This is a genomic window from Anoxynatronum buryatiense (genome assembly GCF_900182905.1).
GTDB lineage: Bacteria > Bacillota > Clostridia > Peptostreptococcales > Tindalliaceae > Anoxynatronum > Anoxynatronum buryatiense.
Genome location: NZ_FXUF01000004.1, coordinates 57,672 through 115,342, shown reverse-complemented (window position 1 = coordinate 115,342; position 57,671 = coordinate 57,672). Strand labels below are relative to the sequence as shown.

At 52.7% G+C, this 57,671-nt stretch carries 49 protein-coding genes and 2 riboswitches (2 of these 51 cut by a window edge); of the genes, 22 read left to right on the top strand and 27 right to left on the bottom strand.

Annotated features, from left to right (window positions below):
* The 5 genes from QOL74_RS07190 to QOL74_RS07170 all read right to left on the bottom strand — a co-directional run.
* Positions 1-270: the 5' portion of a hypothetical protein gene (locus QOL74_RS07190; RefSeq protein WP_283408774.1), read on the bottom strand. Its footprint begins 321 nt before the window's first position; only the first 270 of its 591 coding nucleotides appear in the window; the start codon lies at positions 268-270; its stop codon lies off the left edge, out of view.
* Between the two features lie 155 nt (positions 271-425).
* Positions 426-1,355: a hypothetical protein gene (locus QOL74_RS07185; RefSeq protein WP_283408773.1), complete on the bottom strand. Its 930-nt coding sequence runs from the start codon at positions 1,353-1,355 to the stop codon at positions 426-428.
* A 237-nt stretch (positions 1,356-1,592) separates the two neighbouring features.
* A complete protein-coding gene (locus QOL74_RS07180; protein ID WP_283408772.1) occupies positions 1,593-3,137 on the bottom strand; it encodes a WG repeat-containing protein in 1,545 nt (514 codons plus the stop codon).
* Positions 3,138-3,189: 52 nt separating this feature from the next.
* Complete coding sequence (locus QOL74_RS07175; RefSeq protein ID WP_283408771.1) at positions 3,190-3,942, bottom strand: hypothetical protein; 753 nt, start codon at positions 3,940-3,942, stop codon at positions 3,190-3,192.
* A gap of 12 nt (positions 3,943-3,954) precedes the next feature.
* Positions 3,955-4,317 carry a hypothetical protein gene (locus tag QOL74_RS07170; RefSeq protein WP_283408770.1) on the bottom strand — a complete coding sequence of 121 codons (363 nt, stop codon included), beginning with the start codon at positions 4,315-4,317 and terminating at the stop codon, positions 3,955-3,957.
* 253 nt (positions 4,318-4,570) lie between these two features.
* Here QOL74_RS07170 and QOL74_RS07165 point away from each other — a divergent pair, with 253 nt between their 5' ends.
* From QOL74_RS07165 to QOL74_RS07155, 3 genes are read left to right on the top strand one after another with little or no spacing between them, the layout of a single operon-like run.
* Positions 4,571-6,064 (top strand): hypothetical protein, encoded by a 1,494-nt coding sequence (locus QOL74_RS07165; RefSeq protein ID WP_283408769.1) that lies wholly within the window; start codon positions 4,571-4,573, stop codon positions 6,062-6,064.
* Positions 6,061-7,602, top strand: a complete 1,542-nt coding sequence (locus tag QOL74_RS07160; RefSeq protein WP_283408768.1) for a sensor histidine kinase — start codon at positions 6,061-6,063, stop codon at positions 7,600-7,602. The genes QOL74_RS07165 and QOL74_RS07160 overlap by 4 nt, the downstream gene beginning before the upstream one ends.
* Complete coding sequence (locus QOL74_RS07155; RefSeq protein ID WP_283408767.1) at positions 7,580-8,287, top strand: response regulator transcription factor; 708 nt, start codon at positions 7,580-7,582, stop codon at positions 8,285-8,287. Before QOL74_RS07160 ends, QOL74_RS07155 begins: the two co-directional genes overlap by 23 nt.
* Before the next feature lie 293 nt (positions 8,288-8,580).
* On the opposite strand, the gene QOL74_RS07150 is transcribed toward QOL74_RS07155, so the two are convergent.
* The 11 genes from QOL74_RS07150 to QOL74_RS07100 all read right to left on the bottom strand — a co-directional run bounded on the left by QOL74_RS07150 (position 8,581) and on the right by QOL74_RS07100 (position 20,531).
* Entirely contained in the window at positions 8,581-9,123 is a 543-nt protein-coding gene (locus QOL74_RS07150; protein ID WP_283408766.1) for a hydrolase, read from the bottom strand.
* A gap of 32 nt (positions 9,124-9,155) precedes the next feature.
* The gene (gene gloA / locus QOL74_RS07145; RefSeq protein WP_283408765.1) at positions 9,156-9,548 is read right to left on the bottom strand and encodes a lactoylglutathione lyase; all 393 of its coding nucleotides are present in this window, start codon (positions 9,546-9,548) and stop codon (positions 9,156-9,158) included.
* Positions 9,549-9,776: 228 nt separating this feature from the next.
* The gene (gene iadA, locus QOL74_RS07140) at positions 9,777-10,919 is read right to left on the bottom strand and encodes a beta-aspartyl-peptidase (protein WP_283408764.1); all 1,143 of its coding nucleotides are present in this window, start codon (positions 10,917-10,919) and stop codon (positions 9,777-9,779) included.
* Positions 10,920-11,026: 107 nt separating this feature from the next.
* Entirely contained in the window at positions 11,027-12,511 is a 1,485-nt protein-coding gene (gene nhaC / locus QOL74_RS07135) for a Na+/H+ antiporter NhaC (protein WP_283408763.1), read from the bottom strand.
* Positions 12,512-12,664: 153 nt separating this feature from the next.
* Positions 12,665-14,701 carry a sigma-54 interaction domain-containing protein gene (locus QOL74_RS07130; protein ID WP_283408762.1) on the bottom strand — a complete coding sequence of 679 codons (2,037 nt, stop codon included), beginning with the start codon at positions 14,699-14,701 and terminating at the stop codon, positions 12,665-12,667.
* Positions 14,702-14,860: 159 nt separating this feature from the next.
* Positions 14,861-15,217 carry a hypothetical protein gene (locus QOL74_RS07125; protein ID WP_283408761.1) on the bottom strand — a complete coding sequence of 119 codons (357 nt, stop codon included), beginning with the start codon at positions 15,215-15,217 and terminating at the stop codon, positions 14,861-14,863.
* Positions 15,218-15,344: 127 nt separating this feature from the next.
* Entirely contained in the window at positions 15,345-15,539 is a 195-nt protein-coding gene (locus QOL74_RS07120) for a hypothetical protein (protein WP_283408760.1), read from the bottom strand.
* A 59-nt stretch (positions 15,540-15,598) separates the two neighbouring features.
* Positions 15,599-16,318, bottom strand: coding sequence for an HD-GYP domain-containing protein (locus tag QOL74_RS07115; protein WP_283408759.1), 720 nt, complete (start codon positions 16,316-16,318; stop codon positions 15,599-15,601).
* The gene (locus tag QOL74_RS07110; protein WP_283408758.1) at positions 16,305-19,403 is read right to left on the bottom strand and encodes a PAS domain-containing protein; all 3,099 of its coding nucleotides are present in this window, start codon (positions 19,401-19,403) and stop codon (positions 16,305-16,307) included. The genes QOL74_RS07115 and QOL74_RS07110 overlap by 14 nt, the downstream gene beginning before the upstream one ends.
* Positions 19,404-19,621: 218 nt before the next feature.
* Positions 19,622-19,966: an SH3 domain-containing protein gene (locus tag QOL74_RS07105; RefSeq protein WP_283408757.1), complete on the bottom strand. Its 345-nt coding sequence runs from the start codon at positions 19,964-19,966 to the stop codon at positions 19,622-19,624.
* Entirely contained in the window at positions 19,938-20,531 is a 594-nt protein-coding gene (locus QOL74_RS07100) for a GNAT family N-acetyltransferase (protein ID WP_283408756.1), read from the bottom strand. Before QOL74_RS07100 ends, QOL74_RS07105 begins: the two co-directional genes overlap by 29 nt.
* Positions 20,532-20,764: 233 nt before the next feature.
* Here QOL74_RS07100 and QOL74_RS07095 point away from each other — a divergent pair, with 233 nt between their 5' ends.
* A complete protein-coding gene (locus tag QOL74_RS07095; protein ID WP_283408755.1) occupies positions 20,765-21,580 on the top strand; it encodes a helix-turn-helix transcriptional regulator in 816 nt (271 codons plus the stop codon).
* 83 nt (positions 21,581-21,663) lie between these two features.
* Positions 21,664-22,029 carry a DUF1428 domain-containing protein gene (locus QOL74_RS07090; RefSeq protein WP_283408754.1) on the top strand — a complete coding sequence of 122 codons (366 nt, stop codon included), beginning with the start codon at positions 21,664-21,666 and terminating at the stop codon, positions 22,027-22,029.
* A gap of 260 nt (positions 22,030-22,289) precedes the next feature.
* On the opposite strand, the gene QOL74_RS07085 is transcribed toward QOL74_RS07090, so the two are convergent.
* The gene (locus tag QOL74_RS07085) at positions 22,290-23,078 is read right to left on the bottom strand and encodes a DUF975 family protein (RefSeq protein ID WP_283408753.1); all 789 of its coding nucleotides are present in this window, start codon (positions 23,076-23,078) and stop codon (positions 22,290-22,292) included.
* A gap of 108 nt (positions 23,079-23,186) precedes the next feature.
* Positions 23,187-24,032: a helix-turn-helix domain-containing protein gene (locus tag QOL74_RS07080; protein ID WP_283408752.1), complete on the bottom strand. Its 846-nt coding sequence runs from the start codon at positions 24,030-24,032 to the stop codon at positions 23,187-23,189.
* A 178-nt stretch (positions 24,033-24,210) separates the two neighbouring features.
* Between QOL74_RS07080 and QOL74_RS07075 the strand changes: the two genes are divergently transcribed.
* The 6 genes from QOL74_RS07075 (at position 24,211) to QOL74_RS07050 (ending at position 31,589) form a co-directional block, all read left to right on the top strand.
* Positions 24,211-25,638 carry an oxidoreductase gene (locus tag QOL74_RS07075; protein WP_283408751.1) on the top strand — a complete coding sequence of 476 codons (1,428 nt, stop codon included), beginning with the start codon at positions 24,211-24,213 and terminating at the stop codon, positions 25,636-25,638.
* 16 nt (positions 25,639-25,654) lie between these two features.
* Positions 25,655-26,395 carry a 3-ketoacyl-ACP reductase gene (locus tag QOL74_RS07070; RefSeq protein WP_488153922.1) on the top strand — a complete coding sequence of 247 codons (741 nt, stop codon included), beginning with the start codon at positions 25,655-25,657 and terminating at the stop codon, positions 26,393-26,395.
* Between the two features lie 5 nt (positions 26,396-26,400).
* On the top strand, positions 26,401-28,491 hold the full coding sequence (locus QOL74_RS07065; protein ID WP_283408750.1) for an FAD-dependent oxidoreductase: 2,091 nt from the start codon (positions 26,401-26,403) through the stop codon (positions 28,489-28,491).
* A 5-nt stretch (positions 28,492-28,496) separates the two neighbouring features.
* A complete protein-coding gene (locus tag QOL74_RS07060) occupies positions 28,497-29,576 on the top strand; it encodes a TRAP transporter substrate-binding protein (protein ID WP_283408749.1) in 1,080 nt (359 codons plus the stop codon).
* Between the two features lie 244 nt (positions 29,577-29,820).
* A complete protein-coding gene (locus tag QOL74_RS07055) occupies positions 29,821-30,333 on the top strand; it encodes a TRAP transporter small permease (protein ID WP_283408748.1) in 513 nt (170 codons plus the stop codon).
* Positions 30,333-31,589: a TRAP transporter large permease gene (locus QOL74_RS07050; RefSeq protein ID WP_283408747.1), complete on the top strand. Its 1,257-nt coding sequence runs from the start codon at positions 30,333-30,335 to the stop codon at positions 31,587-31,589. The genes QOL74_RS07055 and QOL74_RS07050 overlap by 1 nt, the downstream gene beginning before the upstream one ends.
* A gap of 65 nt (positions 31,590-31,654) precedes the next feature.
* On the opposite strand, the gene QOL74_RS07045 is transcribed toward QOL74_RS07050, so the two are convergent.
* Genes QOL74_RS07045 through QOL74_RS07030 form a run of 4 tightly spaced genes read right to left on the bottom strand, consistent with a single transcriptional unit; the run spans position 31,655 to position 37,798 of the window.
* A complete protein-coding gene (locus tag QOL74_RS07045; protein WP_283408746.1) occupies positions 31,655-33,634 on the bottom strand; it encodes an ATP-binding protein in 1,980 nt (659 codons plus the stop codon).
* 26 nt (positions 33,635-33,660) lie between these two features.
* Positions 33,661-33,813, bottom strand: coding sequence for a response regulator (locus QOL74_RS07040; RefSeq protein ID WP_283408745.1), 153 nt, complete (start codon positions 33,811-33,813; stop codon positions 33,661-33,663).
* Entirely contained in the window at positions 33,795-35,153 is a 1,359-nt protein-coding gene (locus QOL74_RS07035; RefSeq protein WP_283408744.1) for an ATP-binding response regulator, read from the bottom strand. The genes QOL74_RS07040 and QOL74_RS07035 overlap by 19 nt, the downstream gene beginning before the upstream one ends.
* Positions 35,154-35,200: 47 nt before the next feature.
* A complete protein-coding gene (locus tag QOL74_RS07030; protein WP_283408743.1) occupies positions 35,201-37,798 on the bottom strand; it encodes a chemotaxis protein CheB in 2,598 nt (865 codons plus the stop codon).
* 476 nt (positions 37,799-38,274) lie between these two features.
* On the opposite strand from QOL74_RS07030, the gene QOL74_RS07025 reads away from it, so the two are divergent.
* The 11 genes from QOL74_RS07025 (at position 38,275) to QOL74_RS06975 (ending at position 48,643) form a co-directional block, all read left to right on the top strand.
* Positions 38,275-39,162, top strand: a complete 888-nt coding sequence (locus tag QOL74_RS07025) for a fructose bisphosphate aldolase (RefSeq protein ID WP_283408742.1) — start codon at positions 38,275-38,277, stop codon at positions 39,160-39,162.
* 217 nt (positions 39,163-39,379) lie between these two features.
* Positions 39,380-39,558, top strand: a riboswitch (cobalamin riboswitch).
* Positions 39,559-39,732: 174 nt separating this feature from the next.
* A complete protein-coding gene (locus QOL74_RS07020; protein ID WP_283408741.1) occupies positions 39,733-40,479 on the top strand; it encodes a CbiQ family ECF transporter T component in 747 nt (248 codons plus the stop codon).
* Positions 40,476-41,267 carry an energy-coupling factor ABC transporter ATP-binding protein gene (locus tag QOL74_RS07015; protein WP_283408740.1) on the top strand — a complete coding sequence of 264 codons (792 nt, stop codon included), beginning with the start codon at positions 40,476-40,478 and terminating at the stop codon, positions 41,265-41,267. Before QOL74_RS07020 ends, QOL74_RS07015 begins: the two co-directional genes overlap by 4 nt.
* Positions 41,268-41,440: 173 nt before the next feature.
* Positions 41,441-41,621, top strand: a riboswitch (cobalamin riboswitch).
* 164 nt (positions 41,622-41,785) lie between these two features.
* Complete coding sequence (locus QOL74_RS07010; RefSeq protein WP_283408739.1) at positions 41,786-42,268, top strand: hypothetical protein; 483 nt, start codon at positions 41,786-41,788, stop codon at positions 42,266-42,268.
* Positions 42,269-42,329: 61 nt separating this feature from the next.
* The gene (locus QOL74_RS07005) at positions 42,330-42,938 is read left to right on the top strand and encodes a CbiM family transporter (protein ID WP_283408738.1); all 609 of its coding nucleotides are present in this window, start codon (positions 42,330-42,332) and stop codon (positions 42,936-42,938) included.
* Complete coding sequence (locus QOL74_RS07000; protein ID WP_283408737.1) at positions 42,938-43,402, top strand: hypothetical protein; 465 nt, start codon at positions 42,938-42,940, stop codon at positions 43,400-43,402. Before QOL74_RS07005 ends, QOL74_RS07000 begins: the two co-directional genes overlap by 1 nt.
* Positions 43,403-43,431: 29 nt before the next feature.
* Positions 43,432-45,105 (top strand): ABC transporter substrate-binding protein, encoded by a 1,674-nt coding sequence (locus QOL74_RS06995; protein WP_283408736.1) that lies wholly within the window; start codon positions 43,432-43,434, stop codon positions 45,103-45,105.
* 3 nt (positions 45,106-45,108) lie between these two features.
* Positions 45,109-46,071 (top strand): ABC transporter permease, encoded by a 963-nt coding sequence (locus QOL74_RS06990; protein ID WP_283408735.1) that lies wholly within the window; start codon positions 45,109-45,111, stop codon positions 46,069-46,071.
* Positions 46,064-46,900, top strand: a complete 837-nt coding sequence (locus QOL74_RS06985) for an ABC transporter permease (RefSeq protein WP_283408734.1) — start codon at positions 46,064-46,066, stop codon at positions 46,898-46,900. Before QOL74_RS06990 ends, QOL74_RS06985 begins: the two co-directional genes overlap by 8 nt.
* Positions 46,897-47,931, top strand: a complete 1,035-nt coding sequence (locus QOL74_RS06980) for an ABC transporter ATP-binding protein (RefSeq protein ID WP_283408733.1) — start codon at positions 46,897-46,899, stop codon at positions 47,929-47,931. Before QOL74_RS06985 ends, QOL74_RS06980 begins: the two co-directional genes overlap by 4 nt.
* Positions 47,924-48,643, top strand: coding sequence for an ABC transporter ATP-binding protein (locus QOL74_RS06975; RefSeq protein WP_283408732.1), 720 nt, complete (start codon positions 47,924-47,926; stop codon positions 48,641-48,643). The genes QOL74_RS06980 and QOL74_RS06975 overlap by 8 nt, the downstream gene beginning before the upstream one ends.
* Before the next feature lie 201 nt (positions 48,644-48,844).
* Here QOL74_RS06975 and QOL74_RS06970 read toward each other — a convergent pair whose 3' ends face one another.
* From QOL74_RS06970 to QOL74_RS06950, 5 genes are all read right to left on the bottom strand, one after another.
* Positions 48,845-50,581 (bottom strand): sensor domain-containing diguanylate cyclase, encoded by a 1,737-nt coding sequence (locus tag QOL74_RS06970; RefSeq protein ID WP_283408731.1) that lies wholly within the window; start codon positions 50,579-50,581, stop codon positions 48,845-48,847.
* 403 nt (positions 50,582-50,984) lie between these two features.
* Entirely contained in the window at positions 50,985-52,409 is a 1,425-nt protein-coding gene (locus QOL74_RS06965; protein WP_283408730.1) for an AAA family ATPase, read from the bottom strand.
* Positions 52,410-52,747: 338 nt separating this feature from the next.
* A complete protein-coding gene (locus QOL74_RS06960) occupies positions 52,748-53,689 on the bottom strand; it encodes a M15 family metallopeptidase (RefSeq protein ID WP_283408729.1) in 942 nt (313 codons plus the stop codon).
* Between the two features lie 67 nt (positions 53,690-53,756).
* Complete coding sequence (locus QOL74_RS06955; protein ID WP_283408728.1) at positions 53,757-56,816, bottom strand: efflux RND transporter permease subunit; 3,060 nt, start codon at positions 56,814-56,816, stop codon at positions 53,757-53,759.
* A gap of 74 nt (positions 56,817-56,890) precedes the next feature.
* Positions 56,891-57,671 carry the 3' portion of an efflux RND transporter periplasmic adaptor subunit gene (locus QOL74_RS06950; RefSeq protein ID WP_283408727.1) on the bottom strand. It continues 704 nt past the right edge of the window, so the window shows 781 of its 1,485 coding nt (coding positions 705-1,485); its start codon lies beyond the right edge, outside the window; the stop codon is at positions 56,891-56,893.

Below are 57,671 nucleotides of genomic sequence, written 5' to 3'. Positions count from 1 at the left end.
GTCCATCACATTCCAGCCATCAGGGATCACCATGGACACTTTTTCAGTCTCATAACGCTCTCCTTCAATGGGCGGCCCGAAGAGTTCGCTGCCCGGACCGTCCACATCCGCCACCGATTCAGCCTGGGCCGGCGGTTCCGGCGCCTGGGCTTCGTTACCCCCAGAACCACCGCAGGCAGTAAGCATGAGCACCAATCCCAGCATCAAAATCAGCATTCCCCTGCCTCTGCGACTCATTAAAACGTCATTCCACCATTTCATTTGTTTCATTTGTCTCAACCTCCCTTTCCTGATCCCTTCTCATATTCGCTACGCTTCCTTCTATCACGACCCATTCATAAGGTCGTGTGACCTCAACTGTTTTTTTCACGCACCCATGCCCGCTTTTTCAAAGATAGGCGGGCACCTTTAGGCCGCTTGGCATCTTAAGGCAGCCTGACATACTCTGATCGGGTATAGAAGACTTCGATGACAATGGTGTTGGCATCAACGACACGCACCTCTGTTTCAAAGGAACTTGATTCATTTTCAAACTCAGCTGTCAGCATGTTCCCGGCCGTTTTCCAGGTGCCGCCTATGGGCTCATCCTTTTTCCAGGATCCCGTGTGCCAGGTTTCTTCGCTGTCACCGGCACCCGGTGTGGCATAATAAGTCATGGCAGATCCGTCTTTCTCGAATGTCAGCACACTTCTTTCCACCATTACATTGGAAGGTTCCTTCATCCATGATCCAATTAACAGCTCTTCAAGGGGGGCATCGGCACTGACGGCCTGACTGCCTGATTCAGAGGCCGCAGCAGGTTGATCACCCGTTGCAGCGGGTTGACTCCCGGGTTCATCAGAAGAAGCCTGGTTCAGACTCAGAACAATGTGAAAAACCACATCTTCTGCCGTGCCTGTAATGTCTCCCCCGCCGGTCAGGGTCCACCCTGCTTCCGCTTCGTCATATTCAAAAGTGCCGGTCCACTCAAAGGGGTCTCCCCAAAGGGTTCCGGTCAATATGAGACTCTTGTCGACCACAGCCGCATTCAGTTCAGGGCCGGCAAGGTCATCGACAAAATACAATTCTGCCGCACCTTCACTGTCGTCGGAAAGGGAAAGAATCAAGCGGCTGTCCAGCGTTAACCCTTCCATCTCCTTGTATGCCTCGGCATCTGCCCCGCTGATTTCTGCCAGCAATTGGGTCCCTGTCCATTCACCTGAAAAATCAATGGTTTGATCCTTCTCTTCCGCTTTTGCTTCCGTTTCCGCTCCTGTTTCCACTTCCGCTTTTGCGCCGCAGCCAGCGGCCGCCACCAGCATTACCAAAATCAGAATCAGCAGTGTTTTTCCTGATTGATATGTGACTGTACGCATCTCATCCTCCTTTATCTTGAGCGTTACCTGATTCAAAGCGTTACATGATCCAAAACCATTCACCATCCAACAATCATCCACTTCCGTATAGACTACCACGACTACCGCGCGTTGGAACATGGTACCTCACCGGCATTGACACATCTGTCCTGCGCGCATTCCATACACTGACGCAATGGGACAGGGTATCCCTGTCTGCATCCGATGGAAATTGATGGCATCTGATGAAAAATCATGTTACGACTTTCTTTTCAGCCACATCCCCGTTCCCGTTACCAGTACCATCAGCACAAGACCAGGGATCAGCCAGCCCACAAGTCCAGATTGTTTTGTTAATGAGTGATTGTTCGCTGTTTCATTTCCTATATCGACATCATTCCCTTCGTTTTTCTCATTTTCTTCATCAGATCTATTTGTCGTGTCTGGCGTTACCGTCACCGAAGCTGCTGCCACCCAGTCCGGTGGCAGCACCACTGGTGCGTAGTCGCTGACAAAGGCTCCCATTTCCAGAAACACCGGATCGATGACCCACTGGCCCCACATATTAATGGCCCCCCAGCGCCTTTCAGTGTTCATCACCGGGCACAGCCCTTCGTTGTAGCTGCCCGCCATGGGAAAAACCGGATCAATGACCATCGCTCCTTCCAGATCAATAAATCCAACAACCTGCTGAAATTGCTCATGGTTAATTTGACTGGTTTCGTCGGTGAACATCATCACCCCGCTCAGACCGTTCCGAAAACCAAAGACCTGTTCGTAGGGTCCGCTAATGACCAACCTTCCCGAAAGATCGGCGTATCCCTGGGTGCCGTCGGCGGCGATCACCGGCAGCATCCCATAGCGAAAGCCTTCTCCCCGGTCGGCATTGAAGTAGAGAAGACCTTGTATGGGGGGTTCCAGGGGAATTTCCCTGCCATCCAGGGTGACGATGCAGTGGTCTTCGCCCCGGGAAGCGACCCCATAACCTTCATAAAAATCGGAAAGGGTATCGTAGTCTTTCAGCCACAACAGGTCACCCTGCCGGTTCACCAATCCGTGACTGTCATAGAGCCTGACCACGGCTACCCCTTCCACAAAGGAGGATACCCAGTCATACTGAGGCGGTACGATTTCTTCACCTTCAAGATTCACGAAACCCCACTGCAGCAGTTCACATACCGGTGCCATGCCTTCCCGAAAATCACCAGCCAGGTAGTATTTGAAATGGGTGAGCAGACTGCCGTCTGGGCGAAGAAAACCATAGGCCGGGTCTTCCGCCAAGGTTTCACCCAGGTACACCGAGGCCCAGGCAGCTCCTTCCCTGAATGACCCACCTGCGTCGTAGATGGGTTCGATCACCATTTTTCCCTGGGGGTTGATCCACCCCCATTGCTGAAACCATTCGTCCAGCGCCACTGCTGCCAGGCCTTCCGAAAAAGGCTGAGCCAGGGTGAACTGGGGTGCAATGACGATTTCACCTTCCATATTCATGTATCCATAAAGCCCTGAATCTGTTTCCCTCACGGGAATCAAGCCCTCCTGAAATCCTTCCCGGGGGTCATTTTCCAGTGTCGGCCCGTCCGGGTCTGCCTCCAACACGTATCCGTCAGGCAGAGGAATCACCCGGCCGCTGCGATGAACCAACCCATTGTACTCTGCGTAGCCCCAGGCTTCTGCGGGAACTGGGGCAGCAAGAAGCACCATCATCACCAGCGTCAACGCCAACACTTTTAACCTAAAAACCCTCAACGCTGCCGTTCTCGGAAGGTTATGCAGGCTTTTTTGATATAGCTGTTTCAACATGGCTGTTCCCCTCTTTCAACACTTACACGCCCGGCACTTACACACCCAGCAGTTATACACCGTGCATGGCCTTATTTTTGTTGCCTTCATCTTCAGCCCCAGCCGGTGCCTCATCTGATGCTGTCAGCCTGGCCAGCACTTCCGACCAGTTTTCCGCCAATGTCACCAGCGCCGCCACATCTTCCGGCTTTTCGATGCCCCAGTTGAGAAAAAGGCCGGTTTCATCACCACCCAGAAATACTGGCTGCCGGGCTGCCGGCAGTTTCCCAGCCCAGACTGGCAAGGCCTGTGCGACAATTTCCAGTAAAGGGGCCAGTCTTTCCGGCGCCTTTGCATACAGCCTGTACCGCGGCTCCATTCCCTTTGGCCATGCAGCCGGTTTCAGAACCCCCTCTTCCGGGTGTACGCCGTAGTTTTCCAGCAGACGGCTCATCATGCCTGCCGGCAACTCACTTCCCGGGTCTGGAATCATCATCACCGGAACCTCACTGAACTGTTCCAGCACCAGCCGCGTATAAGCCGGCAGTGTCCGCTGCCCTTTTAGCTCCATTTTTCCCCTTGACTCAAGACGCCACGAAGTCCCTGCGGCTGTGACACCTTCCAGCGTGAAAAGCCTGTTGCGCTCTTCGGGATGTTGATGATCCACCACACCGCCTCCTTTTCCAGGGTAAAAGTGCCACCCCCTGGCGGCTGCCAGTTGCGTCAGCTGCTGATCCCTGTCTTTTTTGCCTTTCATCAACCGCCAGGCCATGAAGCCGAAGCCGAAGAGAAACAACAGTGGAACCAGCAGGTCTGTCATTCTCATACCTCTCACTCCTTATCTTCTTTCCACAGAGAGTCCTTCGGGTTCCAGTGCTTGCATCATGGCTTTCACCGACATCATGCCGTTATCAATTACCAGATTACCCGCAGTCGTTTCCAGTAGAATTTTCTTTTTCAGCATCTTCTCTTCTGCCGTAATACGGCTCACGCTCTTTCGGGGAATGCACAGCATCTGTTCCGCATCATTCCCATATTGTTTGAAAGCCCCCATGCGCACCACTGATTCCAGAGAAATAAGATACTGGCTTTTGAAATAGATGTGTGCATCGGTGATGACCAACTCTCCCAGCATTCGGTTTCCCTCCACCAGCAAATTGGTGGTCCATTTGCCTCTCTCTTGTTCTCCCTCTTGCAACATGATATCCCTCCTCTCAATCTGGGCCTGTCTCTGAATCACTTTCAGTATAGACTGCGGGTTTCAAGCCTGTCGATTCACAGCTGTCATCGAATCTGTCACACAGAATGTCATCAATGTTGTCACTTCATTTCCCCGGCAGATCCCTGTGATCTGTAGCCATTGCAACGGGCTGGTGTTGACTTTATGCTCTGTCAATGAAAGATTGAATGTTTTTTCATTTTTCTGGTATGATGAATAAAAAGGGGGTAACCGTATGCACAGCGAATCTGTTCACCTGTTGCCGGATCTACTCTTCCTGAAAAGCCTATGGCTTGTGACTCTCCTGATCCTTGTCACGGTGACTGCCACTGTGGTTCTCTTTCGTTTGCAGCGGGGGGTTCTGTTTGATACTTTTTTCTTTCTGTCATTCCTGCTGGGCTTCTGGCTCTTTTTCCGCCTGATACAGCTGGTGCATCCCACTTTAATCGCCTATCCCCTGCGGCCATGGATCGACACCCTCTGGACATTGCCGCTGTTCTATCACTGTTTTCAGGGCTGGCGCCTTATTTCCCGCCGGCATGTGAGACAACGCCTTTTGTTTCCTTTGTTCTGGTGGTTTTTTCCCTGCAGCTGGTTCCTGGTATCTCTTTGGACACTGCCACTGCGTGAACCCGCCTCTCCCCTGACTGACCCGCTGCTGGCGGCAGTCACCCTGATGATTCTTGTGCTGGTGCCCCTGCTGCTGAAAAAGACTGCTCTTTATCGCGAAAAAAACCTGAATAACATCATTCAAACCTTCCCCCTGGCAGCGGTGGTGACCGACTTCAGCGGTCGCCCCATTCATTACAACACCTATTATGAAGCACATTTTCAGGCAGCGTCCCGCCTCAACCCGAAACAATTGAAATCCCTTTCCCTGCAACCGGAATCCACCTTCACCGCCGAAGGACTTTGGGAAAAAACAGGTCTGACGCCCCTTGATCCAACCGCCGCCTATTCCCTGCGTGTGCAGCCGGCAGGCCCCGGCTTTGTGCTGGCGTTGGAAAACATCACCCTTCCCAACCTTCAGATTCAGCAGCTTCATGAGAAAACCCGAAATCTGGAACAGGTGAACCAGCTGTTGAAAGCCAGTCTTGCCGGCACAGCCGACCAGGCTGCCCGGCAGGAGCGGCGTTTTTTTCTGCAAGAAATGAACCAGTTGCTGCGGCACGAGCTCACCGACCTGCACGAAGCCGTTGCCGCCTCTCTCAACACCAAATCACCTGGGGCTTTTCACCGGCAGGTAATTCAGGTGCGCTTGCAAGCGATTCATTGCCATCAACTGCTGCGGCTATACCTTTACCGCGTCAAATCCAGTCTGTTTCCCCTGCGTCACCTGGCAGCCCTGATGCAGGCGTTATGTCAGGCTTATCTCCCCCTGGGGCTTGCCATTGACCTGATCCCCACCGGTAGCCGATCCATGCCGCTGCGACAGGCCGAATGCCTTTATCGCTGCCTTTTTGCATGCTTACAGGCCCTCGTTTTAGAGCTGCATCCTTCATCTCAAGACGACATCGCACCCATTCCCATCATGCTGCAATTGACTGCCACCCCCCAGCACCTTTCTTTGCTGTTAATGGATACGGCTCCCCGTTCCCACGCTTCAGAAAGCAACCTGCTATTACCGGATTTATTCTGGCTGATGGATGGCACGCTTACCCGCAGCGGCGGCAGTGATGTGCAGCGAACCACCCTCTCACTGCCCCTGAAAGCCGGTGAAGATTCATGATCTGGCTGATTCCAATGCTCACCCTCACCTGTTTGGCCTCCTTCATCGGCGTCGTTTTCTTTCATAAGCTTTTTTCAGCCGCAACGCCTTTTTGGCCCGGCATGTTGCTGCGAATCGGCTTCTCTGTGCTTCATCTTTTCTTTTTACTGGAAATGCTGCAACACCGGTTTTCCATGCCTGCCACACCGCTGGCCCCCGCCACCATATTGCCTCAGATCAGCACCTTCCTGGCGTTGGGAATTCTATTCCTGTATGCTTATTATCTCTTCTGGATGAAAACATCCCCCCAGGCGGCTGCGCCAGTGTATGCCCAAACCCTCTGGTGGGGAGCCCTCATGATTGTTCCCGGCGCCCTCTATGCTCTCCTGACCTGGCTGCGTCATCCGACGGTGATCAACTCCGGCGTCATCACCCTGCAGGCTGCTGCCCTTACAGGGCTGGTGAGTGCCGGTTTTGAGGCCGGCCTTTTTCTGCTGTCCCTGGCGCCTTACATCAAACAGCACTTCACACCACTGGCCCTGCGTCAGTTGATTGACCGCCTCTATCAACCTGTGGCCGTCACCGACTCCCGTGATCGAGTTGTCATGGTAAACCCTGCTTTTGAAAAACTGGCCCGCCAGCTTCATACCACTTCTTCCGACGACCACTGGCCTTTGTTTCTCGACCGGCTGACAACACAGCCTTCCGGCAGTTTTCATGTCCACACACAACCGCTGGCAAGTTTCTCAAGTTCCAGCCACGTACACGTAATCCAGGATCTGCGCAGCTTTGTCAGCCGCGCCCACCAACTGGAACAGCTGAATGAAGAGCTGTCTCACAGTAACCGGATTCTGAAGGACTTGATGAATCGCCGCTTTGACATTGCCCGAAATCAGGAACGACAGATGATGGTCCAACAGATTCATGATCGTCTGGGCCAATGCATTGGTTTTGTGGCCGCCGCCGCCGATACAGCCTTGCAGGAGATGCCCCATGACCTGGACAAGGGAACCCGGCGGATGGAAAAAGCCCTGGAAATGCTCCTTACCTTTGATGAAGAAACCCTGAACACACCCATGCCCCAGCACTTTTGTCAGGAATTGACCACCCTGGCTGCCATCTATCGGGAGATTGGCATCAACGTTCATCTTTCCCAACTTCCAGAGCTTCTCCCCGCACCCATTTGCCACGCGTTGACAGAAGTCTGCCGGGAGGCCTTCATCAACGCCGTCTGTCACGGCGCTGCTCACCAGCTGGAAGTGACCTGTGAACAAACAGGCAAATTCCTGCATTTCATGATTCAGGATGACGGCCACAGCACAACTCCCCTGGAGGAGGGGATGGGAATCAGCGGCATGCGCCGCCGCATCCACCAGCTCAAGGGCCAGCTGATTCTGAAGCCATCTGCCCAGGGCTTTACCGTCAAAGTGACCCTGCCGCTGGAATCAGCACCAACAGCATCACCATCCCCTTCACCCGATCACCAGACTGCCGTTGGTCGGCAGGCCGCTTTTGAAGACGAGAGGAGCCATGCACATGATTCGCGTTGTGATCGTTGATGACCAGACCCTTTTTCGGGAAATGCTTCAGGAAAACCTACAGCGGGATTCCCGGTTTCAGGTGGTGGGGAATGCCTGCAACGGCGAAGAAGCTGTTGCACTGTGCCGTTCACTGGTGCCGGACCTGATACTGATGGACCTGCAAATGCCCCTGATGGACGGTGCCGTCGCCACCCGGTGCATCAAAAAAGAGCACCCGGAAATCCGGGTGCTGGTGCTCACCACCTTTGATGATGAAGAAACCATGCTGCCGGCATTAAAAGCCGGCATTGATGGCTACGTGCTGAAAACCACCTCAGGCAATGATCTTTTTTCTGCTATGGAAAACTGCATGAAAGGCTTCAAAGTGCTGGACGAAAGCGCTTTTACACGACTGGTTGACGCCGACACCGGGGGCGAACCTTCGACAGCAACCAGGATGGGCGACACCGATGATCTTTCATCTTCAGGCGACCCTTCTTTGCCACCCACTGAATCCCTGCAGGGAAAAAATCCAGAATTCTCCGATATGGAACTGAACATTTTGCGCCTGCTGCTGGAGGGCTATGACAGCGAATCCATCGCCAGGCAGCTCTATATTTCCTATGGTACCCTGCGCAACTACATCTCCCGGATGCTGACCCGCCATGGGTTTCGGGACCGGGTGCAGCTGGTGGCTTACTGCGTGAAGAAAAAATATTTGTGAGCAAGAGGGATCGCCGACAGTTTTACCATTGTTTACCGCATTGATGAAGATAAAAATACGTGATCATCGTAGCTATCAGATATTCTCCAAGTGATTTCTGATACGAATGCCTTCGCCGCGAATGCTTCTCTCTGTTTTCAACAACTCGCATTTCTTGAGTGCATGTCTTTTTTTGACATCAAAAGAGGCCCATCACTGGCACGAGTCGGTGGCAGGCCTCTTTTTTTCTTCGATGAATGAATTCTCCCAGAGCGAGTCCCTTACATTGAGATTTCTTTCCCCTGGAAAAAGATTTATTTCACCAAACGGGAAATTGCCTTGAACGCATCGGTTCCCGCCACCCGGCACAGCTCAAAGAGAATGGACTCGGCGGAGGAAATCACCGCCCCCTCCTGAGCCATACGGCGCAGGGCAATGGCTTTGTCTTCCGGCTTTCGGGACGACACGCAGTCTTCGATGACCACGGGCTGATAGCCGTTTTCCACCAGGTCCAGCACTGTCTGCAAGACGCAGACATGGGTTTCAATGCCAAAGAGAATCACGGTTTTTCGCCCGGTTTCCCGCAGTTTTTCTGCAAAGGCAGCGTCGTCATGGCAGGAAAAAGCCAGTTTTTCCAGGGCTTCATCGGTGTTCACCAACTCCTGCAGTTCCGGGAGAGTTTTACCCAGCCCCCGTACATACTGCTCTGTTACCAGTACCGGCACCCCCAACTGTTGCAGGCCCTTCACCAGCATCACCTGTTTTTGAAGCACCTGGTCCATTTCGTGAATGTGGGGCGCCAGTTTTTCCTGCACATCAATGAGCACTCCCACTGCCTGTTCTTTCAGTATCCGCATGATTTTCCTCCTTTTCAGAGTTTGCCCCGGGTTTATGCTTCCGGCTGAGCCCGAATAACTTCCACATCATACCCGTCGGGGTCGGTGACAAAGTAGTAGCGGGGCGGGCTCCCCGGCAGACCCATCAGTTTGGTCACCGGATATCCCATCTCCTCATGCCGTTCCCGGGAGGCTTCCAGGTCATCCACGGTCATGGCCAGATGGCTGTAGCCGTTGCCCACTTCGTAGGGCTCTTCTCTGTCGTAGTTGTAGGTCAGTTCAATTTCAAAATGCCCGGCTTCATCACTGAGAAACACCAGGTCAAAATCATGCTCGGGAAAGCATTTTCGACGGGTTTCCTTCAGCCCCAACCCTTCCGTATAAAACTTCAGGGAAGCCTCCAGGTCTCTCACCCGCAGGCAGGTATGCACCAGTTTATATTGCATGTCATCACACCTTTCCAGTTCATTTTGTATCGTCCGGCCAACCGGATCAAATCTGTCTGTCATGCTCCATTGTATCACGAAAGCCCTGGCAATAAAACACCGCCGGCGAATGCATCAGGCACTCTCCGGCGGCAAAATAGTTGCGTATATGGACTATTATGGATCGCCAATGGCTCAACTTCCAGTGTTAAAGAATGGCGGATGCCATTTGAACTTTGTAAGTGCCACTTAAACTTCGTAGGTGCCCTTCACCAGGCAGTTGCCCTCATGCATCATCAGACGGCCTCTGGCAATGACAGACTCCAGTTCCATCTCACTGTTCACCAGCAGCAGATCAGCGTCTGCCCCCACCGCCACCCGGCCTTTTTGTTGCAGGCACAAGGCTTTTGCAACGTGGCTGGTGAAAAAGGGAAGGGCTTCCTCCAGGGTGAAGGTTTCTTCCATCACCATGTGCCGCAGCGATTCCCAAAAGCTGGAAACCTGGGAGACCCCAATCTTCAGCATGACCCCTTTTTCGTCGTAAGTGGACCAGCTGCCGTAACCGTCGGAGCTGATGGTGATGTTCTCAAGGGGTACCTGCTGCTCCCGGGCCATTTGAATCACCCGGTGGGCCGGCCATTCCTGATAAGTGCCGCAGGTGATGTCAATGATACCGCCGTCTTTGGCAAACAGGAGAGATTCCTGCAGCAGATTTTCAGCCCGGTTCACATGGGTGGGGCGAATGGTGGTGATGGGGATATCTGTGTTTTCCAGCACCTCCCTGATCATTCCCATTCCCCGGCGGCCGCTTCCCATATGGGCAATGAGCGCTCCCGCTTTGCCGGAAAGCATGCCGGCGGTGCGCACATCAGAAGCCAGGCGGGCCAGCTCTGCCGGTGTGAGGCTGGAAGAACGGTGGTCAGACAGGGCCACCTTTCCCCCAATGATTTCCTCGATAAATACGATGTCCTTTCGAACAGACCCGGTGAGGGTGACACTGGGATATTCGTAAGAGCCGGTGTGGGCATAGGCAGTGATCCCCTCTTCTTTCAGGGCCTTGGCCTTGGCTACCAGATTTTCCACGCTCCGGGTGGAAGCGTCTGTTCCCAGCAGGCCCACCACGGTGGTGATCCCCGCCTCCACCAGCTTGGAGAGGGTGATTTCCGGCACACGTGTTTTAAAGCTGCCTTCACCGCCGCCGCCGGTGATGTGCACATGCTGGTCGATGAGCCCCGGCACCAGCCGTTTGCCGGCACCGTCAATCACCATCACGTCAGGGTGGTTCAGTTCAATGGTTTCGCCCATCAAAAGGATGGTTTCGCCGCCCAGAAGCACGTCCTGCACTCCCTGGAAGGCTGGTGCGTAGATGGATGCTTGTTTGATTAAGATCATGGCTGTAACTCCTTTAACACCAAAGTCTTTCCTTGGGGAAAGCAGTTGTTCATCGGGGAATGAGGTGTTTGATTCCCTTACCTCTTCATACCCTTGTTGATCACGGACTATTCGGCTGCTGCTGCTGCATCAGTTGTCGGCGCCTTTGACGTTGACGCTTTCTTAGCGATATCTTTCGTTTCATCAGGATTCAACGGGGCAATGCCAATACCGGTGAAGGCCAGAATAATGGCGAAGACAATTCCCATGTAGTTCAAAATGGCCCAGGGCAGGTACTGAATGGTGGGCACGCCCAGGGTGGCGGTCATATAAGCACCAGCCGCCGACCAGGGAATGAGGGGCACCAGCACGGTTCCTGAATCTTCCAGGGTGCGGGACAGGTTTTTGGGATGCAGGTTGCGTTTTACGTAGCCATCTCTGAACAGCTCACCGGGGATGAGGATGGACAGGTAAGAACTGCCGGTGACGAAGGCTACGGTAAAACATGAAGCAATAGTGGACAGAATGACGCCGGCGTTGGTCTTGACCCGTGACAACAGCGCGTTCAGCACCACATCCAGCATGCCTGCCTTGCTGATGATCCCGGCAAAGCCCATGGCACTGAAAATCAGCACCGTGGTGCCTGTGACAGAAGCTACCCCGCCCCGGTTGATGAGCCGGGTCACTTCGTTAATCACTTCGCCGTCAAAGCCTGTCATGGAAACATTGAATCCATTGATGAGAGAAGCGAAGCCATTCAGAAAACTGAAGCCCTGTACCGCCACACCGATGACAAGAGTCACCAGGGAGGTGCCCAACATAGTGGGAATGGTGGGCCATTTTTTCAGAGAACCAAATATGATCAGCACCACCGGCAACAGGAGAAGGGGGCTCCAGCTGAACATGCTGCTGAGTTGGTCCTGCAGGGTGATGACCATTTCAGGGGTGGACACATCACCCGTTGCCCGGAGGCCGACGATGAGATAGACCACAATGGACACCAGGGCCGCAGGGACTGTGGTGTACAGCATGTGTTTGATGTGTTCGTACAGTTCACTTCCAGCTGCAATGGGCGCCAGGTTGGTGGTGTCGGAGAGGGGGGAGATTTTATCTCCAAAGTAGGCCCCGGCCACCACTGCACCTGCCGTGGCGGGGAGTGAAACCCCCAAACCGCCGGCAATGCCCATGAGGGCCACCCCTATGGTGCCGGCTGATCCCCAGGAGGTGCCTGTCACCGTGGAGAGAATGGCAGAAATCAGAAAGGCAGTCACCAACAGAAACCGGGGATTCACAATTTCAACCCCATAATAAATGATCATGGGAACGGTGCCGGCAAACATGAAGGCTCCAATGAGGAAGCCCACACTCCACAGGATCAATGTGGCCGGCAGGGCTTTGGAAATCTTCTCAATGATCCCTTCCTGCATTTCCTGCCAGGATAACCCCAATCGCCAGGCAATGGCACCTGCGAAAAAGGCAGACAGGATCAGCATGGGCTCCGTCCGAAACTTCAGGTACCCCACGCCAATGGTCAGTGCCAGCACCATGAAGACAATGGGGGCGATGGACTGTCCAAAAGTGGGGGTTTTTCTTTCCAGTTGCTTGTTGTTCATCGTCACTCTTCCTTTCTGTTATGGATGATGGATGATTCCGTTCTATTCATCCATAAAAGCAAGAAGCATGCCAGTCATGGGAAGAATGATTTTTCAAGGGTTAGCGTTCATTAACAATGGTGGACACCCCCGGCATTGGATAATTTCATCCACCTATTGGTCATTTTCATCCATTCCAACGCCAACATTTCTCCACTTCTGAAGAAGTGCTGCACCCTTCCGGGTAAGATGACATCCCTGGTGCGACCCCGCCGATGCCAGCAGTTCCTTTTCTGTCAGTTCCATCAACAGCCGTCTGATTTTTCCCTCTCCCAGAGGATACACCTGTTCCTCTGCCAGACTGGTCAGCATTTTTCGCCCCACACCAGTACCGCCGCAACTGTCAATTTGCTGTAACATCCAATACTCGTCCCGGTTCAGCAGCGGGAGCTCCGGCACCGGTTTGTCGGCGGGAAGATATCCACAAAGTGCCTCCATGCCGATGCGCTCACCTTCATAAATCAGAGAAAGGTATTCCACCAGATTCATCAATTCCCGCACATTGCCCCGCCAGCGGTGCTGCTGTAAAAAGACAAGGGCCTCTGCCTCAAACAGGTCTGCCAGGTCTATGTGCTGATGCCTTCCAAAGCTGATGCGGCAAAAGTGTTGGAGCAGGTAAGGAATGTCTTCCCGCCGGTGGCGCAGGGGAATGGTTTTCAGCGGCAGAATGTTCAGGCGAAAAAACAAGTCTTCCCGAAAATCTCCCTGATCCACCATTTGCATCAGATTTCGGTTGGTGGCAGCAATCACCCGCACATCCACGGGAATCTCCTCCAACGCGCCCACCCGCCTGATCCGTTTTTCTTCCAGCACCCGCAGCAGTTTCACCTGAAAGGACAGGGGCGCTTCTCCGATTTCATCAATGAAAATAGTACCGCCGCTGGCAATTTCAAAGAGTCCCCGTTTGCCGCCTTTCAGAGCTCCGGTGAAAGAACCTTCTTCATAGCCAAAGAGCTCACTCTCCAGCAAACTGGGGGAGACCGCCGCAATGTTGACCGGCACAAAGGCTTCTCTTTTTCGCAGCGAATGCTGGTGAATGGCCTGGGCCAATATTTCCTTGCCTGTGCCGTTTTCTCCCTGAATCAGAATGGTGGCGTCAGTGCGGGCAAACTGCCTGGCCCGTTTCAGCACCAGCTTCATTTCCGGGTGAAGGGTGAGGTAGTCCTGAAAATCATGGCGCTTTCGCTGCATGCTCTTCTGCCGGCTGCGGCGAATGGTATGGTCCCACTTGGAGATCTGATCGCCGTCACCCACAGTGATCAGATACCCCAGCCGGTCATCGAAGCTGATTTTGCGCACCGCAAAAAGACATTCCCTTCCCTCCAGGTCGGCGATCCATGAATGGCCGTCTGTTAAAAAGTGGTTTTCCAGGGGGAGCCATGAATCCAGGGGCTGATAGAGTAAATCTTTCCGCTTTTTTCCTATGAGGGAAGCACCCCGCTGGTTCAAATTCACCACCCGTCCCCCTTCATCCACGTGAATCAGACCGGTATCCACGCTGTTGAACACCGCTTCCAGTTGTTTTTCTGAAGCCAGGGCTGCCCGGCGCTTTTCTTCAATGAGATGGGTGATGGTCACAATGTCCTTTAAATACCCGGTGACAACGCTTTTGGTGAACACGTCTTCCAGCCCCAGCTGTTGCACGATTCCGTGAATGCTCTGAACATCAAGAATGCGGCTGCCAATGTTGATGAGCCGTCGGGGCGGGTACGGCACCAAGTCCACCTCTCCCGGGGTGATGACCACCTCTGCTTTGAAAGGAAGCGGACTTCCCGGCGAATAGAGCAGGTATTCAATGTGATCCAGACCAATTTCCACCAGCTGATCCCGGGCTTCCCGGGCCGTGTTGGCAAAGTCGTTGACCAGCAGCACCCGACTTCCCCGGGGCAGGCTAATGACATCGCCTATATTGCGGTGATTAATCACCCGCCGGGCCACCATCCAGGGGATGGATGGTTCACCGTTTTTGAGAATCACCTTCGCCAGCGCCTCGCTGCTGAACAGCAACAGGTCAGCATGTAGAATCGGTTGCTCCACTTCTGAGGCCAGCCGGGTTTCAACCGTTACCTTACCTTCCAGCAATGCTGTCAACTGACTTCGAATGGCTTCTCCTGTGGGAATGCCCATGGTGATAACGGTGATTTTCTGCATCCTCTCGCCTCCCGTCATGGTTTCATACCGCTTATTATATCATGACACAGGAGCAAAACCGCCGCCAGAAAAAAACCGCCTGCCGATTATTTCTTCGACAGGCGGTGATTAGCGATTACCCGGTGTGATCGGTTCGCAGATAAAGGTTTTTGATGTGCATTATCGCCAGTCATCCAGGGATTTGGTTTCACCGGCAATTCGATCTCTTTCTTCCAGCATCAGGGATTCTGTTTCTTCCAGCATCATCAGGCGCTCTATTCGAAATACCTGATGAATAACATGCAATAAAGCACTTCTTCTTTTTTGTGATCCCAGATACAAGGCAGCAACGAAGAGCAGCAGGCCCGCTGTCAAAATCACCGGATGATTGTCTTTCATCTGCGAGAAGACTCCTCCGATAACGGCCGTGATCATCAGCAGACCCAGCAGGGAAACACATCCCTTTAAGACGTTAATGATCATTTCTATAATGGTATATGTTTTTTTAACGGTGTTTGATTTCAAGTTATCATTCACAAGATCAGCTCCTATTCAATATTAAGCACATGGTTCACATACAAAATAAAGACACAAAAAACAGGCACCCCATACGAAGCAGATGCCTGTTGCCCGCAAAAATACGTTCAAGCAATCGTACCGAAGGTTACGCTACGAACCCCTTGCACGCGCCCACCATCACATGGATCACATTCACAAGGAATTCGACAGATATGGAAGTCAGTCGAGACGCCGCGCTTTTTCCGGCCTGGGTGTTCATCATCCAGACGCCCAACCCCACGGTCATCATGGTGACAGCTGCTGTTGCCATCATCAGGTGTTTCATATGTCGATTCATCATTTCGCGGCACCTCCTTTCTCCTTTATCTGTTTATCGATCCGATCACACGCACCATTGTATCAGATGCTTTCTAAACAAAATCTAAACAACCCTTCATTTCTTTCTGTTTGTTTATTTTCCACAGGCTGCACTTCCCCCAGCACGGCTTCCAACGCATTGACCACTTGTGTGTCATAGAGAATGCCTTTGTTTTTTCTGAGTTCCTCCAGTGCCGCCTTCTCACCCAGGGCCGGGCGATAGGGCCGGTGGGATGCCATGGCATCAAACACATCGGCCACTGCCACAATTTTTGACTCCACCAACATATCATCTCCCTCAAGCCCCCGGGGATAGCCCGAACCGTTTACCCGCTCATGATGCTGATGGACAATTTCTGCCAGCGGCCAGGTGAACGAAACCCCCTGCAACAGGGAAAATCCGTGAGCCGCATGCTCCTGCACCAACGTCATTTCAATGTCACTAAGCCGCCCGGGCTTACAGAGAATATCGGTGGGAATGCCGATTTTGCCAATATCATGAATCGCCCCGGCCAGTTCAATGCTTTCAAGCTGATCCGACGCCAGCCCCATTTTCCGGCCTATGGCCACCGCCATGGCTGCCACATTTTGCTGGTGCCCCGCAGTATAAGGATCTTTTAATTCCACCATTTTTTCCAGGATGCGAATCATGCCTTTCAGGTTGCGGTGGGCTTCTTCCACTTTAGTCGTCAGTTGATCGGCGGGCTGTTGGCTTTCCACTGCAGTGAACCTTTGCTCCCGCGGGGTTTCAGAGTGGTACATGGAACATCTCCTTTCTTGTGGCCGGATCGGCACAGGCACTTTCATACTTGCATGGCAGCGAGAAGCTGACCTTACTCCCCTCCCAGGGCCGGCTTTCTATGGTGAGCCCGGTGCCGTAAAGACGCTGCAGCCGGGTGTGAATGTTCCGCAAGCCCACACTTCCCGATTCACCGGTCATGGAAAGCACCTGAGCGGCCTGATGGGCTGTCATTCCTTTCCCATCGTCCACCACTTCCACAGACAGCTTTTCATCTTGCTCTGTCACCCGCACCAGAATGGTGCCGCCGCCTTCCTTTTGGCGAATCCCATGACAAATGGCGTTTTCCACCAGGGGCTGCAGGGTAACCGGGGGCAACAGACAGTCTGGTGGTGCATCGATTTGAAAAATCACTTGAATATCAGGAAAGCGTGCTTTTTCAATGGTGACATAGGCATCTGTCAGGGCCAGTTCCTTTTCCAGCGACACCGCATCATGTAAATTCTCGAAGCACAGACTGCCCCGCAGGTAACGGGCGAGAGAAAGAATTAGATGTCCCGCCTCCTGACTGCCATTTTCGCAATGAGCGGCAATGGTGTTCAGGGCATTATACAAAAAGTGAGGCTTGATTTGAGCCTGTAAAAATGCCACCTCTGCCGCCATGGCGGCAGCAACTGATTTTTTGAGCTGAAGCAGGGTGGCCACCCGGGCAATCAGCTCTGTCTCTTCAAAGGGCTTATGGAGAAAATCATTGCCGCCGGCGTCAAACCCCAGGGCCAGATCCTGCTCGCCATAACGGGCTGTGAGAAAGATCACCGGCATCTGAAAACTGGTGAACTGTTTTCTGATTTCCCGGCACACTTCAAATCCATTCATCCGAGGCATCATCACATCCACAATGCACAGATCCGGCTCATTTCCATCTGCCAGCATTTCCAGTGCCCGCTGCCCTGTCTGCGCATGAATGGTGCGGTACCCCCTCAATGACAGCACATTGGCCAGAGACTGAATATTTACCGGTTCGTCATCCACCAGCATAATGGTGAACTCGCTGTTTTCCACTGTCGGCAAGTGAACTTCTGTTACCGGCTGAACATAAAATGAATGGGATTCACGGGTTGTGGCCTGCTGTGGGAGTGACTCCTTTTCACCGCTGTTTTTTCCGAAATCCCGGCACGGCAGGCGGTTGTCGCCGGATGCCAGGGGCATGGTGAAGGTGAAGGTGGTTCCTTTTCCCAGTGCAGAAGTCACCGCAATGGTTCCCCCGTGGAGCTCCACCAGTTGCCGGGTGATGGAAAGCCCCAGGCCGGTTCCTCCCCCTTCTTTTTCCGGGGAGTAACCGCTTTGTTCAAAGGCTTCAAACACCTGATCCAATCGGTCCTCCGGAATACCAATGCCCGTGTCTTCCACCGCCAGGCGCATCATTCCGCTGATGATTTCAGCACTGATGGTGATGGTTCCTTTTTCGGTATATTTGACAGCATTGCCAATGAGATTGAAGAGAATCTGGCTCAGCCGATTTTCATCTGCCCAGATCATGTCCATTTCCCGGGGAACCTGGTTCACCAGGCGAATCTCTTTATGATCAATTTGATGTCGGAAAAGTTCCACCACCATGGCCAGAATACTTGAAATATCTGTGTTTTTCAATTGCAGACGAATGTCTCTGTTTTTAATCCGGGAAAAGTCCAATATGTCGTTCACAAGGCTGGAAAGCCGTCGGGCACTGACAAGCACCAGCTTTAAATTTTTCCGTTGGTTGGGTGCCAGTGGTCCGCCTATTCCTTTCAGCAGGCCATCCACCAGTGAGATAATACCGTTAAGAGGGGTGCGCAGCTCGTGGGATGTGTTGGCCAGAAATTCGTCCTTCAGCCGATCCAGTTGCCGGTTTTTCTCTTCTGCTTCTTTGCGCTCTGTTATGTCGGTGATGAATCCTTCAATGGCCGTCACTTCTCCCAGGCTGTTTTCAAAGAGCCGCCCCTGCTCCCAGGCCCACAGCTGTTCTCCCTGCCTGGTGTGCACCTGATACTCACTGCAAAATGTTTCTTTCTGCGCCAGGCAGTCCTGCCATTTTTGCCATAAAAGGGGCTGGTATGCCGGCGCAACCAGTTTTTCCGGCACCAGCATTTCTTTCAGCGTGGCTTTTTTTCTGATCAGCTCTTCCGGATGATAGCCCACCAGTTCGTGGCACTGTTGAGACACATACACCATTTGCCACCCGTCTTCCCGCCGTTCACACCGGTATGCCACGCCAGGCAGGTTGGACAGCAGCACCGCCTTGCTCCGTTCGCTTTCTTTCAAGGCTTCCAGGGCTTCTTTCTGCCGGGTGATATCCCGGTGGGTGCCAATGGCCCGCAGCGGTTTTCCCGATACTGTCCACTCCACAATTTTCCCGATGGATAAAATCCATTTATAGCTGCCATCATGGCAGCGCATCCGAAATTCATTCCAATATCGTGAATCTTTTCCCCGGGCATAGTCTCCCAGCCATGCTCGCACCTGATCCCGGTCTTCTTGGTGAAGCAGGTTGAAAAAATCCTCCACATCCACCCGAATGTCACCAGGGGTATAGCCCAGCATTTGGGCCCACCGGTCAGAGATTTGATTTTCACCCGTCATAATGTTCCAGTCCCAGACGCCGTCGCCGCTGTTTTCCACGGCAAACTGCCAGCGTTCTTCAATATGACGATACTTTTCTTCGCTCCGCTTCAGCGCCTCTTCTTCCTGTTTTCGCTGGGTAATGTCTCTGACAGTGATCAGGGCCCGCGGCTCCCCTTCATCGTTGTAAAAAGTGGTTCCGTGGGCTTCCAGCCATCGATAGCCTTTTTCTGGATGATGGTTGCGGTAGGTCACCTGTTCATCTCCCATGGCGTTGAATCCCCGTTCGAAAACAGCCATCACCCGGTCACGGTCATCGGGATGAATGGAATGAAAACAGTTGGTTCCCAGAATGCCTTCGGTTTTGCCAAAACAGTGTTCATAGGAAGGGGAAAAGTACCGGTAGCAGCCCTGACGGTCCAGTTCAATCATTACATCCTGCATATGCGCCACCATGAGTTCCAGCTTGATCAGCCGTCTTTGAAGTGCAGTTATTTGTTGGTCTGCCACTGGTCTTCCCCCTTTTTCAGATTGCCTGCCGTGACAACAAAAACAGGTAACCCTACTGCGGTTACCTGCCTGTCTGATCTCATATTGTCGGTTCCTGTGTTTGTCGTTTCAGCTTCGGTTGTCTGCTGACATCATGCATGACGGCGACCGCGAAGCTCATTGTACCACAGCCATTCTAAACAAATTCTCAACATGATTTTTTCCCTCCCGGGTGTCACTCATGCCTCAGCCGGTGCCAGATTTTCCATGGGTACCCATCCGTCGACACCCTCCGATGTCCGGCACCAGCCCCACTCGTTCAGCACTTTCAGCAATTCCAGTATCTGACCTGCTTCCACCGTCAGTTCAATGGCGTCATAATCTTCCGCTACCACCGTTCCCCGTGCCGTTTCTTTCAGAATCTGGGCCGGTACCCATCCTGCCTTTTCACCTCCGGGAGTGGTGCAATGGGTCCAGTTTTTCCAGTAAGTCGCTTCTTCGCCGGGAATCACCAGTTCCCCTTTTATCAGCCGAATGGGGTTATCGGTATCCGGTTCATGGCGTCTGATCACTTGGTATTTCATGACGAGTGCCTCCTTTTTCTGATTTCCATTCACTGGCCAGCATGGCATACACCACATGATCCACATAATGGTCATACAGCCATTCTGCTTCTCTCAAAACCCCTTCTGCGACAAATCCCAACCGTTGGGGAATGGCCCGGCTCTTGTGGTTGCCGGTGGCACACCGAATCTCCACACGGTTCAGGTGCCATTCTTCAAAGGCATGGGCCACGACTGCACGGCAGGCCGCGGTCATGATGCCACTGCCGCTGTGCGCCTCACCCAGCCAGTAACCCAGGCTGGTGGATCGGTTCGGCCAGTTAATGCCATGATGGCCGATGATCCCCACCAGCCTTTCCTCACTCCAGATCCCTGCCTGAAACCCACTGTTGGACATGTGCTGCTCCTGGGTGGATTCAATGAACCTGCCGGTATCTTCCACCCGTTGAATGGCATCCAGCCAAGGAAGCCATTGCCGCAAATAGCCTCTGTTTTCCTCTGTCAGGCGAAAAAGTGCATCTGCCTGGGACAGCTCCAACAGCCGGAGCTCCAGCCGTTTTTCATGATCAATGATCCATGAAAACATGCCTGTTCCTCCTTTCAAACGCCCTTCATCATCATTTTCTTCAACTTCATCATTTTCTTTAGGTGATTCATATACCGCCATTTCTTCAGAAATCGACGCTTAATTCAAATGTGGCTGGGTATTTCATCACTATAGACCTGCAACTGAAACCGTTACTTGTTTTAAATGGATGCGGCTCATCTATTTTGATGAGTCTGTCGAAGATGAGTCTGTCTAATTAGAAGGGATCTGCCATGGCCATTCATCATGCCTCAGAAATTGCCCCTGTTGTGGCATATATTCATGAAAAACTGGATGATTCGCTGACGCTGGAAAAGCTGGCCCGATATGTGGGGTACAGCCCTTATCATTTTGCCCACCTTTTTAAGACTTACATGGGTCTGCCGCCGCTGTACTTTATTGCCGCACTGCGATTGCAGCGGGCGAAGGATTTGCTGCTGCACACCGACTTCACCATTCGGGACATCGCTCTGGAAGTGGGCCAGCAAAGCCTGGGCACCTTCACCACCCGGTTCAGGGAACGGGTGGGCGTTACGCCTGCCGCCTTCCGTCGAAGTGCCCCCCACGCCGTTGATCCGTTGCCTGCCCTCCAGCAGCTGGCGCATCCCACTTCAGACAACCCTTCCGGTTTGTCACAGCCTGCCGTTTCACCTCATTGTACCATAGGCGGCGCCATTAGAACAAGTGTTCCTTTTGAGGGAGTTGCTCTCGTCGGGCTCTTTCCCCGCCCCATTCCCGAAGGCATTCCCCTTTACGGAACGCTGGTGTCACCGCCGGCCACTTTCTGTCTTTCAGGCGTCAAACCCGGCACCTACTACCTGATGGCCACCGCCGTTGCCTGGAACATGTCTTCAGAAGGCATTCTGCTGACACAGAAAACCCTGCGCACCCGATACCATTCACCCATTCAGGTACATCCCCGCCGGTCTTTTTCCCCGCTGGAAGTCACCCTGTACCCGCCCCGGCTGGACGACCCGCCCATTCTAATATCCCTGCCCCTGTTGATGAACCGTTTTCTGCAGGAAAAGCGGCAAGACCGCAATCCATAAGAAATACGCGTCTGCTTTCTCTGGTATCCTTAACCTATACATGATTCCCTATTCACTCAGAACGTTATGAGGAGGTAGTTTCGATGGCCCGTTATGTTGATGGATTTGTGCTTCCCGTTAAAAAGGATCAGGTGGAAGCTTATCGCAAAATTGCAGAAGCCGCCGGAAAAATCTGGATGGATCATGGGGCACTGGCTTATGTGGAGTGCGCCGGCGATGACCTGCAGGTGGAAGAAATGATTCCTTTCCCTCAAATGGCCGGTGCATTGCCGGAGGAAACGGTGATCTTTTCATGGATTGTTTATGAATCAAGGGAACACCGGGATCAGGTAAATGAAGCGGTGATGGCTGATCCCCGCATGGAAGCCCTCATGCCTGCCGAAGGTTCAGAGCCTTTTGACTACAAGCGTATGGCCTATGGCGGTTTTGCAACCCTGGTGGATTATTGACCTGAAGACAAAGGGATTTGGCCCGGCCAGCTGATTCCAATCTTGTGTGTTTTTAGTCGAAAGTCTCGAAAACAGCGCCTGAACTCGCTGCGCTCAAACAGCAGGCGCTGGCGGTTTTCTCATCTTTTCGAAAAAACACTGACAAGATTTCCAAGACTGTCCTTCACCAAATCCCTTGTCTTCATTATATTTTGGTTGCAGTCTGAAGCCCGTACCATTCTCATTCTGGTACGGGCTTTTCTGTGAATCGATGGGTAATACTACCAGGCAGCTTCTTCCACCAGTTCCAATTCTTCAGGCGAACCGCCCCGCAGGGTGTCGTAAAGTTGTACATAAGTGGCTTCGTAATAAGGGTGCACGAAGAATACGCCGATGCCCAGCATCAGCCCTCCCAGAATGTACCACCCTAAGAATGACAGGTCCAGCACAAACATGGCCCATTTGTGACCCTCTGTTATTTCCCGGCTTTTGCCAATGGCGGCGTCTGCATTCAGTGACGGATCCTCCGCCAGAATATAGGGCACCATTCGGTATTCATAATGCTTGATGACCCCCGGGATGACCAGCAGCAGTGTCCAGAGAAGGTTGTACAATCCCCGGAGAAACATCACCTTCACCACATTGAGATAGTGCTTTGATCGAAACACCCAGGCCAGGTCTCCCACATCGGGTTCTTCACTCAGACCCCGCAAAAAGAAGGTGCGGCCGCCCACATCAAGGGGCGCTCCCACCAGAATGCGGAAAGCCATGAAAACGGCAATGCCGCCAATGAACATGCCCAATGTGATAAAAACGATGGTGGAGAACCCAATCTTTTCAAAAAGCCAGTTGGTGGGAACAGGGCTGCCGCCACCGGAGAAAACTTCCCCCAGTTCCACCCCAATACCAGAGCCCCCCCGATGCCCGCTGCGGCCACCGCCGCCGCCATTTTGCATCATATACTCATTGCCGCCGGTGACGGCGATCACCAGAGCGATGAGAAAAGACTTCCAGTAGTGCCTGCGTAAAAAATCCTTTGCATTGCTCTTCAGTTCAGCTCTTGTCCACATAATTCAACTCTCCATTCTCTTCTGCTCTTTCTTCTTCAATAAATGACGCGAGTTCCCTCAGAAAAGTCTGTTGAGAATCAGTCTTTATCATGGAAAGGGCTGAAGTACCTAACGATCTACCGGCACACCGCTTTTTTTCCGATAATGCTTGCGAAACTGAAGGGGGGTTTTATTCTCTTTTTGCTGAAACATGCGAATAAAGTGACTCTGGCTGTTAAAGCCGCTGTCCATGGCCACCTCTGTCATGCTCTTTTCAGTGAAGTAGAGTTCGTTCTTGGCAAAGGCAATTTTTTTCAGTAGAATATATTGCTTAATGGTAAACCCGGTTACTTCTTTAAAGGAATGAGCCAGGTAATATTTGTTCACATAAAATTCCTCCGCCAGAAACTCCAGGGAAATGGGCTTTTTGAAATGTTCATCGATGAAGGCCTGAATTTCAAAGATGCGCCTTTCAGCCTTGTCGATGTTCTGAATGGGAAAGTACTGCCGGTACCCTCTGTACAACAGCACCATCAGCTGTGACAGCAGGCCAGTGAACTCAATCTGCCAGAACTCCTCCTTCTTCTGGTGAATGGCACTGAGGGTTTCAAAAAGCTGCTGGATGGGCTGCACATCTTCGGTGCGCAGTTGAAAACCGTTCTTAAAATCTTTGGGGCGAATTTTAAAAATGGACAGCAGCGCCGGGTCTTTCATCACACTGTCAAAATAATCGGCTTCAATGATGACAATGTACCGGGAGTATGGGGTTTTGTAGGTTTGCATGCGATGCTTCTCCAGGTTGTTGATGAAGATCAGGCTATGGGTGTTGAAATGGCGAATTTGATCATTTATGGTGAAAACCGATTCGCCCTCTGTCACCAAAATCATCTCATACCCAATATGAAAATGATCCGACAACCCTTGATTTTGAGCGGTTAGAGTGCGATAGTTCATGTCAATCCGGTTATGTTCCATGGGTCCTCCTTTTGTCCACAGCAACTTTCATCAATTTTTGAGCAACTTATCAGTATGAACCTGCCATCCCCTTCACTATAATGAAGTTGACCATAAAGATCAACAGAATCATCGCGATCTGCCCTGATCTGTAAAAATCACTCAACCGGCTGCAGCGGGAGTGGCAGGAGGTTATGTCTTGGCAAAATTCAACCAAACAAGTCTTGGAAAATTTCAATATAAAGATCTGGAACAACTGGAGGCAGATCTTCAGGAACTACACCTGTCCATTCAGATTTCCGATGATCTGTCGGTGCTGGGTCGCCCAATTTCATTGAAAAACCACGTGATCCCCAATTCCCTGGCAACCCTTCCCATGGAAGGCGGCGATGCCGATGCCAATGGAAGCCCCACGGAAATGACCCTTCGGAAGTATGAAAAAATAGCCCGGGGCGGTGCCGGCCTCATTTGGGTTGAAGCTGTCAGCGTCACGAAAGACGGCCGCTCCAATGACAAGCAGCTCTGGCTAAAGGAAGATAACTGGGAGGATTTCAAAGCCCTGAACGACCTGATTAAGAAAACCGCCCGGGAAACCTACGGGCCTGACTTCAATCCCATCACCATTATTCAGCTGAACCATTCCGGCCGTTATCACAAGGTGAATGGCAAGCCCAGCCCGGTGATTGCCACCCGCAAACAGCGGCTGGATGACCGCCTGGGCATTGATCACACCCATCCCCTGGTGACCGATGATTACCTGGATGAGCTGCAGGCCACTTTTTTAAGTGCCGCCCGACTCAGCCGCAAAGCCGGGTTTGACGGGGTGGATATCAAAGCCTGTCACGGCTACCTGCTCTGTGAGCTTCTTTCAGCCTTTGAACGGGATGGCCGCTACGGCGGGAGTTTTGAGAACCGCACCCGCATGATGCTTGATGTGGTGGACGCCGTGAAAAAAGATGCCCAATGTGAGGGGCTGATTCTGGCCACCCGCATGAATATCTATGATGCCCAGCCGTATCCTCAGGGATGGGGTGTGTCAGAAGCCAGCGGCAGTGACATTGACCTGACAGAACCAAAGCAGTTGATGCAGCTGCTTCTGGACCGGGGCGTGGAAATCTTCGGTCTCACCATGGGAAATCCCTATTTCATTCCCCACATCAACAAACCCTATGACATGGGTGCCTATGTACCCGATGAAATGGCCATCGAGAGCTGTGAAAGGCTCATTCGGGAAATCGGTTCCATTCAGCAGGATTTCCCCCAGGCAGTGGTGGTGGGCGTCGGCTACAGCTGGTTCCGCCAGTTTGCCGCCCAGGTGGCCGCCGGCAGTGTGTCTCAGGGCCTTTGCCGCATGGCAGGCTTTGGCCGGGAAGCCATTGCTTACCCGGATTTTGCCCGGGATGCCCTCACCCATCAGGCCCTTGACCGCACCAAGGTCTGTATTTCCTGCAGCAAATGCAGTGAACTGAAATCAAAAATAGGCACCTGTGGCTGTGTGGTGCGGGATGCAGACGTTTACCTGCCCCTGTACAAAGAGCTGAAAGCCAAAGAGGCGTCAGCACAGGCCGGCGAAACCGCCGGTCAACCAGACACAGGCAGTCAAACAGCTTCTAAGGAGGTGCGTTAAACTGAAAAAAGTGGCCGTGGTCACAGGCGGCACACGGGGCATCGGTTTTGGCATTGTGAAGGAGCTCTATGCCGATGGCTACCAGGTGGCCTGTCTGGGACGCACCCTCAACGAAACCGCCGCCCAACTGGTGGCATCCTCTCAGGGAAACGTTCGCTTTATTGCTTCAGATCTGGGTTCAACGGAAAAAATCCAGGCCTCTCTGGATGAAGTGATGGCTGTTTTTGGCCGCATTGATGTCCTGGTGAACAATGCAGGCGTCGCCCCCAAAGAACGCCTGGATTTGCTGGAAACCACCCCGGAAAGCTTTGATTTTGTGGTGAACACCAACCTGAAGGGCACCTTTTTCATGACGCAGAAGGCGGCCAACCTGATGCTTCAGCAGCAGGACCGGCCAGTGCCCCCCAAAATCATCAACATTGCTTCCATGTCCTCCTACACCTCTTCTGTGAACCGGGGAGAATACTGCATTTCAAAAGCCGGTATCAGCATGGTCACCACCCTTTTCGCAGACCGGCTGGCTGAACAGGGCATTCTGGTCTACGAGATCCGCCCCGGCATCATTAAAACCGACATGACCGCCAAGGTGAGTGAAAAATATGACCGTCTCATCAATGACGGCCTGCTGCCCATCCGGCGGTGGGGAACACCCGAAGACATTGCCGCCGCTGTGAGCCTTCTGTGCTCACCCAAAATGACCTACTCCACCGGCGATGTCATCAACGTGGACGGCGGGTTCCATTTAAGGAGGCTTTAGCAACGGTGAATCTGAAGCAAGAAATGTCCCACAGCCCACAGACGGTCATCCTGCACCAGCATCCCCTTACGGTACACACCTGTCATACGGTGGTGGTGGGGTCAGGGGCTGCCAGTCTCAACGCCGCCGACACCCTTCACCGCATGGGGCAGACCGACATCGCGCTGGTGACCGACGGCATGAACCGGGGCACCTCCCGGAACACCGGCTCCGACAAACAGACCTACTACAAGCAGTCCACCTCTTTCACCGATGCCGACAGTCCTCTGAAAATGGCCCGCACCCTGTTTAACGGCGGTGCCATGCACGGCGACATCGCTCTGGTGGAAGCGGCCCTGTCACTGAAAAGCTTCTATAACTTGGTGGGCATTGGCGTGCCGTTCCCCCATGACACCTATGGCCAGTACGTGGGCTACCAAACAGACCACGATGAAAACAGCCGGGCCAGCTCGGTGGGTCCCTTAACCTCCCGGTATATGACCGAAAAGCTGGAAGCCCAGGTGCGCCGCAATGGCACCTCCCTCTTTGACCGTCATCTGGTCATTGGCATAATCACCACCCCCGGGGAAAACGGTGACCCAGCAGCCACCGGCCTGCTCACCATCAACATGGAAGCCATTGATGACACCGGCTACGGCCTGACCCTTTTCAACTGCCGCAACATCATTTATGGCACCGGAGGCCCCGCCTCCATTTACCACCGCTCCGTGTTTCCCAAAAGTCAGGCAGGCGCCACAGGCATCGCCCTGGAAGCCGGGGCCAAGGCCCACAACCTGACAGAGTGGCAGTACGGCATCGCCTCCACCAAATTCCGGTGGAACCTGTCGGGCACTTACCAGCAGGTGATTCCCCGGTATGTGTCCACCAACGCCAATGGCGGCGACGAGACGGAGTTTCTGGAAGATTTTTTCCAGGAGCCAACCCCCCTGCTGGACGCCATTTTCTTAAAAGGCTACCAGTGGCCCTTTGATTCCAGAAAGCTGCTGGAAAACGGCTCCTCCCTGGTGGATCTGCTGATTTACATTGAAACCCAGGTGAAAGGCCGGCGGGTGTTTATGGATTTTCGCCGCAACCCCCGGTGTGCCGATGAACAGGGCACCCTGAACTTCGACCTGCTGGGCGAGACGGCACGCCAGTACCTGACCAACTCACAGGCACTGCTGCCCACCCCCATTGAGCGGCTGAAGAAAATGAATCCCCTGGCCATTGACCTGTACCGCACCCACGGCATCGATCTGGAGCAGGAATACCTGGAAATCGATGTCTGCGCCCAGCACCAGAATGGCGGGCTGGCCGGCAACCACTGGTGGGAGAGTAATGTGAAGCACTTCTTCCCCGTGGGTGAGGCCAGCGGCACCCTGGGGATTTACCGCCCCGGCGGTTCCGCCCTCAATGCCACCCAGGTGGGCAGCTACCGGGCGGCGGAATATATCTGCCACCGTTACACCCAGCCGCCGACAACCACCGACACTTTTCTGGCCCAGGCGGAACATCTGGTGCAGCACCGCCTGAAACTGCTGAAAAACCTGGTGGTAAACCCAGAGCAGCCTTCCAATGTGCTGGCCTTTCAGCAGGAACTCCAGCGGCTAATGTCCCGGTCCGGCGCCTTTATCCGGTCAAGGCCGGCCCTCGCCGAAACCTTGCACCGTTTTCAGGATGAACTGGCCCGTTTTCCAAACCAGATTCACATCTGTCATTTGAAAGAACTCCCTGCGGTCTTCCGGGTGTATGACATGCTCATCGCCCAGATCGCCTGCCTCAGCGCCATGGTGGCCTACGATGAAAGGCAGGGCGACAGCCGGGGCTCTTACCTCATAGACCATGAGGAAGGCACCCACCGCATCAGTCACCAGGGAATGCACTTTGCCTTCTCCCTGGACCGGGATTTCCGGGACCAGGTTTGTGAGACCTTTGTCAAGCTTGACCCACCAGCCGACAGCCCTGACACCAAACAAACGACAGACGCTGCTGTTGCTGCTGCGAAAGTCACACACCAATGGGTGAAGGTACGCCCCATCCCCGAATACACCACCTGGTTTGAAAACGTATGGGCGGATTTTCGGGATCAAAAAATATTTGATGAGAAGAGAGGATGAAAAGAATGAAAAAAATGCACTTACACAAAGGTTTGGCTTTCTTATTGATTGGCCTGATGTTAATCACCCTGACTGCCTGCGGCGGTTCAAGCAATGCGCCGGCACCAGCGGCTTCTGAAACACCGGCGGCCTCTGATGCCCCTGCCGAAGCGCCTGCCAGCGACGAAGTCTTTGAACTGAAATTTGCCCACGTGGTGCGCCCCACCACCCCCAAGGGTGCTGCCGCCGATGAGTTCAAGCGTCTGCTGGAAGAGCGCAGCAACGGCCGCATCACCGTCACGGTTTTCCCCGATTCACAAATGGGCACCGACCAGGAAATCAATGAGCAAATTCTCACCGGCACCCTGGATATCAACGCCCCCTTCTTCTCCACTGTCACCTCTTTTGTCTCAGAATTTGAACTGTTTGACCTGCCTTACCTCTTTACCAGCGAAGAGCAAATCTTCAACGCCCTTCATGGTGAAGTGGGCGCCAAGTTCAACGAATACCTGCAGGAAAAAGGCCTGGTGGGCTTGGGTTACTGGAGCGGCGGTTTCAAGCAGCTGACCAACAACGTACGTCCCGTTAAAAGCGTTGAAGACCTGGACGGCCTGAAAATCCGCGTGAGCCAAAGCCCGCTGCTGGTTTCCCAGTTCCGTGCCATCAACGCCGGCGGTATCTCTGTTCCCTTCAGTGAGCTGTATTCTGCCCTGCAAACCGGCACCGTTGACGGTCAGGAAAACCCCTACTCCAACATTGCCAGCCGTAAGTTTTACGAAGTGCAGGACTACATGACCATCAGTGATCACGGTTTCATGGGCTATGCCCTGATTATGAGCAAAGCCAAGTACGATGCCATGCCTGCAGACCTTCAGGCCCTGCTGCAGGAAGTCTCTAATGAAGTGGCTGCATGGCAGTGGGAGCAAACCGCCGCCATGGATTCCGAATACCTGCAGGAAATCATCGATGCCGGTATGATCGTAGACGAGTTCGGCCCTGCTGAAAAAGAAGCCTACCGGGCTGCCACAGCTGTTGTGTACGACGAGTTTGCTGCCAAGGAAAACGGCCAGGAGCTGCTGGACCTGGTGGAGCAGTACACCCGATAGTGCATCTTCAGAAAAATGAAGTTTCTGGAAGGATCATGCAACGGAGCAGGAACACCAGCTGTTCCCGCTCCGTTTATTAATATCCTGTTGGCCGTCTCCTGTTGATTTAGCCTCTGTTGATTTGACCCCTTTGATCCGATATGATATTGAATGACGTTGAAGACCGTTGAATGACGTTAATAGTTCTTGTTAGATCCCCTGTACCTGTTCTTCGTTGGATTTCTAAACCGATAGGATGTGCCTTATGAAAAACATTGTTAATCTACTGAATAAAACCGAAGAAGTGATTGCCTCCAGCCTGCTGATTCTCACCTCTGTGCTGGTGTTTGTTCAGGTGGTGCTCCGGTATCAGTTCAACTATTCCCTGGCCTGGTCAGAGGAGCTGGCCCGCCTGATGATTGCCTGGTTCATCTTTTTGGGTGCCAGCATGGCGGTGAAGGAGAACGCCCATGTGAACATGGATGCTGCCTTCATTCTGCTGAAGGGTAAAGCCAAAATAGCGGTTGGCATTCTCATCGATCTGATTAACATCGCTTTTTGTGCCCTTGTGGTTTTTGCCGGCATCAACATGGTCAAAGCAGCCATGGCCATCAATTCCACCGCCACCTCCATCGATCTTCCCCTGTGGATCTTTTATGCTTCTGTGCCCGTGGGCGTCGCCCTCATGCTGATTCGCTACCTCTTTAAACTGAAAGACAAAATCATTCTGCTGGCCGCTGGTGAACCCGATGCTGCCGACGAGAAAGGAGCCTCTTAATGGTCCTCTTAATTTCATTTATTGTGCTCCTTTTACTGGGAGTGCCCATTGCCATTACCACCGGACTATCCACCATTCTGGCCATGATGGACCAGGGCATCGCCCTGACCACAGCGGTACAGCGCATGTTTTCCGGCGTTGACTCTTTCAGCCTCATGGCCATTCCCTTCTTTATATTCTCAGGGGATATCATGCTGAAAGGCGGGGCCTCCAAACGCCTCATTGATTTTGCCAACAAACTGTTCGGATGGATCACCGGCGGCCTGCCCATCACTGCCGTCATTTCATCCATGTTTTTTGCTGCTCTTTCAGGGTCCAGCCCGGCCACCGTAGCCGGTGTGGGAGGCGTGATGATTCCCAACCTGGTGGAAAAAAAGTATCCAAAGAAGTTCAGCGTGGGCCTCATGTGCGCCGCCGGTTCCCTGGGAATCATTATCCCTCCCAGCATTACCATGATGACCTACGGCGTGGTTTCTGAGCAGTCCATCAGCCGGCTTTTCATGGCGGCCATTGTTCCCGGAATATTTATTGGCATGACCCTGGTGCTGTACAGCTATATCTACGCCCGCATCATGAAGCACGAAAAATCAGCGGTGCCCACCTTTCGCGAAGTGCTCACCGCCTTCAAAAGTGCTTTTTTCAGCATTATGATGCCGGTGATCATTCTGGGAGGCATTTACCTGGGCTTCGCCACTCCCACCGAAGCAGCGGCAGTGGCCATCATCTACAGCCTGGTGATTTCTCTGCTGATTTACCGGGAGATCAAACCTGCTGACGTGATGGGCATCGCCCGAAAGTCGGTTATCACCTCGGCTATGATCATGTTTGTCATTGCCAATTCAAAAATTTTTAGCTGGTTCCTCACCTTCCAGCAGATTCCCGGCAAAGTGGCCGAAAGCGTGCTGAGCCTGGAAAGCAATCCCATTGTTATTTTACTGGCCATCAACGTGATTCTCCTGTTTGTGGGCATGATCATGGACTCCAGCGCGGCGGTGCTGATTCTGACACCTCTGTTTCTCCCCATTGTCATGGATCTGGGGGTTGATCCCATCCACTTTGGGGTGATTATGATTGTCAACCTGGCCATCGGCATGCTGACGCCCCCCTTCGGCCTGAACCTCTTTGTGGCCTCGGGCATCTCAGGCCTCTCCATACCCAATGTGGTGCGGGGAACCCTGCCCTTTATAGCCGTGCTGATTATCAACCTGATGATTATCACCTTTGTGCCCCAGCTGTCACTGATGCTGGTGAAGTAGTGTCGAACAAAACCGCCTGCCTCTCAGATTGACTGAGAGACAGGCGGTTTTTGACTGGCATGATTTCAAGAATCATTTTGTGAATCTCTTTGTTTGGCTCGTTGTGAGCGCACCTGAACTTCCACCATTTCGATCAGGTTTTCTGCTTGAAAAGGCTTTGCCAGGTATTCATCCACTCCTGCCGCCAGACACGCTTCCCGGTCACCCGGCAGTGCTTTTGCTGTCACTGCGATAATGGGTGTATGAATCCCTTTTCTTTCATCCATTTTCCGCACTTTTTGGGTTGCCTCAGATCCATCCAGCACAGGCATGTGCATGTCCATTAAAATCATGTCAAATCGTTTCTCCTGGCATAGTGCAATGGCCACCCGTCCATTTTCAGCCTGAGTCACCTGCCAGCCTCTTTTTTCTCCAATTCGATCGATGACAAACCGCATGTTTTCATCATCATCCGCCACCAATAGCTGAATGAGGTTCTCTGTTCCTGCACTGTCAGCTTTCTTTTCTTCTTCCAGTGATTCCGTCTGTGCAGCAGGCACTGATACCTCTGTGGTAAAGAAAAAACGGCTGCCCTTCCCCTCCTGACTTTCCACCCATAGGTGCCCCTTCATCATCCCAACGATGGACTTGCAGATGGCCAGTCCAAGACCCGTGCCATCATATGCTTGCTTTGTGTCATTTTTTACCTGAGCAAATCTGTTAAAAATTCTTTCCTGATCTTCCAGGGGAATTCCCACACCGGTATCCTTCACCGCCCATTGCAACATCATCTGCTGGTCCTGACGCTTCACCATCTCGACAGATAACTGAATGCTCCCTTCCTTGGTGAATTTAAGTGCGTTACCAAGCAAATTTATCAGTACCTGTTTCAGCCTCATGGAATCACTTTTCAAAAGGTGGGGAATTTCTTTGTCCCGGTGGATTCTAAACGCCAACCCTTTCATTTTAATCATGGGAGCAAAAACCATTTCAACAGCGTGCAGCACTTCGTCCAGCACAAACTCATGATTGTCCATCTGGTGGCCGCTGTCTTCCATTTTTGCATAGTCAAGAATATTATTAATCAGGTTCAGCAGCAAATCAGAAGATGTATGGGCAAGAATGGCCAGTTCCTGCTGCTCTTCCGTCAGTTCGGTCAGCTGCATTAAGTGAATCATCCCCACCAGACCGTTAAGGGGGGTGCGTATCTCATGGCTCATGCTGGCCAGAAACCTGCTTTTTTCCTGCAGGGCCTCATCGGAAATTTTGACGGCTTTTTTCATTTCCGCATTGGCTTTTCTCAGGGCCGCATTTGTTTGCCTGTTTTCGGTCACATCAATTCCCATGGCCTGATAGCGCAGCGCCACTCCCGCTTCATCGAAAATGGCCCGGTATCGCCATTGACGCCATCTGGTTTCCCCCTTTTTCACCCGGCTGAAGGTACCAATGCAGAAAGGTTTTTCTGGGGTCAGTGACAGGTAGCTTTTTGCCACACTTTCACGTTTTTCTTCTGGCAGAAGCTCTAAAAAGCGACGGCCAATCAATTCCGCTTCCGTCATTCCATAATCGTTGCAGTAATATTGGTTCACATAGGTCAGGGTGCCGTCCGGCAAAAATTCCTTAAACTGGGCTGGCATCCCGTCAACCAACCTGCGAAACCGATTTTCACTGTCGCCCAATCCTGTTTCTTTTTCTTTTTGCTCCGTGTTATCCTTTAGAACTCCCGTGGCGCAGAGAATCCGACCAGAAGCATCCACTTCCACCTCTCCTATTTCGAGGATACAGCGAACGGCACCGTCATTTTTTCGGATAATGCGATATTCCCGTTCATATTCACCCCCCTGGTGTTGTTCATCCAAGACCATTTGACTCACCCTTGTCAGGTCATCTGGATGAACGCTTTCGAGGAATCCTTCATGTGTATGGGAAAACGCCTCGGGTGTTACTCCGAAAATAGAATACATTTCATGGGACCAGGTGATCTGATTGGTTTGATAATCCTTTATAAAGCAGCCGGCAGATGTCATTCGCTCCATCATATCCTGTACCTTTTGACTCTTTTTCATCGATAGCACTCCTTTGAAGATGCGGGTCAACGTTCGTTTGTTTTTCCCATCAACTGATGAATCAAGATTTCCAGTTTCGTATCTCCAAAGGGCTTTGCCAGGCATTCATCCACGCCGGCCTCGAGGCACTTTTCCCTGGAATCGGCAAGCACATCTGCCGTCAGCGCAATGATGGGCATTGGAGAGTGTCTGTCATTGATTTTTCCAGAATACATGTGAAATAGAAACTGCTGCCGACGCCTTCCTGACTCTCAAACCATATGGCACCTCCCATTTTTTCCACCAGTCCCTGGCAGATGGACAGCCCCAGCCCACTCCCCCCATATTGACGGGTCGTCGATAAATCGGCCTGGCTAAAGCTTTGGAACAAAACATGTCTTTGATGGCTTGAAATTCCTATACCTGTATCTTTCACAGCAAATTCAAGTTTGATCTGGCGTGTGTTCTTTATGTCAATTGGTTTCACCCTCACCGTGATGGTTCCGGCATGTGTAAATTTAACGGCATTCCCAATGAGATTGGATAACACCTGTCTGATTCGGAAAGGGTCGCCTCTCAGAAGCGGCAGTTCACCCCCGTCATGAAGATGAATCTGCAAATCCTTTTTCGCCGCAGCTACCCGAAAGACGTCTGCCGCTTCCTGCACCACCCTTTTCAATTCGAAATCGATGGTTTCCAGCTCGATTTTCCCGGCTTCTATTTGAGAATAATCAAGAATGTCTGTAATGACTTTTATCAGCACATCAGACGTGGTTCTTGATATTTTGACATACTCCTTCTGTTCATCTGAAAGGGGTGTCATTTCAAGCAGCTGCAGCATGCCCGTCAGTCCATTCAGCGGCGTTCTGATTTCATGGGACATATTGACAAGAAACTGGCTTTTTACTGCATTGGCAGCTTCAGCTTCTTCCTTCGCTTTGATCATTTCCATTTCAGCCTTCTTGCGCACCGTAATTTCTTCCAATATGACCCGCCAAACTGTTACCCCATCGACATCAGCTGCAACAACCGTGGTCAGATGGGCCCAGAAAGGTGACTCTCCCGAACACACCAGTCTCAGTTCACATTCCTGAGACTGTTTGGTCTCAAGCACTTCTTTTCGATGAAAGTAATAGACATCCTGGTCTTCTTTGAGAATGAAGCTGGTGAATGGTCGCTGGACCATTTCTTTTCGCGAGGTTCCCAGTAAATTAGCCGCCGTGAGGTTTGTCTCAAGTATCAGTCCTTCTTCGCTTAACGTACAGTACCCCACCGGTGCCAAATCGTACAGATCAAAATATCGCTCCCGGGAAGTGATTAACTCTGCCTGCATCGTTCTCAGCTCTTCATTCTGAATTTCCAGTTCAATTTGATGAACCTGCAACTCATGAAGTGTTTCGCTGATCTCCCTGGGAAGTGGTGACGCATCCTCCGCAGCCACCCCCACCGGTCTGCCTCTGATCAGCTCTTCAGCCTGTTCCCGCAGTCGCTGGTCAACACCCTTGTCTTTCTCATTTGTTTTCTGGTTTTCGGTTGTCATGCAGGTTCCTTCCTTTCTCAATTGCTAAAGGAGGTGATATCACGCCATTATTTCCGGTTCACAAAGGTCAGTACGGCTCCTTCGATCACATTTTCGAGGGTACGATAGGGCTGAATGTACATGGTGTACTGGTTGCCTTCAATCGACTGCACTTCCACCTCTTTTGGAACAAGGGTGTCCAAGACCGCCCGGGTATCCTCTACCAGGCTGTCATAGCCCATCAGGTTGTTGACGATATGCCCCACCGGGCGCCCCACATCACTCAGAATCAGATTAATGATCTGTGTGGCGGTGGGCGTAAACCGCATGATGCGCAGCTGATGATCCACAAACACGGTGGCGATCCCTGTACCTGCCAGCAAGTTGTTCATGTCGCTGTTGACCCTTGACAGGTCGGTCACCTTATTCTGCAGCTCTGCATTCACCGTTGCCAATTCTTCAACCATTGATTGCAATTCTTCCTTCGATGTTTCCAGCTCTTCATTAGTTGACTGAAGCTCTTCGTTCACAGATTGCATTTCTTCATTGGATGACTTGAGCTCTTCATTGGAAGTTTCCAGTTCTTCGTTGGTCGCCTGAAGGTATTCTTCCATCTCTTGGAGTTCCTGTTTGAGACGTGCATTGCGCAGGTCATTTTCAGGATCATGCGCCATTTCCTTCACGGTACACTGATCAATGACAGGCATTGGCTCAGGAGCTTCTTCCAGAATGATGAGGTACAGGGACTCTTTCTCTGAAGATAGTGTCTTGGTGAAAACGGATCGAATGGTCATGTTTACCATGGTGAAATCGCCATTGATCTTCACCTTCAACCCCTGATGCCGGGCGGTTTCTTTGGAGGCCGCCACCTTGTGAAGCGCCGTTGTCAGCGGACGTTTTAATCCTTCTCTGGCCATTCTGATAATGTTTCTGTCAAATTCACCCGGTGCCGGCTCCAGGTACTTGCCGCTTTGACCATGGAGATAGAGCAAATCGCCTCTCTCATTGACCAGTGCCCCTGCCAAATTCATGTGCTGCAACAGCCCTTGATCAGTCAGATAGCGCAAGGTGGGTTCTGTGGTGTTGGCCCTTTTTCCCTTTGATGGATGAGAGGCCCGCTCATCGGCGACCGCCGCCGGGGGCAGGTATTGCCTGACGATGTCTTTATTGGTCAGCGGGTTGTTTTCTTTGCGCTGGTAGATCTTGTGTTTGCGATCCATGTGCGAAAACATTTCGCTGAACTCCCCCACAGATTCTGAAGTGCCTAAAAATAGAATTCCACCCGTGTTTAATGCGTAGTGAAACAGGGGAATCAGTTTTTTCTGCATGTCGCTGCCCATATAGATCAACAGGTTTCGACAGCTAATGAGATCAATCCTTGAAAAAGGCGGGTCTTTCACCACGCTCTGCTCTGAAAAAATCAACAGATCACGAATGTTTTTTCTCACCCGATAAAAACTCGGACTGCCATTGGTGCGATTGGTACCGTGGGCCTCATTTGGTTCAGGTGTAAAATGCCGGGCCAGTCGCTCTTCTGAAATATCGGTGGCGATACCGGCAGGATAAATACCGGCGCGCGCTGTCGCAATGGCTCTCTGATCAATATCAGTGGCAAAAATGTGAATTTGGTCATTTCGTTTCATCTTCTCCTGATATTCGGAAATCAGGATGGCAAGGGAATAGGCTTCTTCACCGGTGGAACAGCCAGGCACCCAGATGCGCAGGGGGATCTCTGGCGGTCTGTTTGAAAAGAGGGCTTCAACATGTTTTTCCAGGGCTTCAAAGGCTTCTGGGTCTCGAAAAAAGCTGGTGACCCCAATGAGGAGATCGCGAAAAAGTGCCTCCACCTCCTGGGGAGTCTGCTGCATGTATTTCACATATTCTTCAAGAGTGTCTGTTTGATGCACCGCCATGCGTCTTTCAATGCGGCGGTTAATGGTACTGGGCTTGTATTGGGAAAAATCATGCCCTGTCTGGTTTCTCAGCAGCGAAAATATCTTCTTCTGCACATCTTCAGTGACCTGCGTCGCTTCAACCGGCAGAACCGATTTGCCATAATGGTGGGCTGCATACGCCATCAATTGTGCCGGCATCTTTTCAGGAGAAAGCGTGTAGTCCGCCAGGTTTGTCGCGATGACACTTCTTGGCATTCCGTCATAATCAGACGAATCCGGGTCCTGTACCATGACCATGCCGCCTTCTTCTTTTACCGCTCTTACACCAAGGGTGCCGTCGCTGCCGGTGCCAGACAGCACAATACAGATGGCGCGTTCATGCTGATCTTGTGCCAGCGAACGGAAAAAGAAATCAATGGGCAGCCGCTGCCCCCGGGGGGCCGTCGGTTTCTCAAGTTGCAATGCACCCTGCGAAAGTGATAAATTATAGTTAGGTGGAATAATATACACACAGTTGGGTAAGACAACCATACCGTCCTCCACTTCATACACTTTCATGTGCATGTCAGTGAGCCGCCGAATCAAATCTGCCAGCAGGCTTTTATGATCGGGTGCCAAATGCTGCACCAGGACAAAGGCCATGTCGGGCTGTTTATCAGCAGGTATCCCTGAAAAAAAAGCTTCGAAAGCTGCTAAACCGCCTGCGGAAGCGCCAATACCGACAATGGGAAACTGGTTTTCTGAGGAGTGTTCTGTTTTCTCTTCCGGCATAAAAGATGCCTCCTATCCTTATAAATGCAGGTAAGTCTTTCACCTTTCATGTTTTTCTGATTCCATCATCCTATATCTACCCAAACTCATCGTATCCACCCAAATTTATTATTTTTACCCAAATTTATTATTTTTATCCACTTATACTATTTTTTTATCCAGATATATTTTTCCACCCACGTTTATTGATGTCAGCCAAATTACCAATGCGCACACCGACTTCTCTTTACTGCTTTAAATAAGATGCCCTTACTGCTTTAAATGAGATACCCCTTTGTTCAACAACGTTCAATCACTTTATCCAGCAACTTTCACCCCTGGCCTTCAAATCCTGATAATTCCTTTCCCGGGAAGCGTTTAAACCCATCGAATCCGGATATCATCTTACTGCGGGATCACGTTACAGGCTTACCCGTATATCGATCTGCATGTGCAGGTTGACTCGTCTTGTCGAAATATGGAAATGGGGTAAATGCATGAACATGCACCAGCTTAAAAAAATGGGCAACGGCAAGGGTTTCATTGCGGCACTCGACCAGAGTGGCGGCAGCACCCCCAAAGCATTGGCAGCCTACGGCATCTCAGAAGACCAGTACACCGGTAAGGAGAAAATGTTTGAACTCGTCCATGAAATGCGCTCCCGAATCATGACCAGTCCCGCTTTCACTTCTGGTCATATCCTGGGTGTCATTCTGTTCGAGCAAACCATGGACAGTTTAGTTGACGGCATGCCCACCGCAACCTACTTATGGGAAAAGAAAGGGATTCTTTCCTTCCTAAAAGTTGACCAGGGGCTGGCAGATGTTTCAGAAGGCGTCCAACTGATGAAGCCCATGACTGGTTTGGATGAGCTGCTGGCGCGCGCTGTAAAACATCACATATTTGGCACAAAAATGCGTTCTGTGATCAAAAGCGCTGTTCCCGAAGGGATTCGAAAAATTGTCGACCAGCAGTTTGATTACGGGAAGCAGATTCTTGCAGCCGGACTGGTTCCCATATTAGAGCCGGAAGTGGATATTCACAGCACCGACAAAGCCGAATCTGAACGGCTGTTGAAAATTGAAATTCTCAACCATCTCGACCAGTTGCCTGAAGATGCACTGGTAATGCTGAAGCTCTCCATACCAGATCGGGATGGTTTTTACCAGGATCTCACCACCCATCCCCGGGTTCTGCGCGTGGTGGCTTTATCCGGCGGTTACAATCGGGAAGAAGCCGTTGAACGCCTGTCCCGAAACCCGCATCTCATCGCCAGTTTCTCTCGCGCACTGGTGGAAGGGCTGACCGCACAGCAAACAGACAATGCCTTTAATGCCATGCTGAAAGATGCCATTCGGGATATTTACATGGCATCCATCACCTAACACCGCCGGCTTTTTGATTTTTGCATTGCTGCCTCCCCGGCAGGCCGACTTTCCCTTTGCCGGCGACTGCAATTTGACAAGCCTTTCGCCAGCACCTATACTGAAGTCAGAAGAAACTTGAAGAGGCTTAAAGAACGTGAAGAAGCTTGAGAAGGTTAAAGAAGCTTAAGAAACTTGAGAAGATTAAAAGAAGCTTAAAGAAGCTTGAGAAACTATATGACATTGATTTGTTTAAGGTGCTTTCGCAGGAAAGAGAATCGGGAAGACCGGACATGCCGGCGCGGACCCACCACTGTGAATGAGGACAATGCCCTGACAGGCCACTGGGTGACCCTGGGAAGGCAGGGCGGCGGAAGACTCATGAGCCAGGAGACCGGCCTTGAACAATGACCATTGCTGCCTGCCGCAGCGGTGGTTTGACATGGATTTTAGATGGGAAAATCCCTGGTGGCTCGCAGCCTGCCAGGGATTTTTGCATTGAAACCATGAGCGCATCAGTATGAAGTATCTTTTGACTATTGACTATCAATCTGATGACTATCAATCTGAATCAGAAAGCAGGAAGCCTTCATGCCCACGCCGCCCGCAGCCAACCACGCTTCAATGCTGAGATCAACCTCATTGCTGGTGACCCACCCCGGCCTTGCCATTGTCAACGCCTTTGTGGTGCTGTGGGGCATGGTGCTGCTGGAGCGGCCGGAAACAATGGCACTGCTGCTGCCAGTGCTGTTGCTTTTTCTGTTCACCGGCAACCGGATGACTCCCGCCGCCTGGTGGCGGCTTCTCATGGTTCTGCCCATGCTGCTGGTACTCACCCTGCCCCTGCTCATCGCCCAGGGCTGGCCGCCGCCCCATGAAAACCGTCTCATCGCCGCCACCCTGGCCCTGCGGATCTTCAACGCCACCCTGGTGCTGATCTACCTGGGCACCAGCCGCAGCCGCGAAGCATTGCTGGAAGGCCTCACCCTTCTGAAAATGCCTGAGGTGATGACCACCATTCTCCTCCTCAGCTTTCGCTACTTCATCATGGTGCGCCAGGATGTCATCAGCGGTCGCCGGGCCCTCCAGTCCCGGGGCATGGAAAAACTGTCCCTTAGAGAGCAGCTTCCCTTCTGGGGAGAATGGATCGGCGGCTTTTTTCTGAAAGCTTCCGATCATTCCGAACAGGTTTACCGGGCACTGAAGGCCCGGTCTTTCAATGGCCACATTCCCTCAGAGACACCGCCCCCCATGGGGCTTGTGGAGAAGGGTGTCACCCTGCTGCTGATCCTGTTATTTCTGTGTTTCATCTTTCTGGAAAGGGGGTTGCTGCCATGATGGTTCACATCCAAAACCTGTTCTATACCTATGGAGACGGCACCACCGGCCTGAAGCAAATTCACCTGCAAATTGCCCCCGGCCGACGCACCGCCCTGCTGGGCGTCAATGGCAGTGGTAAAACCACGTTGCTGTACCACCTGAACGGCACTTTTCTGCCCCAGCAGGGCCAGGTAACAGTGCTGGGCATTCCCGTCACCCGCCAGACGCTCCCCCAGCTGCGGCGGCAGGTGGGATTTCTCTTTGATTACCCAGACCACCAGCTTTTTGCCACCACCGTTGCCCGGGATGTGGCCTTTGGCCCCCGGAATCTGGGATTCTCCAAGACAGCAACAGCCCAGTCTGTCACCCGTTCCCTTGATCAGGTAGGCCTGGCCGCACTGGGAGAAAAGCCGCCTTATCAGCTGAGCCTTGGGCAGAAAAAACGGGCGGCCATTGCCGGTCTGCTGGCCACCGACCCCCAACTCATCGTATGTGACGAACCTTTTTCAGGCCTGGATCCCCATGCTCAGGAACAGTTTCGCCAGGTATTGGATGAGTGGATTGCCCAGGGACGTTCCCTGATTTTCAGCACCCATGATCTGGAACTGGCCTATGCCTGGGCAGACGAAGTCATTCTGCTGCGGGAAGGGGAAGTGCTGGCCCAGGGCCCGCCTCTGGAGGTGCTCACCGACGCTCCCTTGCTGACAGCCGCCAAGCTCCCCATGCCCCTGCTGGCCCGGCTTTTTGCCGGTCATCCCCGTCAGCCCCGAAATGTTGAAGAAGCCCTGGCCTTGATAAAGGACTGAGCCTCAACTCAAAAGTGATTCAACTTCATTCGCTTATTGAGAGAAGATCGAGGTGGCGTCACGCCTATCGAGGTCGAGCAACTTCTGATGCATGACCCACAGACGTATGACCTGCAGACGTATGACACACATTTGACAAACAGGCTTTCTCCCCCTATACTGAAGGTAACTGAATCGGACAATCCTTTTAAGGTGCTTCGAAAGAAGAGAATCGGGAAGCCGGGCAAGCCGGCGCGGACCCACCACTGTAGATGATGACAATGCCCTGTCAAACCACTGGATCAAAAGATCTGGGAAGGGAAGGGCGGCGGAGGAATCATGAGCCAGGAGACCGGCCTTGAAAGCAGCCAGCAAGCATGGGATGTATGCCTGTTTGGCGACCAGAGGATTTTTGATGGGAAAAACCCTTGGCCAATGGCCAGGGGATTTTTTTTGTCAGTCCTGTCCCTCCCTGAAAGGATCATCTATTCAGCTCACATACACCACGTTCACATCAACCTTTTTGGGAGGAATCAATCATGAAAAAAAACATTTTGAGCCTGACCATCCTGCTGCTTCTGGCCGCCCTGCTGTTCCATGGATGTACCGGCAGCACTGCCGAAAATGACCATGGCCACGAGCATGGCGACCTGCCCTACGAATGGAGCGGCGAACTGAATCTGGAAATCGGAACTTACGAAATCACTTTTGAAGAAAGTGAAGATGAATCCATGGACCTGGCCTTTGTACTGATGGATGGTTCCATCACCGATCTGGAACATCACGGCCAACACGTGCTGGAAGCAGAAAAAGAAGTGATTGCCGCCGATGGCACCTTCACCGCCCTGCCGGATTACGGATACACCCTGAAATTGAACCCGGCGGGTACTCATTTTTACTTTACCATTGAAGAAGCGGGGCGGTACATGCTTTTTGCCGAACACCTGCCGGAAGAGTTTAACCTGCAGTTTTTAGGCCAGACCGGCGAAGTCCTGACCCCCGAAAATCAAATAACCCACTAAGCGAATGTACACCAAGAGATGATAACCACTCTTGAACACCCATCAAAGGAGGCAATGAGCCATGCATTTAGCCGACGGTGTGTTGAACGCCCCCACCATCGCCATTACCTATGCGGGTACCGCAGCCCTGGTTGGCTATGGTCTGAAACAGATTCAGGAAGAAGAAATCCCTAAAATCAGTCTGATGACAGGCACTTTTTTTGCCGTCTCCCTCATCAGCATTCCCGTGGGCCCCTCTTCCATTCATCCCCTCATTGCAGGGCTGCTGGGAGTGATGCTGGGACGCCGGGCACCCGTCGCCCTCTTCATCGGCTTGCTGCTGCAAGCCATCCTGTTCCAGCACGGCGGTCTCACCAGTCTGGGGGCCAACACCCTCATGCTGGCCATTCCTGCCCTCACCGCCCGCCAGGTGTACCTGCGGCTCTCTCTGAGTCCCTTAGTGAAGGGAATGGTCGCCGGCGCGCTGGCCACCGTGCTCACCGTGGCTATTCTGGTGCTGTTGCTGGTAACCAGCCAGCCCCTCTTTGCCCGGGGTGCCGCCTCAGTGGTAAACCTGCTGATCATCGGCCACCTTCCCCTGGTGGCCATCGAAGCCGTCGTCACCGGCTTTGCCCTGCAGCTGATGGCCCGGGCCAAACCCCAGTGGCTTGAAGAAGGAGGGGTTGCCTGATGCTGGTTTTTCCGTCTTTTCCGTTTTTCTCCAGCCGCCATCGACTGATTTTTCCTGCTATTTCAGCCATGGTCATCATGAGCGCCATGCTCTTCATGGCCCTGTGGCAGCCAGTCTGGGCCCACTCCCTGCACATTGATCCCCTTGAAGGGGACCGGGTGCAGGTTTCCTATGACGGAGGCGGCTTTTCCCGCCGCACGGTGGTCACCGTACTGGACCCCATCGGCCACGTGATGGAAGAAGGCCGGCTGGATGATGAAGGGATCTATGCTTTCGGTCATCTGGAAAACCCCCACACCATTCTGGTGGATGACGGTTTGGGCCACCGGGCCCAGTGGATCGTCGGCACCACCCAGCGCCGGCTTCACAAATGGCCTGTGGTGGGTGGTATGTGGGTGCTTTTCGGAGGCGTCGCCTGGTTCTTCCACCGACGAGTCCATCACAAGCGGTCTGTGATTTCATGAAAAAAACACACCTGAAAGAAGGTCAATCAATGAAACAGTTATCTTTAGTCCCTCTCCGCAAAACGAATCAGCTCCCCACCAACGTCTTTCATGGAAAACAGCCTTTTACACTGCTGCTCACCCTCCTGTTGGCGATGATGCTTCTTATCACTGGTTGCAGCCCCGCTGCCCCCGCTGCAGCGAACGAACCCGCCGGTACCCCCGCAGCTGAAAGCACCGCCCCCGCTGTGGCAGAAGCCAACACCCCTGTTGACCCTGACGCTGAAATTGTACTGGCCGGCCGTCGTAACCTGGCCCCCGGCGAACGGGACGCCTACTACTGCAGCTCTATTCTCTTTGTCTGGGAACCCCTGGTGAGTCAGGACAGTAACGCCTCTCCCATTCCCGGCCTGGCAGAAGACTGGGAAATGTCAGAAGACGGCCACCAGTGGACCTTCCACCTGCGCCAGGGTGTTACCTTCCATGACGGCACCCCCTTTGATGCCGATGCGGTGCTGGCCAATTTTGAACGTATGGGCGGGGAAGTCAAAACGTCTTCTTTCTATCCCCTTCATGTCGACACCCACTACCCCAATCTGCAGGAAGTGCTCAAAGTGGATGACCATACGGTTCAGCTGGTCTTTTCCCAGCCTGCCCCCACCCAGCTTTACAACATGGTGAACTTCGGCAGTGCCATGTACAGCCCTCACAACTTCTCAGAAGATGGTTATTTCAACGGCCTTGCCCAGGGAACCGGCCCTTTCCGCCTGGTGGAAAATGTGCTGGATGAATACCTGGTACTGGAACGAAACGAAGATTATTACGGCGAAAAAGCCGTGGCCAACACCATTCGCATTCGAGTGATTCCCGATGTGGACACCCGCTTTGCCGCCATGAAGGCAGAAGAAATCATGGGCGTACTTGATTTAAGTGCCATCACACCCGCTTTGGCGGAAGAGCTGGTGAAAGATGAACGGTTTGGCCTTTCCAGCACCAAATCCACCATGATTCGTTTTCTCATTCCCAACGGCACCACCTTCCCCTTTGATGATGTGCGCATGCGCCAGGCCGCCAGCCTGATCATCGACCGGGAAACTTTTGTGAATGAACTGCATCACGGCTTTGGAACCCCCACCACCAACATTCTGAACTACAGCACCCCTTTCTACCATGATATCCCCGTGGCCTACGACCCTGAAAAGGCCAAAGCCCTGGCTGCCGAAGTACTGGGAGACCAGCGGATGCCCATCACCTTCTATGTCAACGGCGGGGAACCCCTTCAAAAAACCGAGGCGGAACTGCTTTCTGTCTGGTTTTCCGAAATCGGTCTGGATGCCACCATTCAGGTGATGGAATGGACCGCGGTGCGGGAAGAAATGAAAGCAGGCACCCACCATTTGGCCCGGGCGCAACAGGGTTTGTCCAACAGCGAAGCCGCCACCATCTTCCGCCGGTTCATGCTTCCCGACGGTGACCAGAACGTGGGTTATCGCCTGGGTTACGATAATCCCCGGGTGAATGAACTCATGGCCGCTGTCGATGGCGAACTGAACCTGGACCGCCGCCATGCCATTTATCAGGAAATTCAGGAAATCTCAGCGGAAGAACAGCCCATCATCCCCCTCTTTAACGATGTCACCCTGCTGGTGTTCAATAAAAAGCTGGCCAACTATGATGCCCAAGTGTACGGCCTGGATCTGCCCGCCATCGGCTGGGCTGAATAAGCCATGAAACACACCATGGGCCTTTATGTATGGCGGCGACTGCTGGCCCTTGTGCCTGTTTTGGTGGGCATCAGCATCATCGCCTTTGCCCTGGGAGTGCTGGCCCCGGGAGACCCTGCAGAAATTGCCCTGAACCGCAGCGGTCTCTATACCCCCACGCCAGAGCAAATTGCTCAGGTGCGCAGCGAACTGGGCCTGGACCGCCCCCTGGTGGTGCAGTACGGGCACTGGTTTCAAAATCTGCTGCGGGGTGACCTGGGCACCTCATACACCAATGGTCGTCCCGTAGCCGGCGAACTGCTGCGCCGCCTTCCCCTCACCCTGCAGCTGGCAGGGAGTGCTTTTATGCTCACCTGTTTCAGCGGCCTGTTCTTTGGCACCCTGGCCGTAGTCTTTCACCGGGAATGGCCGGACCGCCTCATCAATCTGATGGTGAATCTGTTGTTATCCTTTCCCGGTTTTTGGCTGGCGCTGCTGCTGATTTTAGTGCTGGCAGAAAACCGGTCACTGCTCCCCACCAGCGGCACCGGAACCCTGGCTCACTTTGTCATGCCCACCCTGACCCTCTCTGCCGCCACCTCAGCCATTGCCATTCGTCTCACCCGGGCTTCCCTGCTGCAGGAGATGGGCAAGCCCTACATGCTGGCCGCCAGAGCCAAAGGCCTCCACCGGTTTCGCCTTGTGGCCACCAATGCCCTCCCCAACGCCCTGCCACCGGTGATGGCCCTGCTGGGCAATTACCTGGGAGGTATTTTGGGAGGCTCTGTGGTTATTGAAAGTATTTTTGCCCTGCCCGGCATTGGCAGCTACGCCATCGAAGCCATTTTCACCCGGGATTACCCCGCCTTGCAGGGCTATGTCCTCATCACCGGCACTTTTTATGTACTGGTGATGCTGCTGGTTGATTTGTTGTCTGTAATGCTGAATCCCCGGGTACGGTTGGGAGGTGCTTCATCCCATGGATAAACAACCGTCTCTGCCCCCCGCTGACCTGGTGCTGCCCCTCCTGCTGCTGGGGGGGATTGCGCTGGCCAGCCTGGCGGCACCCCTGCTGGCCCCTTATGATCCCAATCAGATTCACATGGCTGCACGACTGCAAGGACCATCCGCCACCCACTGGCTGGGCACCGATACCCTGGGCCGGGATCTTTTCAGCCGAACCCTCTACGGCGGCCGTCTTTCTTTGATGCTGGCCCTGGCCGCCACCTTCCTTTCCATGCTCCTTGGCTTGGTGCTGGGCTCCCTTGCCGGTTATTTCAACGGATGGCCGGACCAGCTTATCACCACCCTCACCAATATTTTTCAGGGACTCCCCGGTACCAGTTTCATGGTGGCCATTGCCGGCATCATGGGCCCTGGGTTTCACAGCCTGCTATTGGGCCTGGTGATCACCTCCTGGGCGGGATTTACCCGCATTGTGCGGGCAGAGGTCATGCATCTTAAAGAAGAACCTTTCATCGAAGGGATACGCTGCCTGGGGGCAAGTCATGCCCACATTTTATTTCGCCATATCCTTCCCCATCTACTGGGCAACACTGTGGTGCTTTTCACCACCCGGGCGGGCCGTACCGTGCAGGCCATCGCCGCTCTCAGCTTTCTGGGCTTGGGACTTCAGCCGCCGGCACCCGACTGGAGTGTGATGATCAGTGATGCCCGTATGTATTACCGCAGCAGTCCCCATTTGATTCTCGTGCCAGGTGTCTGCATTTTTGTGTTGCTGTTGAGCATCAACCTGATGGGAGATGCCTTGCGAAACCTGGCAGACCGCCGCAGCCAGGAGGTGTGGAAAGAATGACCGCAAGTTCCCATTTTCATACGAAAGAACCGATTCAACCTGTGATGACACCTGAAGCGGCTACTGATGCTCATGGTGAAGCTGCTACTGATCCCCCCCACCTCACCCTTGATGCACTGGCAGTGGATTTTCACCTGGCCACCGGCCCGGTGCGAGCCGTCAACGGAGCCAGCCTTACTTTTCATCACGGTACCATTCACGGTATTGTGGGTGAAAGCGGGTGCGGGAAATCAGTTTTGGGGCTTTCCCTCCTGGGACTGCTTCCCCCTTACGCCGCCGTCACCGGGCGTATCCACTATCGCGGACAAAATCTTCTGCAATGCCGCGAAAGAGATTTCAGAAGGTTGCGGGGACGATCAATCGGGCTCATCCCCCAGTCACCCCAGGATTCCCTCAATCCCGTGGTCCCGCTGGGCCGTCAACTGCTGGACGCCCTCTGGCATCATGCCCTTCCCCGCAGCGAAAAACAATCCCTGCTCTGCCGGCTCTTGAATCAACTGGGGTTCTCTTCACCGGCATCACTCATGCAAGCTTACGCCTTTCAGTTGAGCGGCGGCATGCAGCAACGGGTACTGGCAGCCATGGGAGTGGCGGCAGACCCGGCCTGGATTCTGGCAGATGAACCCACCAAGGGCCTGGACCAGATCTCCAAAGAACAGACGGTGCAGCTGCTGAAAACCGTGACAGCCCAATCTCGCCGGGGACTGATTGTCATCACCCACGATCTGCCCATGGCCGCCGCTCTCTGTGACCAGGTGTCGGTGATGTACGCCGGTGAAATGTTGGAAACCGGGCCTCATACCCTGACCACCCCCTGTCACCCCTACACCCGGGGGCTGCTGGCATCTTTGCCGGAGAAGGGTTTTCAACCCATGGCAGGAAAACCCCCGGCTTTGGGCACCCGCTTCACCGGCTGTGCCTTTTCATCCCGTTGCCCCGCAGCCATGGCCAGATGCCAGACACAAAAACCACCGGAGAGTCGTCCCAAAGACGCCCCCCGGCAGAAAGTCAGGTGTTTTCTTTATGCTTGAAGCCCGCGCCCTTTCCAAAGGCTATGCCACCGGCCTCTGGCGTTCTTCTGTCACCCCCGTCTTTTCCGATGTGAGCCTGCATCTGGTACCGGGAAAAACCCTGGGGCTGGTTGGACCCAGCGGCTGCGGGAAAAGCACCCTGGCCCGGGTACTGCTGCGCCTGATTCCCCCTGATCAGGGAAGTCTCTGGTTTGATGGTCGGGAGATCACCCACCTCAGCGGGAAATCCCTGCTGTTTTTTCGCCGCCGGGTCCAGTTTTTGTCCCAGCACCCCCACACCTTCTTCAACCCGGCATACACCATGAAGCACAGCCTGCTGGAGGCCCTTCGTCTGCTGGGGGACGGCTCGCCAGCCGCCACGTTCAATCAGCTGACGGCCGAGGCTTCCCTGGCACCCCTGCTGGAGCAGATGCAGCTGCGTCCCGCCCTTTTGTCCCGCTATCCTCATCAACTCAGCGGCGGAGAGCTTCAGCGACTGGCCCTGTGCCGGGCACTGTTGCCCCAGCCCCGGGTACTGATACTCGACGAAGCCACCTCCATGCTGGATGTATCGGTGCAGTCACAAATATTGCACCTGCTGAAAGACCTTCAGGTGCAACGCCAACTGGCCTATTTGTTTATTTCCCACGATCACGAAGTGGTGCGCTGGATGAGTGACGAAGTGATGTCCATGTCATCCACCGGCTCTGCCTCTTTGGTGGCGCTGGTATAGCTTTATTTCTTTTGCCTCCCTTACGGGAAACGACCCTGCCTGCCATTTTCATTGATGGCTGTTTCCAGGGCCGTTTCCCTTTTTTATGGTTTAGGAAATCACATGCGCAAAGAACTGCGGATAGAATGTTTTCAAGAGGTTTTGTGCTGGTTATGCTGTCGCTGGTGGTCACAATTTTGCCTTCAGCCTGGCAGAGAACCTTTATTCATCTGTGAGGGACTCCCGCTGAGCCTCTTTTCGCTGGTACATCCGCCTTTCAGCCTGATGCAGCACCTCCAGCACGTCCTGCTGTTCATGGGTTTTGGTGGCGCAGCCCACTGCCGCCAGCAGTGGAATAGGAGATTCATTATCTGCTGCCATTGCCTGCAAGATTTTTTCTTCCAGGGCCATAGCAGCCGCTGCATCTTTTTCCGGCAGCAGAATGACAAATTCATCACCGCCAATGCGGGCACAGATTTCCCCCTGGGTACACACCCGCTCCAGCACCTGAGCCATCTGCCTCAACAGTTTGTCACCAGTCTGGTGCCCATACACATCATTGGTCATTTTCAACCCATTCACATCCAGCATCACCACCGACAAGGGGAGACCTCCCTCTTTTTCCAGCCGATTCAAAGTTTCTTCATAATAGCGCCGGTTGTACATTCCCGTCAGCTGGTCGTGATAACTCAGGTATTCAATCTCCCTTTGCATTTCTTTGTTACGGGTGATATCCAGAGAGTTGGCCAGGGCCCGTTTCACACCGTCAATCTCCACAATGGTAAGGAGCACATCCTGCCAGTAGATGGTGCCGTCGGCGCGCCGGGCCAGCCATTCAAAACGCTGCGCCCCTTCTTTCACCGCCTGGCAAAAGATTTCAATGCCTCTTTCCATGGTGTAGGGAGGGCCCGCCCATTCATTGATGCCTTTCATCTCTTCCAGGGTATCACAGCCGCTCATGGCCAGGGCCGCCGGGTTGGCATCCAGCAGTTCACCCGTTTCCACAGATCGGATCGTCAGCCCCCCCGGTGCCGTGGCGAAGAATGAGCGAAACTTCTCCTCACTTTCTTTCAGCACCCGTTCAATCCGTTTCCGTTCCAGAGACATGCCCACCAAACGGGCAAAGATTTCCACCAGATTATGATTTTGCAATTTGGTACCCTTTGCCATGATCAATATAAAATCGCCGATGAGTTTCTCATCTTTTTCGATGCTGACGGCCACCATTTCTTCAATTCCAAAGGTTTTTTCAATCACATATATAACAGCCGCAGGCACGCTGTTATCCATTAAATCCTTCATGCGCAGGCCTTCCCGCACCACGGCTCCCCGGCTTCGTTCAATCATGGACTCCTCATAGGTCCAGACCTTCCCCACCAGGTCGAAACCCAACATGCGGGAGGCCTTCTCCACGTGACCATGGGTGCCACTTACAGCCATCGTCACCGAAGAGCGGCCATCTGGTCGATAAAGATCAAAGGTGGCATACTTGGCCCCAGAAATAAACCGGACCTCATCTGCCACCCATTGGGCATCCAACTCTCCCTGAGGCATTGTCATCAACTTCTCAGAGATGGCAATCAACCGTTTTTCCATGGTGATCTCAGATATGTAGAAGGTGAAACACCCGTCACCGGCGGACTCCGCCACCACCCGGTGCCAGACTTCATCGGAAAACATGGGCTGCTCTGTCACCTGACGGCCACCCTTCAGCGCCACCTCACCGGCGAAGGCAATCCAGTCAAAGGCACTGCCGGCCATCTGCGGAAACAGCTGGCTCATGCGGCGCCCCGTGATTTTTCCTGACGGCAGTTTCATCATTTTTTCGAAGGCCTGGTTGACCGACAAAAATTCATAATCGCAGGGCAATCCGTTCTCATCAACCAGCAGCCGGTGGTGAGCAATGGCAATGGGTGCTTCCTGTATGATATGCTGAATCTGTTGCCCGGATAAAGACATGCCGGTTTTCCCCTCTCGTTTTAAACCGCTTTTCTGCTAACTTTCTCTTCGGATAAATCACTGCAGATAGGTCTTTATTCTCATTTTACCAGAAAAAGCTATTGTCCACCAGTCAATTACATCTGTTCCTCCAGCAAAGGTAACACCTTTTCAGCTATTCAGTTGCTGGACTGATTTAATCCAATAAAAGACTGCCTCTCACTAATATCGATGGAGAGGCAGTCCATTGGGATCACCCCCGCGTGTGCGGGGAACAAACTTGGAAAGCATTGATATACCCGTTTTATCAATTGCTATTCTTAACTTCAATGAGCTTTTCGCAAAGAATTATAGTATTCTGGCAATCTTGAACACATTGAGGTCTGTTGACAGATGCAATGCACAAACAGACAAGCACCCGGTTTCATAAAAGTGTTAATCTCTCCCAAAGCATCACATTTCTCTTCTCTGCCGCAAAAGCTTTCATTTGGTTGGTGAAGCCCGATTTACTGAAAAGTACAAAGTACTCCTGACGCTGATTCTTATGCCATTGAACACTTTCCGCTTTTTGCTGCAACTCCTGGTATACTCTCATGCTCACCGGCTTCTCCGTAAATTTGCATTCACCAAAAATGATATCTCCTGACTCTTCATTTAGGCCGACAATATCTATTTCTTCCTGACGATTCCACCACTTGCCTATTTTGGTGATTCTGAATGGCTGATTTGTAGAATAACTATGTTCCAGAAGTTGTTGCCGACACACTTCTTCATAGACAAACGCAGCGTGCTTTTCGATAAATCTGTCCTTGATTTGCTTCATCACCTGGTCAGTTTGCCCGGCTTCAATTTCTTCCCGGTAGGGATAAATGAATAAAAACCAGAACTTGATAAAGTGATCGTTGATCTCATAGAGGCCTTTTTTGCTTTTAGCCGGATTTTCTTCTGTGACCGGCACCTGGCGTCGAATCAAATCCAGGTCTTCCAGAATGCTTAAATATTTACTCAAGCCCTGAGGTTTCACATTCAGCGCCGCCGAAATCTCTCCCAGTTTATGGTGACCGTGGGCGATGGTTTTCATGATTGACATATAGCTTCCAATTTCACTTACTTCTTTTTCCAGGAGAAAGATAGGTTCTTCCAGCAAATAAGCTCCTCTGGTTGCCATATTTTCGCGAATTAATGACCACAAGCTGCCCTTTCCCTGAAAAATTTCAATGTATTTAGGCACTCCTCCGGTGACGGCATATTGGGCCAGCAAATCCATGTCCTTCATCTGAAGATGACTCTGATGATGTTGTTGAAAAAAGTAATGGTAGTGATTGAAACCAATGGGCTTCAATTTCCACTGAGCTGTTCTGCGACCATAGAGTGGGCTGGAATAATGAAGCACCTGGGATTCTATCATGGTGATGAGTGACCCGCATAGGATCAGCATCAGGTCTTCGTGTTGGAGACATTCATCCCAAATGCGCTGAAACAAGGAGGGAAATCCCTTGTTGCTTTTTGACAGGTATTGGAACTCATCAATGACAATGATTGGGCGCCCTTCCGGTTTTCCTTTAACCAGCTGTTGAAAAATCATCTCCCAGTTCAGCTCTGTCACCTGTTTCAGTAACTCGTTACCGGTGAAATCTGCCACCTTATCCCGGAAGCGCAGCATGTTTTCCCTTTCCATCTCTTCACTGGCCATCAAGTAAATAGCTGGCTTATTTCGTATAAACTCTTGAATCAGTCTTGTTTTACCGACTCTTCTTCGGCCGTACAGCACATAAAAAGATGCTTCTTTTCTTGCGTATTCTTTTTCTAATGATTGCAATTCAGCTTCCCGATTCACGAAAGAGTTCATTCGATTATCATCTCCTTGACAATGGATGGCACTTAATTTATTATACTTTGCTTTATTATACTTCATTTTATAATAATTTCAAGTTTCGCTTATAGATGTGGCTTATGTACAAAAAGGTTCTATGATGAATGTCCACCAATCCAAATTCTTGTATTTATTGCATTGTCAGCCACATCAACAAAGCCTGAATCCCATTTTGCAGCGGGTTTCAGGCTTTATTGATGAAGTGTGGTTGTTGTTGAAGTTTTGTTGTTAGCAAGTGTCAGGGATGAGATTTTCGTGCACGGGATTATTGGCATGCTTTTTAGCCATCATTGAGTGATTTTGAAAGGTTTCATTTAGCTGTCGAATGGAAATTCTGCCAACTCTTCTTCCATGGTCAAACCGGATTCATAGAGGCGGGTGGCCAGGCCATGACCCACATAGCGGAAGTGCCAGGGCTCATAGATATACCCGGTGATCTCCTCTTTGCCTGCCGGATACCGGAGAACGAAGCCGTAGTGGTGGGCATTTTCCTGGAGCCATTTGCCCTCAGGTGTTTCGCCAAAGCGGGTGGTCAACTGCCGCCTCACACTGGGAGAAGTGATGTCTGCTGCCAACCCTGTTTGATGTTCGCTCTCGCCAGGCCGGGCAGTGGATCGGTTGGCCACAGCTTCTCCCCGTTCTCTGGCTCTGGTGTTGAAGAGGTATCGCTGGGTGGCATAGGACCGGTAGCCTGACCTGAGAACCAGCTGCTCCCCTGTTGCTTCAAGGGCGGCTGCCACCATTTCTTCCAGGGCATCCGCCGCCTCTTTTCTCAGCAGGCTGGCTTCGCCGGAATACATGACAGACACGTTGGGTGTCACCAGATTGTCCGGCACGTAGTCTTCCGGCAGGGGATGCTCCCGATTGACTATGACGGTGAGTTTTTCCGGTTTTTTGGTGATCATGACAGGTTGCTGCATCACACGGATCTCCTTTCCTTCCAAAGCTTGAAAGCGTTCTTCGAGATTTTCCAGAGGAAGCCATTCATCAAAGGGAATGATGATTTCCGGCGACAGGATGATGTCAACACTCATTTCTTCCTGTTGATGGAGATGGTAAAGGATGTCGTACAACAACCGCCTCTGTTCATCCGGTGTCAACGGTAAAGCGGCCTGGTTTTCCCAGAGGCCGCCTGCCGTGACCGGGTTTGTATAGACTGAGTTTGCATGGATTGGATGTGCATGGACTGGGGCCATACTTGCCAACATTCCCATGATCAGCGCCAGGATAAGGCTGACGGGGATGGTTTTTTTCATGATAACAACTCCTCCGATATCATAGACGGATATTACTCTTAAAATGTTTCATGCACGGAGGCTTTCATCATTCCGGCAAACCGCTCTTCCACCCATTAAACCGTTCTTCCATCCATTGGTACAGCAGGGGAATCACCACCAGGGTCAGCAGGGTGGCCACCAACAGACCGCTGATGAGGGCGATGGCCATGGGCCTGAAAAGTTCACTGGATGACAGGGCCAGGGGCATGAGTCCCATGATGGTGGTGATTGTGCTGAGAACAATGGGGCGAAACCGCACATGCACGGCATCATAGCAGGCTTCTTCAGCCTTTTTACCCTGGCAACGGCTTCCTTTGATGTGATCCATTAGGAGAATGGCGTTATTCACCACAATTCCCATGAGACTGATGACGCCCAGCAGTGCAGTGAGGGAGAGGGGTTGCTTCAGCAGCCACAGTCCCAGAACAGACCCGGTCATTGACAGGGGAACGGTGAAAAGGATCAGCAACGGATCTCGAAAGGACTTGAATTCTACGAGTAGAATGGCATAAATCAGGCACAGGGTAAAGAATCCCAGGATGCCCATGTGGGAAAAATTGTTATCGATATCTTCCCGCTCTCCCTCAAAGGAGACAGTCACCCCCCGGGGATCCCACCCGTTTTTCATCTGTTCTTCCAGGGCATTGCTCACTGCCACAGCGCTGTAGCCGGGGCGGATATCACTGGTAACCACCAGGCTTCGTTCCTGGTTAAAGCGGCTGATGCGCTCTATTTGTGGCACCAGTTTCACTTCTGCCACCTGGGCCAGAGGCACTTTTTCTCCCGTTATGCTTGATTTGATGCCCATTTGCTCCAGATCTGCCACGGTGGCTATGTCACTTTTTACCTGAATATCATAGGCTTTGCCTTCCTGACGTAAAACAGCGCGCCGACTGCCGAAGAGGGCCAGGCTCACTTCCTGTTGAACATCGGCATGCATCAACCCTGCCAGTGCCGCCTGATCTCCCGCCACAGTCACCTGGTACTGGTAGACACTGTCACTGGCATTACTGGCCACGTTCATGGTGCCCGGCAGCTTTTTCAGCGCCTGCTCCACTTCCATGGCGACGTGTTTCAGCTGGTTTAAATTTTCTCCCCGCAGGCGGATGGTCACCGGAGAGGCAGGATCAGACAGCTCCAATAGTCTTACCGTTGCCCTTGCACCTGCCACCCGGGCATCCAGCTGATCCTGCAGATGCATGGCCAACTGATCTTTTGTCGTAAACCGCTGGCTCCGGTCAAGATCAAAGGTGACAATGGCCCGGGTTAGTTCTGGCTGTGGGGCCACCGGCATCATGGTGGTGTAGAACTTCAGCAGAGGCGTGCCCACACCGGTGGTTACCTGCACCACTTCCGGTTCTGCTTCCAGCAGTGCATTGATCTGCCGGGCGATAACTTCTGTTTTTTCGATGTCTCCCGCCCGTTCCACATAGGTTTCCACATAGAGCACTTCTTTGTCGGCTTTTGGAAAGAAGGCCAGTGGCAGACGGGGAACCACCCCTGCCATGGTGAGAAGAAAGAAGCCGCCGACGGCCAGCAGCACCCACCCTTTTCGACGGGCGGATTTTTGCAGCAGCCGGACAAAAAAGCGGCTGCCTTTTGCCAGCACTTCATCGCTGAAACGCTGCTTTCTGGGCGTCATCATCATCGTCATGAATGCCGGCGTTACCAGTATTGCGGTCAGAAAGGATGCCATGAGCGCGAACATCACCACCCGGGGCAGGCTTTCCATGAACTGACCCACCTCGCCGGAGATGAACATCAGGGGCAGGAAAGCCGCCATGGTGGTGAGGGTGGAAGTGAACACAGGGATGGCGATCTCCCCAACGGCTTCAATGGCGGCGGTTTCTCTATCGGCCCCTTGGTCAAAGCGGTTCTGAATGGCATCGCTGATGACAATATTGTTATCCACAATCATCCCCAGGGCAATCATCAACCCTGCCAGAGACACACTTTGAAAGGTGATGGCTGTGATTCCCATAAGTGAAAAGGTGCCCAGCACCGCCAGGGGAATGCCTGCGGATACCACCAGGGCATTGCGCAAGCCCATGCCCATCAATATCATCACCATGACCAGTCCCATGCCCATCAGCAGACTGCCAATGAAGTGGGTCATGCTCCGCTCCACGTCCTGGGGCTGAAAGGTCACTTCGGTGATCACCAGATCCGGCGGCAGCTGCTCTGCCACTGCTGCCAGTTGTTGCCGCACCTCTTTTCCCACGGGAATCATGTTTTGATCTTCGCGAAAATAGCCGGCCAGCAGCACTGCCGGCGCCTCACCCTGGAGGATTCTGGCTGCATCTTCCTCATATGCCATTTCCACCCTGGCCAAGTCTTTCAGTTTCATCAAGCTTCCCATCTCCCGGGAAACTGCCACCACCTGGCCGGCCACATCTGCCACCGTTCCATAGGCCGTTTCGGTGGTCACCGTCAGGGGGCCTGCGTCGTAGGGAAGACTGCCCGCCGGCATTTCCAGTTGCTGCACCCATAACAGTTCGTTAAGCTCCCGGAGAGAAAGCCCCACCTGGTTCAGTTCTGCCTGCTTAATTTCCACTGTGACTTGCTTTTCCACGGTTCCCAGCATGGTTGTTTTGTAGAGGCCGTTGATTCCCCGCAGGGCGGCTTCCATTGTTTCTCCAAATGCGGTGAGCTGCTCATTGTTGTAGCTGCTGCCGGATAAACTGATCATAAACCCGGCAGATTCTCCCAGATTGGTGGCAACCGCCGGTTCCATGCTGCCCTCAGGAAGCCTGCCTCTCACATTTTCCAGCTTTTCACGCACCTGTTGATTGGCCTTATCGATATCTGCATCATCTTCATAAATGGCGAAGACCACTGAGAGGCCTGCCGCCGAGTCAGAAAAAAGCTGTTTCAAGTCATCCATCTCTGAAAGAACGTCTTCAATTTCCCTGGTAATCAGGGATTCCACTTCTTCCGGGGTGGCTCCCGGATAATGGGTGGTGACCATGGCTGCGTTGATTTTGATCATGGGATTTTCCTGTTTGGGCAGCATTTGATAGCTGAACAGCCCGAAGAGGGCCGTTGCCGCCGCCAGAAACAGGACGATCCGCCGCTGTTTTACCGCTGTTTCTATCAATCGTTGCATCATTGTGCCTCCTGTACCAATTTCAGTTCACATTAATGAGAATCAATAAAATTCTGCTGGGAGAAATTCGAACTTTAAGGCTCTTGCCAGGCAACGGCATCGCCTTCCCGCACGCCACCGGCCCCTTCGGTGATCAGCAGTGCACCAGGGGTCACGCCGGTGATCAGCACCTGGTCTTCCTGAATCACGTCAAGGGTGACCGCATGCCGCCGGGCCCGCCCGTCTTCCACCAGATACACATAAGCTTCGCCGTCATTGGCCACATACTGCACCGGCACCCAAATGCCGCTGAGGCTTTCCCCGGGAAAAATCACGGTGACCACCTGACCGGGTACCAGCCAAGAAACGGATGTTGTGGATGAATCCACTGAAGGTGTTGATGGAACAGGTGCAGAGGAAGTGGCTAATAATGGTGATTCACTCAAGGAATCATCAGTTAGGGGGTCCCTTGGAATAAGAGAATCATCCAACGCAATTTCTACAGTATACGTACGGGTCTGGGGATCGGGGAAGGGGTGAAGCACTGCAATGATTCCGGGAAACACCTTTCCTTCTGCCATCACTTCTACGGCGTCACCCACCTTGACCCGCTGCATGTCTTCCCGGGTGAGTCCTACTATTCCCCGCAATGCTTCCGAGGCCAGTGTCACCACCGGAATACCGGCCCCTGTCACCTCTCCCGCCTCCACATGCACACCGGCCACATAACCGTCAAAGCCAGCTGTTAACGTGACATCCTCCAGCTGCTTTGCCAGCGCATCTCTGCCGGCACCCGCGGCCAGATACTGCTGTCGCAGCTGTTCCACTTCCTCCGGCCGGAGTCCCTCTTGCGTCATGACCAGTTTCCAACGGGCC

What these genes read in the sequence shown, in the direction of transcription:
- QOL74_RS07185 (WP_283408773.1), bottom strand. Translation starts at nt 1,355, where the DNA reads ATGCGTACAGTCACATATCAATCAGGAAAAACACTGCTGATTCTGATT.
- QOL74_RS07180 (WP_283408772.1), bottom strand. Translation starts at nt 3,137, where the DNA reads ATGTTGAAACAGCTATATCAAAAAAGCCTGCATAACCTTCCGAGAACG.
- QOL74_RS07175 (WP_283408771.1), bottom strand. Translation starts at nt 3,942, where the DNA reads ATGAGAATGACAGACCTGCTGGTTCCACTGTTGTTTCTCTTCGGCTTC.
- QOL74_RS07170 (WP_283408770.1), bottom strand. Translation starts at nt 4,317, where the DNA reads ATGTTGCAAGAGGGAGAACAAGAGAGAGGCAAATGGACCACCAATTTG.
- QOL74_RS07165 (WP_283408769.1), top strand. Translation starts at nt 4,571, where the DNA reads ATGCACAGCGAATCTGTTCACCTGTTGCCGGATCTACTCTTCCTGAAA.
- QOL74_RS07160 (WP_283408768.1), top strand. Translation starts at nt 6,061, where the DNA reads ATGATCTGGCTGATTCCAATGCTCACCCTCACCTGTTTGGCCTCCTTC.
- QOL74_RS07155 (WP_283408767.1), top strand. Translation starts at nt 7,580, where the DNA reads ATGATTCGCGTTGTGATCGTTGATGACCAGACCCTTTTTCGGGAAATG.
- QOL74_RS07150 (WP_283408766.1), bottom strand. Translation starts at nt 9,123, where the DNA reads ATGCGGATACTGAAAGAACAGGCAGTGGGAGTGCTCATTGATGTGCAG.
- gloA (WP_283408765.1), bottom strand. Translation starts at nt 9,548, where the DNA reads ATGCAATATAAACTGGTGCATACCTGCCTGCGGGTGAGAGACCTGGAG.
- iadA (WP_283408764.1), bottom strand. Translation starts at nt 10,919, where the DNA reads ATGATCTTAATCAAACAAGCATCCATCTACGCACCAGCCTTCCAGGGA.
- nhaC (WP_283408763.1), bottom strand. Translation starts at nt 12,511, where the DNA reads ATGAACAACAAGCAACTGGAAAGAAAAACCCCCACTTTTGGACAGTCC.
- QOL74_RS07130 (WP_283408762.1), bottom strand. Translation starts at nt 14,701, where the DNA reads ATGCAGAAAATCACCGTTATCACCATGGGCATTCCCACAGGAGAAGCC.
- QOL74_RS07120 (WP_283408760.1), bottom strand. Translation starts at nt 15,539, where the DNA reads ATGATGAATCGACATATGAAACACCTGATGATGGCAACAGCAGCTGTC.
- QOL74_RS07115 (WP_283408759.1), bottom strand. Translation starts at nt 16,318, where the DNA reads ATGTACCACTCTGAAACCCCGCGGGAGCAAAGGTTCACTGCAGTGGAA.
- QOL74_RS07105 (WP_283408757.1), bottom strand. Translation starts at nt 19,966, where the DNA reads ATGAAATACCAAGTGATCAGACGCCATGAACCGGATACCGATAACCCC.
- QOL74_RS07100 (WP_283408756.1), bottom strand. Translation starts at nt 20,531, where the DNA reads ATGTTTTCATGGATCATTGATCATGAAAAACGGCTGGAGCTCCGGCTG.
- QOL74_RS07095 (WP_283408755.1), top strand. Translation starts at nt 20,765, where the DNA reads ATGGCCATTCATCATGCCTCAGAAATTGCCCCTGTTGTGGCATATATT.
- QOL74_RS07090 (WP_283408754.1), top strand. Translation starts at nt 21,664, where the DNA reads ATGGCCCGTTATGTTGATGGATTTGTGCTTCCCGTTAAAAAGGATCAG.
- QOL74_RS07085 (WP_283408753.1), bottom strand. Translation starts at nt 23,078, where the DNA reads ATGTGGACAAGAGCTGAACTGAAGAGCAATGCAAAGGATTTTTTACGC.
- QOL74_RS07080 (WP_283408752.1), bottom strand. Translation starts at nt 24,032, where the DNA reads ATGGAACATAACCGGATTGACATGAACTATCGCACTCTAACCGCTCAA.
- QOL74_RS07060 (WP_283408749.1), top strand. Translation starts at nt 28,497, where the DNA reads ATGAAAAAAATGCACTTACACAAAGGTTTGGCTTTCTTATTGATTGGC.
- QOL74_RS07055 (WP_283408748.1), top strand. Translation starts at nt 29,821, where the DNA reads ATGAAAAACATTGTTAATCTACTGAATAAAACCGAAGAAGTGATTGCC.
- QOL74_RS07050 (WP_283408747.1), top strand. Translation starts at nt 30,333, where the DNA reads ATGGTCCTCTTAATTTCATTTATTGTGCTCCTTTTACTGGGAGTGCCC.
- QOL74_RS07045 (WP_283408746.1), bottom strand. Translation starts at nt 33,634, where the DNA reads ATGAAAAAGAGTCAAAAGGTACAGGATATGATGGAGCGAATGACATCT.
- QOL74_RS07040 (WP_283408745.1), bottom strand. Translation starts at nt 33,813, where the DNA reads ATGCCCATCATTGCGCTGACGGCAGATGTGCTTGCCGATTCCAGGGAA.
- QOL74_RS07035 (WP_283408744.1), bottom strand. Translation starts at nt 35,153, where the DNA reads ATGACAACCGAAAACCAGAAAACAAATGAGAAAGACAAGGGTGTTGAC.
- QOL74_RS07030 (WP_283408743.1), bottom strand. Translation starts at nt 37,798, where the DNA reads ATGCCGGAAGAGAAAACAGAACACTCCTCAGAAAACCAGTTTCCCATT.
- QOL74_RS07025 (WP_283408742.1), top strand. Translation starts at nt 38,275, where the DNA reads ATGAACATGCACCAGCTTAAAAAAATGGGCAACGGCAAGGGTTTCATT.
- QOL74_RS07020 (WP_283408741.1), top strand. Translation starts at nt 39,733, where the DNA reads ATGCCCACGCCGCCCGCAGCCAACCACGCTTCAATGCTGAGATCAACC.
- QOL74_RS07015 (WP_283408740.1), top strand. Translation starts at nt 40,476, where the DNA reads ATGATGGTTCACATCCAAAACCTGTTCTATACCTATGGAGACGGCACC.
- QOL74_RS07010 (WP_283408739.1), top strand. Translation starts at nt 41,786, where the DNA reads ATGAAAAAAAACATTTTGAGCCTGACCATCCTGCTGCTTCTGGCCGCC.
- QOL74_RS07005 (WP_283408738.1), top strand. Translation starts at nt 42,330, where the DNA reads ATGCATTTAGCCGACGGTGTGTTGAACGCCCCCACCATCGCCATTACC.
- QOL74_RS07000 (WP_283408737.1), top strand. Translation starts at nt 42,938, where the DNA reads ATGCTGGTTTTTCCGTCTTTTCCGTTTTTCTCCAGCCGCCATCGACTG.
- QOL74_RS06995 (WP_283408736.1), top strand. Translation starts at nt 43,432, where the DNA reads ATGAAACAGTTATCTTTAGTCCCTCTCCGCAAAACGAATCAGCTCCCC.
- QOL74_RS06990 (WP_283408735.1), top strand. Translation starts at nt 45,109, where the DNA reads ATGAAACACACCATGGGCCTTTATGTATGGCGGCGACTGCTGGCCCTT.
- QOL74_RS06985 (WP_283408734.1), top strand. Translation starts at nt 46,064, where the DNA reads ATGGATAAACAACCGTCTCTGCCCCCCGCTGACCTGGTGCTGCCCCTC.
- QOL74_RS06980 (WP_283408733.1), top strand. Translation starts at nt 46,897, where the DNA reads ATGACCGCAAGTTCCCATTTTCATACGAAAGAACCGATTCAACCTGTG.
- QOL74_RS06975 (WP_283408732.1), top strand. Translation starts at nt 47,924, where the DNA reads ATGCTTGAAGCCCGCGCCCTTTCCAAAGGCTATGCCACCGGCCTCTGG.
- QOL74_RS06970 (WP_283408731.1), bottom strand. Translation starts at nt 50,581, where the DNA reads ATGTCTTTATCCGGGCAACAGATTCAGCATATCATACAGGAAGCACCC.
- QOL74_RS06965 (WP_283408730.1), bottom strand. Translation starts at nt 52,409, where the DNA reads ATGAACTCTTTCGTGAATCGGGAAGCTGAATTGCAATCATTAGAAAAA.
- QOL74_RS06960 (WP_283408729.1), bottom strand. Translation starts at nt 53,689, where the DNA reads ATGAAAAAAACCATCCCCGTCAGCCTTATCCTGGCGCTGATCATGGGA.
- QOL74_RS06955 (WP_283408728.1), bottom strand. Translation starts at nt 56,816, where the DNA reads ATGCAACGATTGATAGAAACAGCGGTAAAACAGCGGCGGATCGTCCTG.